Origin of the sequence: Kitasatospora humi, assembly GCF_020907985.1 — a bacterium.
Taxonomy (GTDB): domain Bacteria; phylum Actinomycetota; class Actinomycetes; order Streptomycetales; family Streptomycetaceae; genus Kitasatospora; species Kitasatospora humi.
In genome coordinates this window covers 170391-222385 of record NZ_JAJJPA010000008.1, presented here as the reverse complement: position 1 = coordinate 222385, position 51995 = coordinate 170391, and the positions used below count along the sequence as shown (strand labels likewise).

The window sequence follows — 51995 nt, the reverse complement described above, 5'->3', positions numbered from 1 at the left end:
GTCGCGGGCGAAGGCGACGACCGACCGGCCCTCGGGGGTCTCGTCGGCCTGACTGGAGAGCAGTGCGGCCTCCGCGAGCCGCCGCGCGGGGATCTGACCCACGGGCAGGAAGGCGGCGGCCTGGCGGTTGCCGAAGGTGATGGTGCCGGTCTTGTCGAGCAGCAGGGTGTTGACGTCGCCGGCGGCCTCGACCGCGCGCCCGGACATGGCGAGCACGTTGCGCTGCACCAGGCGGTCCATGCCGGCGATGCCGATCGCGGAGAGCAGCGCGCCGATGGTGGTGGGGATCAGGCAGACCAGCAGCGAGACCAGCACGATCCCGGTCACACCGTTGCCGTTCACTACCGCCGTGTTGTGGGCGGCGGCGTTGTAGTGCTTGGAGAAGACAGCCATCGGCTGGAGCGTGACGACGGCGGTCAGGAAGACGAAGGTGAGCATCGTCAAGAGCAGGTTGAGTGCCAGCTCGTTCGGCGTCTTCTGCCGATTGGCGCCCTCGACCAGGGCGATCATCCGGTCGAGGAAGCTGTCCCCGGGCTCCTGGGTGATCCGCACGACCACCTGGTCGGAGAGCACCCGGGTGCCGCCGGTGACCGCGCAGCGGTCGCCGCCCGACTCGCGGATGACGGGCGCGGACTCGCCGGTGATCGCCGACTCGTCCACCGAGGCGACGCCCTCGACCACGTCGCCGTCACCGGGGATCAGCTCGCCGGCCGCGACGACCACGAAGTCGCCGCGCCGCAGCTGACCCGCTGCCACCTGTTCCTCGCGGTAGGAGGCTTCGGCATGTTCGGCGGGCCAGTCGGTCAGTCGGCGGGCGGTGGTCTGCTGGCGGGTGCGGCGCAGCGAGTCGGCCTGAGCCTTGCCCCGGCTCTCTGCCACCGCCTCGGCGAGGTTGGCGAAGACCACGGTCAACCACAGCCATCCGGTGATCAGCACGGCGAACAGCGAGGGGTGGACCGCGGCGAGCGCGGTGGTCAGCACGGCACCGATCTCGGTGACGAACATGACCGGGTTGCGCACCAGGGTGACCGGGTTGAGCTTGCGCAGCGCCTCGGGCAGGGCGCGCCACAGCTGCTTGGGATCGAGCATCCCGGCGCCCACCTTGCGGGGGCCGGTGGTATCCGGCGGACGTACGCGGGTTTCGGAGGCGGGGTCGGGCCGGTCCGTGACCGGCATGGCGGCGGACATCAGAACTTCTCCGGGTAGATCAAGGCCAGGACCAGGTAGCCCACCAGGGCCACGGCGACCGCCAGGCCGACGACGTTATCGACGCTCAACTCGCAACTCTTTCCGACAGCGTGACAGCGCACGGGCGGACCGGCCGTGCGCGGATGAAGGGCGAAAAGGGGTGACTTCATCAGACCTCCGGGCAGGCGCACGGGGAGCACGCCTGCCCGGAGGCGTTTCGGAGTGCCCGCGTCTCAGCGGGAATGAGCCCGGTCCGGACGCGGAGCGGGCGCGGCCGCAGCAGGCTGGCGGCTCTCGGATGCCGACGTACGCCGCTCGCACGGCGAGGGCGAACGGAAGGCGTGGGCCCCGGCGAGGCGACGCGGAGCCGGGGCGACCAGCTGGGGATCGACGGTGAGCGTGGTGACGCCCAACGGCTCGGCGAGTGCGCGCAAGGCGGGCTCAGCGAGGGCGATCCAGGGCTGCGCGGGGCCGAGCACGGCCCTGAGCTGCAGCTCGGAGGTGAAGGCGACCGCGGTGCGGTCACCGAGGGGAAGGCGGAAGAAGCAGGGCACGTGGCCCAGGGGACCCGACCGGACGGGGACGAGCAGCTGTCCGGCCGGGACGCGTTCGGAGGGCTCCGGGTCTTCCGATGCGCGGTGCTGGTACATGGCTTTCCTCCGCGAGGTCGCAGCTTTCGGGTGCTCCGCCGCGATCGGGTCGGGACCCGACCGCGGCACGTAGTGACGCTATGCCCGTGGCAGGGGAGGTGCGGGCCGGCCCTGACATCATCTTGATCCCGACGGTCGGTCTCCTGACACGGTGTTGACATCCTTCGCCGGCGGCGACGAGCTGACCCGGTTCGAGTGGAGGCGACCAGTCGAACCGGCTGCCGAATCGGGCGGCGTCGCTTCGGCAGCCACCCGCCGTACGGGGGAAGACGTATCAGGGGCGCGTCAAAACCGTCCCCGATCGCGTAGCCCACGCGTCAAGGAGGGGTGTCATCCGCACGGATCGGGTCTCCACTGGGTGACGGAGCAGAACCCGTCCGGCAGCCTCCTCTGGAGCCCGGACCTGACAGACCTCCCGCAACGCTCGCATGCGGGACCGCGCTTGGAAGGAAGCAAACGGCTATGAACACCACCCTGCACGACGCTGTCGAGATCAACCGTTCCCGCGGCAACTTCCCGGAGGTCGCCTCCACGCGCCGCGCGACACGCCCGAGCGATCTCCTGCCGGTGCCCGCGCTCGACCTGCTTGATCCCGGCACCGACGAGCCGGCGGACCACGTCGAGGCCGGCCGCAGGGCCGCGGGGGCGCGCTGCCGGATCGCCACGGGCTACCTGGACTGACGTTCCGCATCGGTGTGACCCCTTTCTCCCCGGCCCAAGGAGCGCAACCCATGACCCTCAGCTTCGTCCGACCGCTCGCCGACCGTTCCCCTGCAGTCGGGGTCCCTTCGGTCGACGGCCGTGCAGTGGGCAGTCCGTGGCCCGCGTCGGCGCGCACGGCCCCTGGCGGGGAAGTGCTGGTCGGTGGCGTGCGGCTGACCGAGGCCGCCGAGCGGTTCGGCACCCCGCTGTACGTGCTGGACGAGGTCGAGGTCCGGTCTCGCTGCCGGGCCTACCGCGAAGCCTTGCCGCACGCCGAAGTGCTCTACGCCGCCAAGGCGTTCCTGTGCTCCGCGACGGCCGACTGGATCGCCGAGGAGGGTCTGGGCCTGGACGTCTGCTCGGTGGGCGAGCTGCGGCTAGCCGCTGCGGCCGGGTTCCCACCGCAGCGCATGCTGCTGCACGGCAACGCCAAGACCCCTGAGGAACTGCGCCTCGCGCTGCGGCTGCGGGTCGGCCGGATCGTGATCGACGGCCTGGCCGAGATCCCCCGGCTTGCCGCGCTGGCCATCGCGGACGAACCCCAGCGCGTTCTGGTCCGGGTCCTGCCCGGTGTGGCCGCCGGCCACCACGCGGCCGTGCGGACCGGAGTGGCCGGGCAGAAGTTCGGCTTCCCGATCGCCGGCGGCGATGCGGCCGAAGCCGTCAGCCGAATCCTCGCCCAGCCGAGCCTCAATCTCGCCGGCCTGCACTGCCACCTGGGATCGCAGATCACCGAGGTCGGGCCTTTCCTGACCGCGATCGACCGGATCGTGGCCCTGCTCGCCGAGATCCGCGAGCGGCACGGCGTGCAGCTTCCCGAAATCGACCTGGGCGGCGGCCACGGCGTGCCATACCTCGCCGGGGAGCCGGAACTCGACCTCGCCGACTTCGCCGCGCGGGTTCGCGAGCGCCTCGCCTCGGCCTGCGCCGAGCACGGGCTGACCGTGCCGCGCCTGCTCGTCGAGCCCGGCCGCGCGATCGTCGCGCCCGCGGCCGTGGCGCTCTACCGCGTGCTCGTGGTCAAGCACGGCACGGACGGGCAGGTCTTCGTTGCCGTGGACGGAGGGATGAGCGACAACCCGCGCCCCGCGCTCTACGGTGCGCGCTACCAGGTCCGCCTGATCGGCCGGGACTCGAACGCCGAACCCTGCGCGGTCGACGTGGTCGGCCGCCACTGCGAGGCCGGCGACGTCCTGGTACCGGGCGCACACCTGCCAGGCGACATCCGGGCAGGTGACCTGCTGGCCGTCCCCGTGGCCGGCGCCTACCAGCTGTCGATGGCCTCCAGCTACAACCTCGTCGGCCGCCCGGCCGTGGTCGCCGTCCGAGACAGCCGGGCCCGCCAGCTGATCCGCCGCGAGACAGTGGAGGACTTCCTCAGCCGCGAGGTAGGGCGCTGACCGCCAACGCAGGCGCCACGCCCTTACGGGCAGCACTCGTCCTGTCGTGCTCCCATGTTCCAGCGCGAGCCGGAGGCCCTGCACCGACCGCAACACCTCGCACCCGCTCTCCGGGCCGGTGTCGCGGGGGTGTCGGTAGGAGCATCCGGCAAGCAAGCTGGGCTGCTGGGGTACCACGGTCGTGGTGAATCGACTGGTGCACGCCCGGTCGCCGTATCTCCAGCAGCACGCCACCACTCCCGTGGACTGGTGGGAGTGAGGAGAGGAGGCGATGTCAGAAGCAGCAAGGCGGGACGTACCCATCCCCCTCTCGGCGGGGTACGCATCCTGCCATTGGTTACATTTCTGATGATTCGTCATATGGTGTCACGTCATGGCGCACAACTCCTTTGAGGACGAGGGCGGGGTGTGGCCAACCATCTGAACAAGCGCTTCATCTCGGCGAAGGCAGACCCGGAGGAGCGGCCGAACATGGACGCGGTGCATGTAGCCACCGAGTAGAGCAGGCGGCCGATGAAGATGCTCCCGAGCACCGACGAAGGAGGCCGTTCTGCTTCCGGGCGCTTCCCACCCGAGCCCAGCGCGGGATTCCGAGCCTCCGGCAGGTGGCGGCAAGCGCTGTTGCCGACACCGCCTGGCTCCCGTCTCCCATGTCGGTGATCTAATCCAGTGTGTACTGAATGTGTACTGCACCCCGAACCGCCGCGTGCCGATGGCGGCCGACCTGCAAAGACTCACTGACCCAAACGGGTGACCCGGCTTCGCATAAGCGGAGGTCGCGGATGGTTGATGCTGAGAGCACAGAAGGCCGCCGACCTGCACTTTCGCGCAGATTGACGGCCTCCGGAGGGCATGACCTCCGCTTTTCTGAGCACTGACTCATACCCAGATCAATGTCCGATATGCCCTGAAATTTTGTCCGTTTTGGAGCCCCCTGTCGGGTTCGAACCGACGACCCCCGCTTTACAAGAACAGGAAAGCGATTGGCCGAGGTCTGGAGAGAATGAGAGGGGGCCAGAGCGCCTGACCCGATGCGCTGACCCACTCTCAATTCTGTGGATGAGAGAGACTGAGAGAGGATCAGCGATCGGGGGTTGTGGAATCGTTGTGGACTCTCAGGACACGGCCCTGAGTGTGGGCTGACCAGCAGCAACCAGAGCAGCTCGGACGGACTCGACGACCTCCGGGCCGGCGTGCGTGTAGAGCCACGTCACCTTCGACCCGCGATCATGGCCCATGATCACCTGAACGTCCTTCTCCGGCACGCCGGCATCCTTCAGTCGCGACGCGAACCGGTGCCGGTAGTCGTGGATCCTGGGCCACCACTCCGTGCGCCCCGTCTCCGGGTTGACCACCTTCCGCGCGACCCCGGCGTCCTGGATCGCCTGCACCCAGACCCGCCGGAAGTTGTGCCGGCTGAGCACGCCGCGGCGCGGGCCGACGAACAGCAGCTCTTCCGGATGCAGCTCGCCATCCTCGATGTCGGACTGCGTCGCCTTGGGCTTCCACCGCTCGATCATCACCTGGGCCGCCGCCACAGCCACCGGCGTGAGCGGCACCGTACGGAACCCCGCATTGGTCTTCGGAGCCGGCTGACGGAACAGTTGGCTGTCATCCTCGGAGAGGATCTCCTTGACGCTCGCGGTTGCCCCCTTCAGATCGACGTTGCACAGCCGCAGCCCGGTGTACTCGCCCCACCTCATGCCGGTCTCGTCAGCGAAGTCGAGCAGCGGCCGGTAGTACTCCGGCAGGTGAGCCCGGATCAGCGCGCACTGCTCGTCGCTCGGGGGTGCCAGCTCATCAGCATGCTTCGCCGCAGGCGCCTCCAGCTCGATACCGAAGGTCGGATTCGTTGTGATCCGCTTATCGAGGATCGCGGCCTGGAACATCTTCCGCATCAGCTCCAGCACCTTCTTGCGGGTGTGGTAGCCCTTCACCTCGTTCTGCAGCCAGCCGTCCAGGTCAATGAACCCGACGGCGGCCAGCGGCCACTCAGCCCACTTCGGCTTCACGTGGACCGACCAGAGGGACTCCTTGCGTCCCCGGGTGGTAGGCCGGCCCTTCTTCGTCTGGGTCGGCCACCACTTCGCGTACCAGTCTCCGATCTTCATCTGGCCGCGCTTCGGGTCCAGGTAGGTGCCCTGACGGACCGTTGTGCGGACCTGGTCGAGGAAGGCGTCCGCGTCGCCCTTCTTGGTGAAGTTCTTCGCCTTCTGCTTGCCGTCCGGCCCGCGGTATCGGGCTTGCCAGGATCCGATGCAGTCTCGACGCTTCTTCCGCTCGCCGGGGTACTCCTCCAGGCAGGCGGCACATCCGCAGCTCTTGCTTCTGAGCTGGCGGGGGTTGTTCAGTGCCCTACGAGGCAACGCAGGCCCCTTCGCTCGTGTGTCTCTGGGCAGGCACCCGGTAGGCCTCCACGGGTGCCCCGCACCAACACACTGCCTCATCGTCGGGCTGCGGGATGCCGAGTTCGGCCAACACGGCCCGAACGGCGATAAGTTCGCTGGCGCAGGAGAGGCCGGCGGGGATGGTGATGACGCGGAGTTGGGCGTTCCAGGGGTGGGCAGGAGTAGGGCTGCGGTGGACCAGGATGCACATGCGTCCCCCTCGGGGCATGGGTGGCCATCAGTGCCCGCTGGGGGAGGACGGTGCAGCGGAGTCTGGGCACACGAACATACCGCCGCCTCGCCGGTTGCGCGAGCGCCTAAGCTGATCTACGCGCGAGGCGCCACGAAATCGTGGCATATGCCAGTTACATCTGATGGTCGTCGGCGGCGAGAGCCGCGAGCTGCCGTTCCACGATGCGCTGCTCGTCGGCGGTCAGGCGACGATACAGCGCCAGGATCCGTTCCTCGGCGTCGGGGGCGAGCGGGCCGGGCACGCGGCGATTCGCGGCGGCGAACACGCGCTCGCGGGGCTCGCTGAGGGCGTCGGCGAGCTTGTCGCAAGACTTGCGGGAGGGCATGCGGGCACCGTTCACCCAGGTGTTGACGGCGGCAACGGACACGCCGGCCCGGCGCGCGATCTCGGTCTGGGTGAGTTCGGGACGTGCGTCCTGGACCCGCCGGATCAGCTGCGGGAGCGTTTCGGTGCCCTCGTGGAGCTCGTCCATAGCGCAAGCATGCCAAACGGTCTTCTACGTTTACAAGCAGACTGTAGAAGGGTGGCGCAAACTCGCCCACACTAGGACGCTTGTTCGATTAACCGCAAGCCTCGAACAGCACTCGGGAATCCTCTCCACTACTCCCTTGACCATGCTTCTACATCTACTGTAGAAATGTGGATGTCAGCGGCAAGCAGCGCAGCTGACGCCCCTATCCACGAGGTCCTGCATGTCCCGCCTGCACCGCAAGAGGAACGGCCAGCCCCTCCGTGACGCCATGAAGGCCGGCGGATGGTCGATACCCAAGCTCGCCGAGGCCACCAAGACGATGGATCCCCTCGGGCGCGGTGTGAGTCGGTCGGCTGTCGGAGTACTCGTCGCCCAGGGGTCGTCAGCGCGGAAGCGATGCCGCATCCGTACCGCATGGCTGATTGCCGACGCACTCGGCCAGCCGCTCCAGGACCTGTTCGACATGCCTGGAGCTTCTACTTCTACAGAAGAAAGGTCAATAGCCGATGACCGTCAGCACGCTGCCGGCCCCGCTGCTTAAGCAGGCCGAGCTGGAGACCTACTACGGCGTCTCCGATTGGACCGTCAACAAGTGGGTCCGCGACGGGTGCCCCGTCACGCGACTCCGCGGCGGTGGCCGCCGGTTCGACCTCGACGAGGTCAAGGCGTGGCACGCCGAAGAGGCGCCCGCCGACCAGAAGGCGAGGGCCGCGCGGGCCCGGGACGCGCTGGCCCGCCGCACCGCCTGATCCACCCCAGACCTGTGGGTGGGCCGCCCCGGAATTCCAGCCCAGGGGCGACCCGAGCCCACCTCACCCAGACAGAACAACGAAGGAGGCAGGCCCTCATGGAGCCTACCGAGATCATCATCCCTCCGGCACCGCACCCCCTGCGTGCCGCCGCCGGGTTGCTCACCGCGGCGCTCAACCTGGCGCGTCTGTACCCGCAGCTGCCGGCCACGGTCGTGGAGGCGCGGAACGGTGTGCTGGCGGTGTTCCTCCACGAGGCGGACGCGGACACGTTCGACGCGTGGGTGCGGGAGCTGGGCCTGGAGGAGTGGCCCCCGAGCGAGTACGAGTACCGCGGCGAGACGCACTGGAAGCTGAAGGCGGTCGGGCGGTACGCCGAGGTTCAGGTCGAGGTGTCGGCGTACCCCGCCCCGCAGCGTGGGTCGGCGGTGGCGGCGTGAGCCGGGAGCCGATCAGCGAGGAGCGGCTGGCCGCGCTCCGGGAGATGCAGCTCGACACGATCGTGCCGCAGGCCGCGCGCTGGAACCCGACGACCCGCCGCCAGGCCGAGCACTGGCTGAACCTGATGGCGCCGGTGATCCGTGAGCTGCTGGACGAGATCGACGAGCTCGATGCGGACCTGGACGACGCGGAGGGCGAGCTGGATGCGGCGCTCACCGAGCTGAAGCGGCTGGCTCCGGAGCAGGCTGAGTCGAAGCACGAGCCCGTGATCAGCGCGGTGTGGCTTGAACGCGTGGACGGCCGCCAGCGGCGGGTGCGGTGGCGCGAGGACGGGAAGCAGCGGTCGCAGACCTTCAAGAGGCTGGCCGACGCGCGCTGCGCCTACGAGGACCTGCGGCGCCGGCAGTACCGCGGCGGTGCTCGATGAGCGCCCGGGAGCCGCTGAGCGCGGCGCAGTTGGAGAGCATCGAGCGCCTGCTGTCGCGGGTGACGCCGGGCCAGTGGGTGGTGCGGCCGCAGTCGGCCGGCGACTCGCAGGTGGCTGCTGCGGATGGTGGCGTGGTCGCGTTCGGTGTGCGGGCTGCGGGCGATGCCACGTTCGTGGCGGGGGCGCCGGAGATCGTGCGGCTGTTGGTCGCCGAGCTGGGCTGGCTGGCCGCTGAACTGGCGGACGCCCGGGGCCTGATGGCGAAGACGGCGGACAACCTGGACGTGCTGGCCGGTGGTGACGGCGAGCTGACGGTGTGGCATGCCCGCAACGGTGACATCCCGCTGGGCACCTACACGCACCGCGAGGACGCGCAGGCGCACTGCGCGGACTGGTATGCCGCCACCTTCCCGGACCCCGTCACCTGGTACGAGGACGCGGAGAGCGACGGCGGCCTGCGGATGCACGTGGGGCACCCGGACGGCGAGGAGCTGGAGTCCGACTACGTCGTGCTCCCGGGCGCCGTGCGGACCTCCTACGACCCGGACGAGGAGGCGTGATGGACCACACCACCCTGCTGGTCACGCTGATCAGCCTGACCGTCTGGGCGCTGCTGTTCCTGGCGATGGCCAGTGACCTCCCCGCCCGGGTGCGCCGCCGCCGGGCCCGTGCCGCCCGCCGCCGTGTCCGTCCCCTCCGGTACGTCCCTACTCAGAGGAGCGCCCGATGAAGCTGCTGCCCCTGCTCCGTTTGCTCCGCCGTCCCACCGTCGAGCCGTGGCCGGGCAACCCGCGCACCGTCGCGGACGACCTGCGCGTGGCCCAGGAGCACGAGGCCGAGCTGGCCGCTGAGTTGACGGCCGCCCGGCAGCGGGCCGACGTCGCCGACGCCCGGACTGCGGCCGCCGGCCTGCGCGCCGACGACGTCGAGCGGCAGTTGGCCCAGGTTCGCCGCGAGCTGCGCGCCGTCCGCGAGCAGCTGCACAACGCCATGGGCTACGACGACGCCGAGTTGGCCGCGATCGACGCTGGCACCGGCCAGCCCCGCAAGGCCTGACACCCACGAGTTCGGCCGGGCGCCCACCGAGCCCGGCCAAACAGGAGACACCTGATGACCATCACCTCGCTGCCGGGGTCGACTGCCCCGGCCGCCGGGCCCATCATCACGGAGCCCGGCGTCTACGAGATGACGAATGAGCAGTACCACGTCGACCCGGTCCCGGGCGGCTCCCTCTCTTCCTCTGGCGCCCGTCGGCTGCTGGCCCCCGGGTGCCCCGCCCTCTTCGATTACGAGCGACGCCACCAGCGCACGCCGCGGCCGCAGTTCGACATCGGCCAGGCCGCGCACCTGCTGGTGCTCGGCTCGGGCCCGGAACTGGTCATTGTCGACGCGGCGGACTGGCGGACGAAGGCTGCGCAGACCGAACGGGCGGCGGCCCGGGAAGCTGGCGCGGTACCAGTTCTGCGGCACGAGTTCGAGCAGCTACAGGCGATGGCGGAGGCGATCCGCCGTCACCCGGTGGCCGGGGCACTGTTCAACCCGGCGTACGGGCGCCCAGAGCAGTCGCTGTTCTGGCAGGACACGGCGGCCCGAGTGTGGCGGCGAGCCCGGCTGGACTGGCTGCCGAACCCGGGCGGGGGCCGGCTGATCGTGCCCGACTACAAGACCACCGTCAGCGCCGCGACCGACGCGATCGAGCGCTCGGTCCACTCCTACGGCTACCACCAGCAGGCCGCTTGGTACCTGGACGCGGTACGCGCGCTCGGCCTGGCCGACGACAGTGCGGTGTTCGTGTTCGTCTTCCAGGAGAAGACGGCGCCCTACCTGGTGCGGGTGGTGCAGCTGTCCGCGTCGGCGATGCGGATCGGTCGGCACCTCAACCGCAAGGCCATCTCGACCTACGCAGAGTGCACGGCCGCCGACCGCTGGCCGGGCTACTCCGACGACATCGACGTCATCTCGCTGCCCGCGTGGGCAGAGAACAAGCACCTCCAGGAGATGCAGTGAATTACCCCGCCGAGCAGTACATGCAGGCAGCTGCTGCCCCGGGCCGTGTCGGCCAGGGCACCGCGGTGGAGCAGTCCCGGGCGGTGGCGGAGGTCCAGGCTGCCGTCATGGTGGCCCGCCAGTTCCCCCGGGTTGAGGCCTACTCCATCTCCCGCATGACGGAGGCGTGCAAGCAGCCGGCCCTCGCGAAGCGCGCGTTCTACAGCTTCCCCAAGGGCGGCTCTACGGTGGCCGGTGAGACGATTCACCTGGCCAAAGAGCTGGCGCGTTGCTGGGGCAACATCCAGTACGGCCTCGTGGAACTGCGGCGTGACGACGAGTTCGCCCAGTCCGAGATGCAGGCCTGGGCGTGGGACATGGAGTCCAACGAGCGCGTCTCCACGACGTTCATCGTGCCGCACGCCCGGTGGGCGCAGAACAAGGCGCAGAGGCTGTCGGACTTCCGCGACATCTATGAGAACAACAGCAACAACGGGTCGCGTCGCCTCCGCGAGATGATCTTCTCGGTGCTGCCGGTCTGGTACATCGAGCAGGCCAAGGATCTGTGCACCGCAACCCTCAAGCACGGGGGCGGCGTCCCGCTCCCGCAGCGCATCGCGCAGGCCACCAGCGCCTACCAGGCTCGCGGCATCACCACCGAGCAGCTGGAGGATAACCGGGGCCGGAAGGTTACCAACTGGACCGACATGGACCTTGCGCAGCTGGAGATCCTCTACCAGTCGCTACAGCGAGGCGAGGTCACCCGGGACGAGGCGTTCCCCGAGCAGCGGGTGACCGTTGCTGAGGTCGCTCGCGCCGCCGCCCCTCAGGCCGCCGTCAGCGGCGACGAGGTGTCCTCGGGCCCGCTGTCGCACGAGTGGACCGACGAGCATGGTGGTGCCGAGTGAACTGGCACACCAGCCGCCTGGCCGCGTTCGACACGGAGACCACCGGACTCGACGTCGAGTCCGACCGGATCATCACGGCCGCCCTGGTTGAGGTCGGCGGCGGCCAGCGGGCTGTCACCCGGGCGTGGATGGCCAACCCGGGCGTACCAATCCCGCGCGCCGCGACGCGAGTGCACGGCATCACTAACACGCAGGCCCGTGGTGCCCGCCCGGCCGCTGAGGTGGTCTCCGAGATCGCAGCCGCGATCGTCACCCAGGCCCGGGCCGGCGTGCCGCTGGTGGTGATGAACGCGCCGTACGATCTTACGCTCCTGGACCGCGAGTTGGCCCGGCACGGGCTGCCATCGCTCGCTGAGCAGCTCGGCGACACCGATCTGCACGTCATCGATCCGCTGGTAATCGACCGCCAGGCCGACCGCTGGCGCAAGGGCTCCCGCAACCTGGAGTCCCTCGCCAAGCATTACGGGGTGGAGGTCGGCCGGGCGCACACCGCCAACGCGGACGCCCTCGCCGCGGCCCGCATTGTCGGTGAGATCGCCCAGCGCTACCCGAACATCCAGGGCTGGACACTGGAGCACCTGCACTGGATGCAGGTGGAGTGGGCGGCCGGGCAGGCCTTCGACCGGCAACAGTACCGGCGCAAGACCGACCCGTCCGCCGTGGTGAACGGCGAGTGGCCGATGATCCCCCGACCGCGCACTGGCGGTGCCCGGTGAGTGCCCGCATGGAGGAGTTCGACCATGGCGACGCCCGCCGCTACCGGCGCGGCTGCCAGTGCCGGCAGTGCGTCAGCGCGGTGACTGCCGAGGTGAAGTACCACAAGTACCTGCGTGACACCGGGCGCGGATTGCTCCGCAGCCCAGACCGGGCGGCCGCCAGGGTGCATGCGCTTCGCGCGGCCGGCTGGACGGACCTCCAGATCCGCGAGGTCTCGGGTGTGGGAAACGAAGTGCTCTACCGGTTGCTGCGCGGGGGGCGGATCCATGTGCGCACCGAGCAGCGGATCTTGGCCATCCACGTGGCCACGGTCGGTCCGGTCAGCGGCGCCGCACACATCAGCGTGGTCGGCACGCAGCGACGCCTGCGCGCCCTGCTCGTTGCTGGCTGGCCCGGTGCGGAACTCGCCCGCAGGCTCGGCGTCGACAAGCAGCAGATCCACCACCATCTGAAAGCGCCCGACACCAGCGGGGTTGAGATCGCAACAGCCGCCCGAGTCCGTGCCCTGTTCGAGGAGCTGTGGCCCCTCCAACCGGAACGGAACGGGGTGGCTGCCCATCTCGCTCTGCGGGCCCGGCGCCTTGCTCAACGGCACGGTTGGCACCCGGCCGCCGTGTGGGACGACATGGACAACCCTGACGAGCAGCCCAACTACGGCCCCGACACGCCCCGGGTGACGGCGCTGGTCGAGGACACGTCCGAGCTGGCTCGGCAGGGCCTGTCTCGGGACGTGATCGCTGACCGGCTGGGCGTCACCTGGAGCGCAATCCAGAAGGCCCACGAGCGCGCCGGAGCGCAGCTACCGGAGCTGGCCGCATGACCGCCACCCTCCGCGCCAACACCGCGCTGCCCTGCCAGGCCGATCCGGACCTGTTCTTCGCGCCCGACGGCGTGCGAGACACACGGCAGCGTGTCGACAACGCCAAGGCGCTGTGCCAGCTCTGTCCGATCCGGGTCGCCTGCCGCGAGGAGGGGCGACGCCTGCGCGCAGCCGGCATCTGGGGTGGCGAGGACGACACCGAGCGCGGCTCTGTGCTGGCTGCGCTCGGCCCGGCACCGGCTGTGGAGGCATCCGCGACGGCCGCACCCGCTCGCCGACAGCCGCCCGAGCACGGTACGCGGCCCGGCTACCAGCGGCGCCGCCGCCGCGGTGAGACCGCGTGCGAGCCCTGCCGCATCGCCAACACCCAGGCTGACCGGCGCCTCCGCACCACCGGCAGCACGAAGGCCCCCGCATAGAAACCCCCGCCGCCCGGGCCGTCCCCGGGCGGCTCCGCCCCTGGAGCACACCATGCGCAGCACCACCACCGCCGGGCTCCTCGCCCAGGCGATCGCCCGCACCGAACCGCACGTCCGGCACGCCGACGACCGGCCCGAACTCGGCGCCATCCGGCTCGACGCCACCGCCACCCACCTCTACGCCATCGCAACCGACCGCTACACCCTCGCCATCGACCAGATCGCCGCCACTACCCCCACGCCGTGGCACGCCCACCTCCACCGCGTGGATATCCCGCAGGTCCAGCTCTGGCTCGACGGCATCAACCCCGACGAGGAGATCCGCATCGGAGTCGCACCCAGCGGCGAGGGGACCGCGATAACCCTGCGGTGCGGTCACGACATGCTCCGCATCGTCAACCGCCGCCCGGAGCAGCACCAGTTCCCGAACTGGCGGCAGATAGTCACCGAGAAGCTCGGCGCCCCGACCGACCCCGTCAACCTGACCGCCTACAACCCCAACTACCTGGCCAGGTTCGCCGCGGTCGACCAACTCGGCTTGCACGCCTGGCAGGCGGGTCCGCGACGGCCTCTGTTCCTGGCCAGTGACGACGGATTCCTCGGAATGGTGATGCCCGCCAACAACGAGACCGCGAACCGGGCCGCGCTGGTCGCCGAGTGGTCGAGCGCCCTCATGCCGGTCGGTGCCCGATGACCATCGCAGCGCTCCAGGCCCTCATCGACGCCGAAACCTCCGGCATCCGGCGACCGCCCACGCCCCACCCCACCCGCACACCCACCACCGATCGAGGAGGATCGACCGTGGACGCTGAAACCGCCGTCGCCGTCTCCATGTACAAGGACGGCGCGACCATCGCCGCCATCACCGAGGCCACCGGCCTGACGCAGGACCAGCTCGCGGCGGCCGTGACCGCGACCGGCATTCCCTTCGCTGCCCGAACTGCCGCCGCCGACCCGGCTGGTGCCCTGATCGCGTGGGGCATGCAGCACCAGAGCAGCCGCATGCAGCGCCTCGCCGAGCAGGCCCGTGCCGCGCTCGCCGACCTCCAGCAAGCCCAGCGCCGCGAGGCCGTCGTCTCGGCCGCCGAGAACCGGGTCCAGCAGGCCAAGGAGCAGCTGCTGGCCGCCGAGCAGGCCCTGCGTGCCGCCAAGGGCAGCAGCGCCACGAGCGCACCTTCCAGGTCGCGGCCCGACCGGGTCGAGGGCGCCCGGATCCGCGCCTGGGCCCGAGAGCACGGCCACCAGGTCGGCACCGCCGGGATCATCCCGCGCCACGTGGTCGACGCCTACTACGTCGCCCACCCCCGCGCCGACGCCGCCTAACGGCCGCCCCCAGTACGGCCCGTGGCGGGGCCGGCCGCAGCCCCCCGCCACGGGCACCCAACCACCCGCACTGCCGAGAGAAGCCGCACATGCCCTGGGTCCGTCTCGATGACCGGTTCCCGTCGCACCGGAAGGTGCGCCTGCTGTCCGACGCCGCCTTCCGCCTCTACGTCTCCGCGATCTGCTGGAGCGCCGAGAACCTCACCGACGGCGTCATCAAGACGGCAGAACTGCGACTCGTTGGCGACGTTCGCGCGGCACGAAAGCGCGCTGAAGAGCTCGTGAACTGCGGGCTTTGGGAGGAACTTTCGGGAGTCGGTTGGCGTATCCACGACTATCACGAGTACAACCCCACCGCCGAGCAGGTTCGGGCCGACCGCAAGGCCAAAACTGCACGTCAGCAGCGGTGGCGCGAGAAGAAGAACGGGCAGCGCCCGTCAAGCAACGGCGACGATGTAGACGCGTCTACAGACGCGTCTCACGACGCGTCTCACGACGGTGCTGGAGACGCTGCCCCACGCGCGCGCATCCCCGACCCGACCCGACCCAGTAGTGGTACAGAGAGAGAAGAAGGTGACCGTCCCCGCGCGCAGGCGCCCGACGAGCTCTCTCTGATCCCCGAGACCTGGCAGCCGAACAGCGAGACCATCGCAGCCGCCCAGTCAGCCCGAACCGCCGCCGGCCGCCCGGTCCTCACCGGCGCCCAGCTCCAGGAGCTGACACGCAAGTTCGTCCGCCGGATGCGGTCCACCGGCTGGCTCACCACCCCCGAGGCCGCCGCGATCCGCTGGATCGAGTGGGCCGAGCGCGAGCGGCCGACCGACACCCAGCAGCCCCCGCTGTTGCTCGGCCTGCCCGGCGGCCAGACCGGGCCGGCATGGCCCCACGAGCAGCCCCAGCAGCGCACCGAACCTCGCGACGAGACCTGGACACCGCCGTCGCTCGCCGACCGCATGGCGCAACTCGACGCCCAGATCGCTGCAGACCACACCCGAGACACCGGCTGACGGGCCACCAACGCCCGCGCAACCGGCCCCCCGCCCCCACGGGACGCACGACCCACCACAGACCACCACACACCCCCTGGAGCCCCCCCATGCACGTCGTCCGCTTCCGCTGCCCCGAACCGCGCCGCTTCTGCCGCCGCGGCGTGCCCGTGGCCGTCCACACCACCGGGCCCGAGCAGGCCGCCGCCTCGATCGACCACGCCGCCTGCCGCCACATCACCCCGGCCGAGCGCGTCGAACTCGCCACCGGCACCGTCCCGAACCGACTCGCCGTCCGAGGTGACCGATGACCACCCAGCACGAGGCTCGTACCGCCCTCCACGCCGAACTCATGGCCGGCGAGGACCCCACCAGCCCCGAGTACACCGACGCCGAAGCCCGCATCCAGCGGCTGATCGACGACCACCGCGACCAGGTACTCGCCGAAGCCGCCGAGCTTGTCCTGGCCGACGCCGAGGCGCAATACCAGCGCTCGTTCAGCGACAACCGGATTTTCGAGTTCAACGGCGGCAAGCGGGCCCGGGGCGTGCTGCTCGCCGCCCGCACCACCAGCCCGACCGCCCAGGAGGCCTGACCATGCCCGAGCTGCCCCGCACCACCGCCACCGGCCGCGACTACCTGCAGTACTTCGCCCAAGCCCAGGACGCCGGCAAGCCGGTGCACGTCTACCGCGACCCCGCCAAGCCGGGCTCGGGCGTCAGCCGCCCGGCGCTCTACCGGCTCCGCCGCGACGGCCTGGTCGAGCTCGGCGACTACCGCCCGCTCCAGGGGCGCCCGGTCCACGTCACCGACCTCGGCCGCGCCGTCCTCGCTGCCCACACCACGGAGAACTGACCGATGAGCACCCAGCCGCACACCGAAGCGCAGCCCTGGCGCTGCACCAGCACCCACAACGGTCAGCGCTGCCACTACCCCACCGGGCACCACGGCCGCGACGCCGCCAACAACTGGGACCGCCACCAGGACACCGACGGAAACGAGTGGAGCGACCCCCGATGACCGCCCAGCCACTCACCGGCGAGCAGCTTGCCGCCATCCGCCAGCGCGTCAACTACGCCACCGACGGGCCGTGGTGGAACGACGAGCACGAGATCTACGCCGGCACCATCGACTCGTACGACCAGTGGGTTGGCGAGACCTGCGACCCCGGCGCGGGCGGCAGTGGCAGCAACAACGCCGAGTTCATCGCCCATGCCCGCCAGGACGTGCCCGCGCTGCTCGCCGAGGTCGAGCAACTCCGCGCCGAACACGCCCGCTACCGCGCCGCCTGGCACTCCGCCCGACACCGCGCCATCGACCTCGCCGCCGAACTCGGTGACCGCGACAAAGCCGCCCGCGAGCGATGGATCCAGCAGCAGGAGCAGCAGCTCGGCATCCACTACGCCGACTTCCGCGCCGGCCGCTGGGAAATGGACCTCGCCATGGCCCGCGAGATGGCCGCCGCCTACGTCGCCATGGCCAAGACCCTCCTGGGTGACGCCCCGAACTACAGCGAGACACGGCTGGAGTTCGACGTCAAGATCGCCGAACAGCCCGAGACCTACACCCTGGTCGTCCAACGGCACGCGTCCGACGCGCTCACCCCACACGAAGCCCGCCAGCGTGCCGAGGCCGAACGGGACCAGGCGCTCGAGCAGGTCGCCGCCGCCCGCGCCGTCCACGATCAGTGGGCCGAGCACTGCCTGGGCCCGCAGGCCCGGGCCATGCTCGCCGACCTCCAGGTGGCCCTCGGCGGCCCCGAGTGAACGCCACCACCTGGCAGACCATCGGCATCCTGGCCGCCTGCTGGACCTGCGTGGCGCTGATCATCCCCGCCGACCGCTACCTCGACCGCCGCGCCGAAAGCCGCGCCGTCATCCGCGAAGCCACACGCATCTGCCGCGAAGCCGCTGCTGACGCCCCGTCGAGCAGCAACTGACGCCCGTCACCGGCCGCACACATGGCCAGGGGCGCCCGGCCGCAAAGCCAGGCGCCCCTACGGACCCACCCGTTTGGTCACCACCGTACGCCCCAACAGCCAGCAGGAGAAGCAGGATGCACGCCCTGATCACGGCCGCTCAGGCTGGCGACCGCACCGCCATCGCCGAGCTTTACCGACAGCACCAGCCCGCCGTGCACCGATACCTCGCACGCCGGTGTCCGGCCGACCTCGCCGACGACCTGGCCCAGGACGTGTGGGTCCGGGCGCTCCAGGCGCTGCCGCGGTACCAGTCCATCGGCGCGCCGTTCGGCGCCTGGCTCGTGGCCATCGCCCACAACCTGCTCGCCGACCACCATAAGCGCTCGGCGACCCACCGCGAGGTGCTCGCCGACGACCCCGGCCGGCACCAGCACACTGCGGCCCCCGGGCCCGAAGACGAAGTGCTCGCCGAGCTGGACGCCGCCCCGGTGCGCACCGCGGTCGCCACCCTCCCGGCCGCACACCGGCAGACCCTCGCACTCACCTACTGGGCCGGGCTGACCACCGCTCAGGTCGCCGCCCGGACCGGCCGCACACCCGGCGCCGTGCGCACCATCCGCTGCCGCGCCAGCAGCACGCTCCGACGCCAACTGACGGCAGCCTGACGGGCGTCACGACGGCCGCTGACCTGCCAACGAACGCCCACACAACTGGAGGACTGGTGAGGCAAACCGTGAACTGGACCCCGAGTGTCGACCAGCTACTCGCGCTCGCGGGCCGGGCCGGCGGCAAGCCCCTGCGGTACGTGGAGGTAGCAACGCTGAAGGCAGGCATCGAGCGACTGGCCTCGGCGGCAAGCGCCGACCTTCCGCCGGCACCTGTGGCGGCTCCGGATCAGACCGCGCGTCTGCTGGAGGCCGCGCTACGCCTGTACGCGGACGTGTACGGGCTGACGCGGGAGCAGGCAGCGGCTGAGGTTCGTGCGGAGGCGGGGCTGTGAACGGGCAGCGCGAAGGGCCGCACGGCGGCGCCGGCGGCTGCGGGGCGGGGCGGCTACTCGGGCTTGCGGCCGGCGGTGCGCTTCTGCGGCTTGATGGACTTGACGGTCGGCTGTCGCTTGCGGGGGATGTCGTACTCGCGGGCGATGCCTCGTACGGTCTCGCCGGACCAGGGCAGGTGTGCGGCTACGGCGTCGTTGGTGACGTCGCGGGTTTTGAGTTCTTCGGCGACGGAGGCGCGCAGGGCGAGGCGTGCTTCTTCGGCGGCCTTCTGGGCGGCGTCGAAGGCTTCGAGGGCGGCTTTGAGCTGGTCGCTGGGCTCGTAGGTGGTTGTCTCGGTCATGCGGCCATGGTTGCACAAGTGGCTTGGCCATGACTATGGGATAGCTTCCGACAGCTAATCCAAAGATCTTGGACAAGCTTGCTTGCCCATATTGCTTGTCCAAGCCGCTTGGCCTACATTGGTTGTTGTAAGGCAAGCTACTTGGACAAGCCGCAGGAGCCACCGATGCGCCGCACGGTCACCGCGATCCGCCGCCTCACCACCATCGCCCGCCAGATCCACACCGACCTGCGCCACGCGGTCTTCGGCCTCGGCAACCTGATCCGCACCGGCGACATGCTCGACCGCCTCGGCATCGCCCTCCCCGACGGCCAGCAGTCCTGGTACGGCCGACACGTCGCCAACGCCTACCGGGCGCAGCACGAAGGCCAGGACGCCCCCAAGGCGTGGACCCGGCACCGCACTTCGGGCCGCTGGATCCGAGTCTTCGTCTACTCCCCGACCGACCCCGCGCTGCTCGCCGGCCTCCGCTCGTACAAGGCCACCGCCGGCCTCATCTCGCAGGCCTCGTTCGCGGAGGCCGCGTAGACCAACTTCGCCGCCACCCAGTCCACCCGCCCGCGCACCACCCACGCGAAAGGCAAGCCCGTGACCAACCAAACCTCCCGCTTCGTACGCGGCGATCTCGTCAGCTACATCGGCAGCAACTGGCGTGCCGGTCACGGCATCAAGCGGGTCACCGGCGTCGAGTTCATCCACGGCGTGCCCCTCTACACGCTTCACGACGAGGTGTGGGGCGGCACCCTGCGCCTGGTCCGCGAGTCGTCGCTGATCGGCCCCGAGGACGTCTGATGGCCGCCCGGGTGCCCGTCTCGTACGGGCGCCCTGCGAGGCACTCAGCCAGCCAACCCGCACCCCAGGAGCGCCCATTGGACGACGACACCTGCCACGGCTGCGGCCAGCCGGCCGACGGCCACACCGACCACAACGGCGACGCGGCCTGCACCGACTGCCTCAACACCTGGGCCGGCCAGGACGACAACGCCGAATGGCGCCACTACGCCTACCACTGAGGAGAACCGCCATGACCGACACCCGCGCCCAGTTCACCACCGCCCTGCGGCAGTTCGCCGACTGGCTCGACGCCAACCCCCAGTACGACGTGCCCACCGGCCAGAAGTTCCTCCTCTGCCTGCTCACCAACGCGCCTGTACGCGAGTTCGCCGAGCGGCACGGCCTGGACGTGTCCGCAGACGCCGAGGGCAACCTGTCCACCCGGCTCAACTTCGGCCCGCTGGTCTACGAGGTGTACGGCTACGTCGACTTCACCGCCCACTTGGCCGCCGCCCACGAGCGCAACGCCCGCCGCTGGGCGGACGAGAACGGCCTGGACATTGTCGCCAAGGCGAGCGAGTGACCAACCCCCGCGCCGTCGCCGAGCCGTCCGCCTGCCGCCACTGCGGCATCCCCCACCGCGAGCACTACCAGCAGTGGACGCAGGCGGCCGGCTGGCACCAGTGGCAGCCGCCGACCGACGCCCAGATCCTCGCCCGCATGCAGGCCCGCCGCGCCGGCCGCCGCGCACCCGAACAGCAGCCGAACCCTGCGCACCTGCTCGTGGAACTGCATCTCACGGACACGCCGTTCCGGGCAGCGCTGGAACGCGCCGCCCACACCATCACCGAGGAGAGCTGACGTGCCGCCCAGCCGCGCCGAACTCGCCGCCAAGCACCAGCGGGTCCGAGAACTCGCCGCCGCTGGCCGGTCCACCGCCGCCATCGCCCGTGAGCTCGGCATGGACCGGCGCAGCGTCCGCGAGGTCCGAGCTACTGCCGGCATCCCGGCCCTGCCCGGCGGCACCGTGCAGCACCTGACCGTCGAGGAGAAATGGGCCGAGCGCACCCGCCCGGTCGACGGCGGACACCTGGAATGGACCGGCGAGCACTCCACCGGCCCCAGCCGCACCCCCGTCATGCGGCACTCCGGCCAGACTTACACCGCCGGCCGCATCGCCTACCGCATCCAGCACGGCACCGACCCGACCGGCCACGCCAAGCCCGACTGCGGCCACCACCGATGCGTCGCACCCGCCCACCAGTACGACACCGCGACCCGCCAACCCGTCTACGAGCCGCGCGTCCACTACGACAGCATCGAGGCGAAGCTGGCCGCGCTCACCGAGACGACTGACGACGGCCACGTCCGGTGGACCGGACCAACGACGGCCAGCGGACAGCGAGTCCTCAGCTTCGGCGGGACCAACCACCCGGCCGCCCGGGTCGCATTCCGCGCCCACTGGGGCCGCGAACCCATCGGTCCTGTCCTGTCGGCCTGCGACTACCCGCACTGCCTGCTCGGCGCCCACCTCGACGACAAGCAGGCCCGCGACGCGTTCCGGGCGATGTTCACCGGCCTCTTCGGTCGGGCCGTCTAACAGCCCGCTGACACCCGTCACCACCAGCCGCCCGGCAACCACCGGGCGGCTCTTCGCATGCCCCCAGCGGCCCTCGTGTAACAGATTTGCGGCTCATCAGTTCATAGTGCGGGTGTGCGACGGGCGCACGCCCGTGCTCGCCGGAGGCCGCCCCTTGCACACCGCGCACGCCCGCCATCACCTCGCCGTCGTCCGGCAGCACCTCGGCGACCTCCGGGCCGCCGTGCACTGCCCGCCCGCGCCCGTCTGGCCCCCGCGCCAACTCGCCGCCCACCTGCGGGCGATCGCGGACGAACAGGCCGCCCTCGAACGGCTGGAGCGCGGCGGCATCGCCCTCGTGGACAAGCGGGCTCCCCTCAACCTCGACGCCCACGACGCGCTGACCACCATCACCGACCAGCTGCTCGACCTCGCCGACCAGGTCGCTGGCGAGGTCCAGTGCGGCGCCGACGACGACCCGCGGTTCTGGCAGTTCAAGCACTCCTACCGGCAGGGCCCGCACTGGGCCGCGGTCTACGTCGACGGCCGGCTCGCTGGCGACGACCTCCACGACGGGTTCACCGCCTGCCCGGACTGGCTGATCGCCACCTGCGCGACGGTCGCCGAGGACTGCGCGCGCCGCACCCTCACCGTCCTAGGCCTCGACCGCCGGCATACCGTCATCCCTGGCCGCGGCTGCCCCTCCTGCGGCCAGGAGTTGACGCTCCACACCGACCCGGATGGGCCGCCGTCGGTTACTTGCCCCGGCGGCCCCCACTGCCGCGCCGCGGTGCCCGTCGACCCGCGCACCGGCCGCCGGGTCTGGGACTGGCAGCACCTCCCCGCACTCCTCACCGCCCTCAACAGCCAGGAGCAGGATGCCGCATGACACCCGTCAACCGAGCCTTCTGCCCACTCAACTGTGGCTGGCACAACGACTGGCCCACCGACGAAGAGCCCACCCACCTGGGGCCCGCACTTCTGCCCGGACTGACTACCGAAGAGCGTGCCCTCATCCACCTCAAGGACAGTCTGGCCCGCGCCGAGGCCATCATTCGCGAGCACCTGGAGACGCACACGCTTCTGGAGTGGGTCCAGGCCGTCACCAGCCTGTCCGCCGCCGTCCAGCGCGGCCTGCACCTCGCCGACTTGCTCGAAGACGAGGCGTACCGCGGCTACTACCTCGCGACCGGCGACGCCGCCCAACGGATCCGCGAAGCCCTCAACCAACAGCCCACCACCTGAACCCCCTGGAGCCCTCACATGCATCACCTCGCCCTCTGGATCACCGCCGTACTCCTGCTGCTCGGTGCCGTATCCACCGTCTGCTCGGTTGGCAAGCCCCGTCAACCGGTCAGCCCTGGTAGCGCGGCTGTCACCGTGCTCATCGACTTCGGTCTCGTCGTGTGGCTCATCGCCACCGCCACCGGCCGGTGATGGCCGTGATCGAGCAGCAGCCGCAGCCCGGCGACATCGGCCTCGTCCGCATCCGTGGCACCGTCGGCCGGCTGATCCGCCTCGGCCAGTGGCTCAACGGCGACGGATACGCCGACTACGAGCACGCATTCATCGTCGTCGGGCCCGACGCTGACGGCCGTCAGCAGCTGGTCGAAGCCCAGCCCGGCGGCGCCCGCCTGGGCCTGCTGACGGAGTACGACGACCGTCACGTGCTGTACGTCACCCCGACCAGCCTCGCCCAGGAGCAGCGCGCCCGGATCGCCCAGGCAGCGCTGGAACGGCTCGGCACCCCGTACAGCTTCCTCGACTACCTGGCGCTGGCCGCGCACCGCTTCCGGCTGCCCGTGCCCGGCCTACGCCAGTACATCAAGGCGCGCCGCAGTCTCATCTGCTCCCAGCTGGTCGATCAGTGCTACCAGAACGCTGGCGTGCAGCTCTTCACCGATGGCCGGTGGCCCGGGTACGTGACGCCAGGAGCGTTGTACGACCTGCTCGGTTCCGCCAGCAGTCGACAGAACGGGCGGGACTGAATGCCCCGGGGGAGACGCTGCCCAGAGCACAATGACTGGGCTCCCAACGGCTCATGCCGCCCGTGCAGGCGCGAAGCGGGCCGTAGGTATATAGGGCCAAGCGGGACGCCCGAAAGCCAGCATCGCGACCCTGTACTCAGTGCGGAGGCCCGATCGCCCGTGCTTCCGGGAGGCGCATGGGTACGGCGACAGCAATCTGCTCAACTTGCGCCCCAAACGAGCGCTTTAGGGCTCTTGTGCGGCGGTACGGCGTCGACCAGCAGATGTTCGATGCCATGTACTTCGAGCAGGACGGGCAATGCGCGGTAGCAAGCTGCGTTCGTGAGGCAAAGTGCGTGGACCACGACCATGTCACTGGTAAGGTGCGCGGGCTGCTCTGCCAGGGCTGCAACGTGGCCATCGGCTTCCTGGAGTCGCCGGAGTGGATGGAAGGCGCACACGGCTACCTCGTGGAGCACGGCGGCGAGCGACGGTGAGCGACTCCACTCAGCGCACCTCACTGGCTCAACAGTTGGAGCGCGCCACGACTGCCTGGCAGAGCTTCGGCGACACCATGCACCGGCTGATGACCTCGGTAGGCGCCACACGCCCGCAGCTGGAGGCGATCCGCGCCCAGCTGGAGGCCCTCGCGCAGGCGAGCCCGTCAGCCCTGAACGCCGAGTACCGGCGTCGGCAGCGGGCCCGGGTGAAGAGGAGGCGACGGTGATGGCCTGGGTATGGTTCGCCTCCGGGGCCTACCTCGGATTCGGTGCGGCCGGCCTGGTGGTGGTTGCCGCGCATGTGAGCCGCGCCCCGCACTGGCAAGAGTGGCGCCAGCGCCGCCGACGTTGGCGAGCGCTGTCACGGGAGGATCGGATCCTGGCCAGACGGATGGCCATGGCCGTGCGGGCAGCAAGGAGGCGGCGGTGAGCGGGCACCCGGCGCTGGCCTTCCTCCGGCAGGCCCACGAGCAGGCCGAGGAGTTGGCGCGGGCTGCCGGGGGCGACCGGTGGCGGCCATCCGAGTACCCGGCGCATGACAGCGTGGCCGTGTATGACAGCAGCGACGAGGCTGTCGTGTACGCCGAGGGCGCTCCGACCGACGAGGAGGCCCAGCACATCGCCCTGCACGACCCGGCGGCGGTGCTGCGCCGGGTCGCGTCCGAGCGGGAGTTGCTCGCCGATCTGCTGGCCGAGCGGCACCTGGTGGTCGAGGACCCCTGGTACAGCTGCTCGGTGGCGACGGAGGAGCGGGACGGCGGCGAGTGCCGCGATGGCGGCCGTCTCGGCGGCCCATGTGACTGCGGTCGGGATGAGCGGGTGGAGCGGCGGGTGCTGCTGCTCGCCGAGGCCTGGGACTGGACGGCCTGACACCCGTCAACGCCCGCTGACCAGCGGCGATTTGGCATGCCGTCATACCGGTGACGGACTACCGCAAACCCTGCTAAAGTGCCCCGTACTACAACAAAAAAGCGGCCCCACCGGGAGACTGGAACTCTCCTGGCAGGGCCTGACCACAGGAGATCAGACCTCCCATGGCTGTCGCACACACTACTGCGACCAGCGGCCCGACGGTGCCCCGCCCCGTCATGACGCCCTGGTACGCCCGCACCGCCACCACCGCCGGACGCCCTGTCGTCCTCTCGATCGCCCTCGCGATGTGCGCCCCCGGCGAATACCACCTCGCCCGCCTTGCCGACTGGGCCGACCCCTGGGCCTACGGCATGCCGGCCGCCATGTCCGCCTACGCCGGGATCGCCGCCGTCGTCGCCGCCAACCGCCCCAAAGGCAGCCGGGCCCGCTTCAGCGCGATCGCCGGCGCGGTGATCGCCATCATGCTCGCCCTCGCCGCGCAGGTCGTCGCCCACGAAATCGACCGCGGCCACATGGCCGGCAACCAGGCTTGGCTGATCGGCATCATCAGCGCGGTACCGCCGGCCGTGGTCGGGCACCTGCTTCACCTCGCCGCCACCCCGGCCGCCGCCGTGACGCCCGTCAACGGGCCGTCCGACCAGGCGATTCCACCGCGCGCCGAGGAGCAGCCGATGCCCCTCATCGCGCCGCCGCTGCCCCCGATGCCGCCCGCGCCGCCAGTACTGCCGCCCGCCCCGGCTGTCCAGCAGACTCCCGCACCGCAGCAGGCCGCCCCCGCGCCGCAGCCCACACCGATCGAGTACAGCGACCCGCGGTGCGCCGCCATCCGGCCGCTGTACAACGCCGGCACCCGACCCGGCACCGCCGCCATGCGCCAGGCCCTCATCGACGCCGGCCACGGCCCCGTCTCCGACGGCATGATCCGCGGCACCCTGCGCGCCGAGATCGAGCGCCGCGAGCCGCACCTGGGCGCCCTGCCCTCCGCCGTCCCGGCCCGCACCGCGTAACCCCGGGCCGCCACCGTGTACGCCCTCCTGTGGGCGATCCCCGCCGTGCTCGCGCTCGCCCTGGTCCTCCGGCTGCTGCCCCCGCAGCACGCCCAGACCGCGCTGCGCAGCGCCCTCGCCGTGTGGATCGCCGCCATCCTCGTCGCCCTCCCGCTGCTGCTCTCCAGGAGCTGACCATGCCCCTCGACCTCGCCCGGATGCGGCCCGCCTACAACGGCACCGCCCTCGCCACCGCCTGCCTCGTCACCGGCCCCTACTGGGCCCACGCCCTCACCTCGTCCACCAGCGGCGGACCGCTCGCCCCGCTCGGTCTCACCATCGCCGGCCTCATTCCCACCGCCCTGCTCGACCGGACCCGCTACGCCGACCGCGACGGCAACCGCCACGACTGGTGGGTGCCGCGAGTCCTCGTCTGGACCGTCGCAGTCGCCGGGCCCGGTCTGTGCGCTGCTGCCCATGCCCCGGTCCTCCAGTTCCTGATCGGTGGCCAGTCGTGAACGTCACCATCACCCTCGGCGGGTTGCTCGTCGGCCTGGTCCTGATCCTGCGCCAGTTCCTGCCCGCCACCTGGGGCCTCCTTAAGTTGAAGGCCGGTGGCAAGGGCAAGAGCCCCGACCCGGATGCCGCTCCGGCCCGGTTCAACCTGCGCGAGCACATCCCGTTCCTGCTCGGAGCTACGGTCGGCATGCTCGCCATCTCCTGCCCCGGCGGCATCATCTGCACCCTCGCCGCCAAGATCGTGGGCTTCAGCAACACCGCCGGCGACAAAGTGCTTGCCGCCGGGGCTGGCGGCACGACCACCTCGGTCACCCGGCACGCCGCGGCCAGCATGACCCAGTACGGCGCCCTCGTCACCGTGCTGCTGGTCGCCGCCGTGATCATCCTGCGCAAGCTCCTCGACAAGAAGGCGCGCGGCCAACTCGGAGCCGGTGTCTGGTGCGGCTCCACGCTCGGACTGTCCGCCGGGGCCGCCGGCCTGCTCGGCTCCGTCCTCATCCCCGCGGTCAACCAGCTCGGGCACATGATCGGCGGCCAGGCGTGAAGGCCGGGTGGCGGGTGCGGCGCCTGGTCGACGGGTCCGTGATCGTCGGTGGCCGTGTCCGGCGCGCGCTCCTCCCGACCGACGACGACGGCGAGCCCCGGATCCTGGCCGCCGCGGCCCGCTGCGGTGCGGCCGGCTGGGCCGCCTACGCGGTACTCGACTCCCCGCACCCGTCCCCGGTGTGGCTGCTCGGCGGCACCTGCGTCTGGTGCGTCGCCGCCTGGCGCGCCCAGCCCGGGCCCGCCCAAGAGGAGCAGCCCGTCGACGCGCCGCCCGCAACAGCCGAGCCTGTGCACACCGACGCCGAAATCTACGAGGGCCTGGTCGACTACCTGCGCCGGCTCATCAACGGCCGCAACGGCGTCCACCTCAACGAGGCGCTCAACGGCCTCCAGGCGCAGGGGCACGTTGGCATCGTCGTCTCGGTTGCCGAGTTCGGACGGCAGTTGCAGCGCCGCGGTATCCCCGTGCGGGCCTCCCTGAAGGTCGCCGGATCGGTCGGCCCGGGCGTCCACCGCGACGACCTTCCGGCCACCGCCGAGCCCCTCCCCGAGGCCACTTCCCGACCGCCGGGTAGATGGTAGACCCGCAGGTCACAGCGGCTCTACCTACCGCCACTACCTACCTCACTACCCGCCCCGGCACCGCCGCCGTGGCCCCTCTGATCCCAGAACGGAGACCCGTGCCCATGTCCGAGACCGCCCGAGTCAAGGTGCTGCTCTTGGTCGGCGACCAGGCCGAGATCGTCGCCGACGCCCCCGACCCGGCGCAGCCGATCCGCTACCCGGCCGCCGAGATTGCCGCCGCGGCCGGCATTCCGGTCGAGCAGCTGCCCGGCGCGCGGCTGCTGGCCGACGTCGCGGATGACGACACGCTGTCCGGTTGGCGGCCGGCCAGCTGACCGCACGCCACGCCCGTGGAGGGGTCTGAGCCGTGGAGGCCTGGGCCCCTTCGGCGTGTCAGGCCTCGGTCTTGCGGGGCCGGCCGGTGCGGGCTCGGACCCATCCGGCGTCGAACTGGCGGATCGACTCGGCGGTGAACACTGGGCCGGCCGCCGTGCGGGCGATCGGCTGCGGAAAGTCGGGGCGGGTCTTCTCCAGCTCGGCGACGCGCTGTCGGGACACTTTGAGCGCTTCGGCGGTCTCCTTGTAACCCCACAGTTCCATCGGGGCGGGCTGGCGGGCCTCCCGCTCGTGGTCGTCAGCGGTCCGGACGCGGATGTCCACCAGGTCGGCGGTGGCGCCGAGGACGTCGCGTAGGGCGGTACGGGCGGTCTTCAGAGCGTTGTCGGTGGCCTGGGTGAGGGTTGCGGCGTCCAGGCGCCACGAGATGGTGAGGCGGCCGGTGTCGGCGTCGTGGCGGGTGGCCGCGCCGGGGATGGCAGCGTGGAGTCGCTCGTAGTCGTCGGTGGTGATGAGCTGGATGTCGGCGGCTGTGATGGCGGCGTGCCAGGTGGCGTGTGCCATGGTGGTGGTCTCCGGTCTGTGTTGCTGGTGTGGTGTGGGCCGGATGGGCGGGCTGGCCGCGATTGGAGCGCGGCCAGCCCGCTGGTTACTCCTCGGGGAAGACGAGGCCTGCCCCTCGGAGCACGTTGACGAGGTCGAGCCACTCGCCTGCCGTGATCGGCGTGCGGTGGAACGTGATCGTCACCATGCCACGGGAGAAGACCCACATCCCGCTGTCGGCCTGCCAGGACTTGAAGCCCTGGTGGTCGAGTGCGATGAGGAGCTGGTCCATCCGGTCTGCCATTTCAGTTTCCCTCCTTCCCTTGCGGTTGGCAAGGACTATCTTGCCCGTTTGCCTGAATGAAAGCAAGGACTTTCGTTCCCAATGTCCTTGCAACCATTCAGGACTTAGGCGTAGAGTAGAGCTCAGAGGGACGGGGCCGCGAACCCCAACCCTCACCCAACAACCCACACCAGAAAGGAAGCCCAAGTGGCCGACGAAGAAGACTTCGAGACCGAGGCCCTGGCCATGGTGATCCGCGAGAGCTACGACATGCTCGCGGCCGCCTGCCTGCGCCTCCCGATCCCGGTGCAGCTGCCCGACACTGAGCAGCGCATCGCCGACAAGATGGCGGCCGTCGTTCGGCTCGTGGACCTCACCGAGGACCAGCCGATGCCGGACATGCAGCGGGCCGCCCTCGGAGTCGCCGCACTCTCCTGGATCACCGTGGTCGACATGATCGCCATGGGGATCACCCGCCACAGCGACGCCCGATGCCTCGCCGGGCTCCTCGCCTTCCACCACCTGGAGGACGCCATCGAGCAGCTCCAGGAGTGGCTGGACGACAACTCCTAAGGAAACAGGTGGCCCCGGCAGCCAGCCGGGGCCACCCGCCCGGGACAGCAAGAGACCGGCGGGGCCGAGCCGAAGCTCTCGGCCATACGGCCGTCGCGAAACCCCGCCGGTCAACCCAACCAGAAGGGCCGGCACCACCATCGTACGGCGCGGCGCCCAGACTTCGGCCGACCGGGCGCGACAGGATGCCCGGCATGACCGACTGCCCGGCCACGGCCACCATCCTGCTCGATGGCGACCTCTGCCTCGCGATCTGCAACCTGCCCGCTGAGCACGACGGCCAGCACGAGGACATCGTCCTCGGCGAATGGGGCGACGGCGGTTCAGTCGGCTCCGAGGGGTGACAGCAGGCCCTCAGCGTGCAGGATGGAACTGGGGGTCGGACGGGTCAGTTGCCGTGTCCGCGTCCCAGCCCCGTGGCAGGAGCATCGGCGTCCACATCTCATCCCCTTGCCTGCCGAGTACGGGAACATCCTTGTGCACGTTGCCTGGGGTGCCGGGCGTGCCGCTGACAGCACCGTCCACCAGGAAGCCTGTCTCAATCAGCTCACTCAGCCGCAGGCGCACATATCGCGCGTAGCGGCTCAGGTCCCCGGTGGTCCGTGTGAGCCAGGCCGCGTTTGAACTCACCGGCCTTACCGAGCCAGGCCCCGGCCCCGCGCTCAACACCAAGTTCGTCAGCGTCTGGTACAGGTCGGTGGCGTCACGGTTCTCCAAGGCGAGAGCCTCCGTCTGCGCGCCGCGCTGCAGGGAGCGGACCGCTACCTTCATCTCTTCATCCCCGTTGACGAATCGTTGCGGTATCAGGTCGAAGTGCGGCTGCAGGTCCGAGATTCGCTGTAGGAGCAACCCGGCGTTGACCATCTGCCGCTCGCGCCGGCTCCTCAGCTCCGCATCCGCGCGCTCCTCCCTGAGCCGCTGATCAGCGGCTTCCCGCTCTTCCCTGAGCCGCTGGTCCGCTGCTTCCCGGTCACGGTTGGCCTGCACCTGGTCCTCGGCACGCAGCCGTTCGGCAGCGCTTCGATCTCGGTGCGCGAGCCACATCGTGGCGCCGATGGCCAGCAAGGCGAAGACGGCAGCGGCAAGCGTCCCGATCGCTGAGACGACGTCAGTCCACTTGGGGTCGTCAGCGAGAGGTATGGGGGTGGGTGACATGCCGGAAGCCTAGGGCCGGGCGGGCGCCAGACCAGGGCTTGACCAAATCGTGATCTGACCCGCATACTCGTCGCGGGTGTTCAGCGTGCCCGAAAACCCGCTGACAGCCCGACGACTTCGGCCCCGCCACCAACCAACAGTGCGCGGGGCCGCCCCACATCCAGCCGCCGCGATATTCGGTCGCCCACTCCCACCCAGCTGCCTACTCTCGTACTACAAGCACGCGTTGAGCGCTGGGACGCAAGCGGGGCTGTAACCCCTGCTCCTACGGGATAGCGAGGTTCGATTCCTCGGCAACGCACTGCTGTTCATGGCGTCGTACCCCAACGGTAGAGGGACTCGGTTCAGGACCGAGACAGTGTGCGTTCGAATCGCACCGACGCTACGCACGATGGCGCTGTGGCCCAACTGGGAGAGGCGGCGGTCTGAGGGGCCGCAGGTTGCAGGTTCGACTCCTGTCAGCGCCACGGAGGATTGGCCGAGCGGTAAGGCAGCGGCTTGCTAAGCCGTCGTCGGGGTCACCCGCGCAGGTTCGATCCCTGCATCCTCCGCGTGGAAGGTCCGGCATGTGGCGTGCCGAGCGCTCTCGAAAAGCGTGACGGGTAACTCCGTGGTGGGTTCGACTCCCGCACCTTCCGCCAAGCGGTCGTAGCTCAGAGGCCAGAGCAGCCGGCTCCAACCCGGCGCGCCGCAGGTTCGACTCCTGCCGACCGTGCTCGATCCCCGTTGGTGCAACTGGCAGCACGCCGGGCTCTGGACCCGGAAATCGAGGTTCGAATCCTCGGCGGGGAGCGGTCTCGTCAGCCACCCGGAAACGGACTGGTCCGAGATGCGGTGTCCGCGAGGACCGTGACGGCCTGGTCGGCGCGCGCAACGCCAGGCCGCCAGTGGCTCGTAGCTCAGCTGGTAGAGCAGCGCCCTGATAAGGCGTGAGTCGCAGGTTCGAATCCTGCCGAGCCAACCAAACCACCAACCACGGCCCCGCCACCCCTGGTGTGCGGGGCCGACTCATGCCCGGGCGCGGCCCGCCGGCAGGACTCCCCACCTACACCCCTGGAGCACCCTCATGCCCAGCACCCGCGCCCGCACCACCTGATCCCGGAGCGCCCTCATGCCCCGCTTCATCGCCCACGTCCGCACCGGCACCGACATCGAAACGGTGGACTGCGACGTCGCCATGGTCGATCCCAGCGGCTACCTGCTGCTGGCGAACGAGCAGCCGAAGGGCCAGCAGCCGCACGCCTGCTACGCCCCCTGCGCGTGGCTCAGCTACACCCTTCAGGCCCCGCCCGAGGACGAGCCCACGACGGACAGCGCCACCCAGACGCCCGGGCGCGGAACCGACGCGATCGACCTCGCGCTGATGGGCGCGATCGGCTGCACGGCCGAAGAGCTGAGCACGACCCCGATCTACCTCCGACTCACCGCCCTCGATTTCACCCGCCCCACCCGCTGACCCTGGGAGCCCTCATGTCGAAGATCATCGAGAAGCTGCACGACCTCCTGCACGACGTCGCCGCCAAGTTCGAGGCTGCCGCCCACCCGGCCGCCGCCGAGCTGCGCGCCCTCCACGCCCGGCTCCACACCGACGCGTCCACCATCACCGGTGACGCCGTCGCTGACGCCCGTCACGTCGCGGCCGACGCCGAGCATGCGGTCGCCCCCGTCGTCACTGAGGCGACCCAGGACGCCGAGCACCTGGCCGCCGAGGTCGCGGCTGACGCCACCACCGCTGCCGAGCAGGCCGCACAGCCCCCGGCGGCCACCGCGTGAACACCACCGACCGCCACCCCAGCACCCAGGCCATCGCCAAGCACTTCGCGCACGCCCACCTGCCCGAGCACCTCCAGGCCGTCAGCAAGCCCTGCCACGACCTGGCCGAGGAGCTGATCCACCGGCTTCCGGACGGGCCTGAGCTGACCGCCGGCCTCCGGAAGCTCCTGGAGGCCAAGGACTGCTTCGTCCGGGCCGCACTCGACTGACCGATCGGAGGGCGCGATGGGCCGTCGACCCGCCAACCGCGACGTCGCCCACCAGACCCCGATCGTCGAACGGCGCCGCACCGCTGTCGAGATGCGGATCGCCGGCCACACCTGGCAGCAGATCGCCGACGCGTTGGGCTTCGACTCCCGGGCCTCGGCCTACCACGACGTCCGCCGCGGACTTCAGCAGGCGGTCGCCGAGTTGGCCATCCCGCTGGAGGAGTACCGCCAGCTCACCCTGGACCGCCTGGAGGCGATGATCGCCGCCCTGTGGCCGAAGGTCGAGGACGGCGACACCAGGGCAGTCGACAGCACCCTCCGCATCCTCAACCAGCAGGCCGACCTCCTCGGCCTGAAGGCACCGCAGCGGGTGGAGGTGCTGACAATCGATGCCATCGACGCAGCCATCGCCGACCTCACCACTCAGCTTGCTGGACGTCGCGAAGCTGGCCCGGCTGAAGCAGCTCCGTGAGCTACTGGCCGAACGCGACCGGATCGAAGCCGAACGGCTCCGCGGCGTGGACGTGTTCGGACTGCTCGGCTACCAGCCGACCGAGAGGCAGCGCGAGTTCCACGCCGCCACCGAGTTCGACGTCCTCTACGGTGGCGCGGCCGGCGGAGGCAAGACCCGCGCGCTCCTCATGGAGGGCATCCGGGCCTGCGTCCGTCACCCCGGGCTACGGGTCGGTGCGTTCCGGCGCACCTACCCGGAGTTGAAGGAAAGCCTGCTCGCCGAGCTGGCGCAGGCCGGCTACGCGCAGGCACTTGGCGCGGTGTGGAACGCCAGCGAGTACGAGCTGCGGTTCCCGAACGGCAGCCTGCTGATGTTCCGGTACGCCGAGTCCCTCAAGGATGCAACGCGGCGGCAGGGCGGCCAGTACCAGCTGATCCTGTTCGACGAGCGGACCCTGACCGCGCCCGAGGTGTGCGCGTTCCTGGAGAGCCGTCTCCGTTCTGGTCGTTCGGACCTGCCCGTTCTCGGGATCCGGTCCGGCACCAACCCGGGTGGGCCCGGGCATGGAACGGTCAAGGCCCGGTACATCGACTCCACGGCCTACGGCACAAAGGTGATCACTGACCGCCGCGGCCGCGAGGTGCGGTTCATCCCGTCGAAGCTCGCGGACAACCCGCACGTCAACGCCGAGTACGCCGACGATCTGCGCAACTTGCCCGAGCAGCTGCGCAAGGCCTTCCTGGACGGCGACTGGGACAGCTTCATGGGCCAAGCCTTCGGCGAGTGGAACCACGACCGGCACACCCTCGATCCGATCACCCTGCCTGCCGAGTGGCGCCGGGTGATGGGCCTGGACTGGGGCTTCGCCGCCCCGTGGTGCGCGCTGTGGCTCGCCGAGGACGAGGACGGCCGGGTCTGGGTCTACCGGGAGCTGTACAAGACCCGGGTAGGCGAGGCCGACCAGGCGCGCCAGATCCTGGCGGCCGAGGCCGGCGAGACCGTCGGCCCCCGCTGGGCCGACGACGCCATGTGGGCGACCCGCGGGGATGCGCAGCCGATCGCTGCGGTCTACGCCCGCAACGGAGTGCACCTCACCGAGGCCGGCAAGGGCGGCCGGGTCGCGGGCTGGCAGCGCCTGCGCTCCTACCTCGCCGACGGCCCGGCCTGCCCGCACCACCGAGCACAGGGCCTCGAGGTCTGCCCGCGCCTGCACGTCTTCCGGACCTGCGAGAACCTGATCCGCGAGATTCCCGCGCTCCCGTTCGCCACCTCCGGCGACCCGGAGGACGTCGACTCGACTGCGAGCGACCACGCCGCGGACGCTCTGCGCTACGCCCTGATCAACCTCGGCAGCGGCGCGCGGTTCCACTTTGGTGAGCCCCCGGCGCCCACACCGGCTCTCGACCCGACAGCCACCGGCCGTCACGACAACCTGCGGCCGACCGTGCCGAACGTCGGCGGGTTCCCGATCCTCCAGGGAGGTGACCCGTGGGCGCTGTGAGCTGGCTCCGCGAGGCCTTCCGCCGCGCCCCGGCCGTCCCGGATCCCGCAGTGGTCGAGGCTGCCTCGCCGGACGCTCCGACGGCGGCTCAGGTGCGCCGCGTCGGATACGAGTACGGAATCCCGCTCAACGCGGTCACCAGCTCGGCGCAGGTCGCGGCCACCTCTGAGCGGCAGCAAGTGCTCAGCCAACTGCACCAGGCCTACATGTCCTGCATCTGGGTCAGCAGCCCGATCGATCTGATCGCCCGCACGGTCACGGCCGGCGGGATCCAGCTCGTGCCCGACGCTGGACCCGACGGTCAGGCGCCGGAGGATCCGCCGCCGGTCGCCCGCCTGCGTCGGCTGCTGCGGTTCGTGAACCCGCACGAGGACATGGTGCAGTTGCTCCGGAACGTAGCAACGGACTTGCTGCTGTTCGGGGATGCGTACTTGGAGATCGTCTGGCTGCTGGGTGAGCCGGTCGCTCTCTACACGCTGGACGCGACCACGATGACCGTGTTGTCCGACCAGCACGGTGAGGTGACTGGGTACCGGCAGGACGTGGACGGCGTGCGCACTGCGACGTTCAAGCCGCGCGACGTCATCCACATCAGTCTGGACGCGCCCCGGGGCGGCCTGTACGGCGTCAGCCCTGCCCAGAAGGCGTTGTTGCCCGTCGTCGCCTGGCTGTTCTGGGAGGCGACGCTCAAGGAGTGCGGGCGCCGTGGCGACCCGCCGCGCCTGCACGTGGACCTGGCCCACTTCCAGGACACGGACGTGCAGCGGTGGCGCGAGCAGTACCGCGTCTACAACCTGGGGCCGAAGGCGGTCGGTGAGCCGGTCGTCACCACCGGCGGCGGCGCTGTCGGTGTGCTGGACGGCCGCAAGGTCACGGACTACCTGGACGCCACACGCCAGTTGCGCGATGAGATCATCTCCTGCTTCGGGACGCCGCCGGCGAAGCTCGGGATCATCGAGTCAGGCAACCTCGGTGGCGGCACTGGCGAGCAGCAGGACAAGACGTTCCGCGTCAACACGGTGATCCCGATTGCGAACCTGCTGCTGGAGAAGTTGAACTACCACCTGCTGCAGGTCGGGTTCGGAATCACCGACTGGCACCTGGAGTTCGGGGAGATCGACTACCGCGACAGCAAGGTGGTCGAGGAGATCCGCGAGACCCGGCTGCGGAACGGCGCCTACACGCTGAACCGTTGGCGGGCGGAGATCGGCGAGCCGCCCGTTGAGGGTGGCGACGACGCGATCTTCATGGAGCGCACGTTCATCGCGGACTGGGCGAACATGGGCGACCTCGCGAAGTCGTTCATCATCAAGAACCTCGGCGGCAACTCGGTGCCGGCGCCGAGCGATCCGACCGACCTGGCGCCGCCGGCCTCCGGCGACGGCCCGTCCGATCCTGAGGACGGCCCTGGCCTGGCAAACGACGCCAAGCAGGGCACGGGGCCCCGCGAGAGCGCCAGCGAGACAGCTGGCCCGACGGCGGCCGAGCGGGTCTACGACCAGCTGCTGGCCAACTACCCGGCGAGCACCCTCGGCTGGGTGCTCGGCGCATCCTGGTCCGGGCCGACCGACGTCCCGTTGGACCAGGTGTCGTTCGACCATGAGGAGCAGTGGGCGGCCAGCCACGAGCCCAAGCGCGTCAAGCACTTCCTTAAGCAGATCCGGCGGAAGGGCCGCACCAAGCCGGTCGTGCTGCTCCGGACCCCCAGCAGCCAGAAGCTGATCATCGTGGACGGTCACCACCGGTCCCTCGCCTACCGGCAGGCTGGCAAGCCGATCCGTGCCTGGATCGGCACCGTCGCGCAGAACCACGGCCCGTGGGACGAGCTGCACTCCTCTCAGCACCACGGCACCAGCAACGACCAGCAGGAGGCGTGGGATGCGCTCTACCAGCAGTGCCTCGATGAGGCGCTCGCCCGGATCGGCTGACGCCGATCGGTTCCGGTGCGCGGTGTGCGGCCGGCCTCGGCCTGTGCCATCCCTGGCCCGGGACTGCGAGCGCCGCCACCAGCCGCCCCCGCCGGCGGGCCGCGGCACCACCGAGGTCGCCGATCCGGACGGGCTCGGTGGGTTCGAGTGCCGCTGGTACTCGCACCGCGGCGGCCGGCCGGTCCACTTCGCGTGCTCGGCCGAGGTCGAGCTGTACATGGCCCGCATGGGCCTGCCTCGTCCGGACGAGTTCCTCGCCCCGGTCGATGTTTGACGACCGGGGGTGATGGTCGTGGATTCCGGACACCCGACGCGCGCGGACGACGTCAAGCCGCTGGTGCCCAAGGAGATCGGCTGAGTGGGGGTGGGGAAATGGCCAGCCCGGACTACAGCGACGGCTGCATGATCGCCCTCTACCCGCCTCGGCCGCTCGCCGACCGGCTCACCGTTCCTGACGGCCTGCCAGCCGAGGAGATGCACGTCACCGTCGCCTACCTCGGCACCACCGCCGAAGTCGAGCGGGACACCGTCCTCGCGGTGGCGCAGGCGCTCGCCGCCCGGCCGCCGATCAGCGCCACCCTGTCCGGCCACGCCCGGTTCACCGGCGGCGCCCAGGACGTGATCGTCGCCCTGGTCGATTCGGCTGACCTGGAAGACCTGCGCCGCGACTGCCTCACCCAACTCGCCGATCGCGAGGTCACCGTGTCCCGCGAGCACGGCTTCACCCCGCACCTCACCCTGACCTACATCGACCCGGAGGCGGACTCGCCGGTCGAGCGGCTTGCGGCCGAGCCGGTGGTGTTCGGCGCGGGCGTCGCGGTGTACGGCACCGACCGGGTCACGTTCCCGTTTCTGCCAGCCGAGACCGCCACGCGCATGTCTTCGGCGGAGAGCGCCACCGTGCAGCTTGATGCGCCGCGCGGGATCTGGCGGCCCGTCTACGCCCGCCGGCAGGCCCTCCACGCCGCGGCTGACGCCACGGTGCTGGCCGCCTGGCGCAAGGACGTCACCACCGTGGAGTTGGGCCCGGCGATCGCCGCGTGGCGCCGGCAGCTCGGCGAGGCGGCGGACCCCGCCGGCCGGCACCGGCGCGACGCGGCGGCCTCCGCCGTCCTGGCCGCCCTGACGGCCGCCGACTGGCCGGCCGTGCGGGCCGCGCTCACCCTGGCTGCCCAGCAGGCCTACCGCGCCGGATGGGCCGCCGGCCACGCGGTCGCAAGCCGCGATGAAGACGACGAGGGCGACTACGACGACCAGCCAGCAACCGGACTGACCGTCGGCACGCCGATGATGCCGGATCAAGTCGCCGCAGCGACCGCCGCTTCGGTGCTGGCAGCCGCACTCCGGGCAGCCGCGCAGCGTGCCGGCCGCGCCATCACCACCGCCCCGGACGGTCCGGCGCGAGCCGCTGCCGCCGCCATCGCCGGTGGCGACGACCTCCTCCTGGCCGCCGACACCGCAGTGTCTGCCGCCTACGGGGCCGGTATGCGCGCGGCCTACCTCAACGCCGTTGCGCAGGCGCTCGCATGGGTCACCGCAGGCGACGGCCGCGTGTGCGCCCAGTGCATCGCCAACGAGGACGGCAGCCCGTACAGCCCTCTCGCCGCGCCGTCTCTGCCGGCCCATCCCCGGTGCCGCTGCTGCCTGGCACCCGCCACCTGACCGGAGGTTCCCCATGTCCGCGTACGCGCAGGTCACGCCGGTCGATGCGAACGGCAACATCCTCGGCGGCCCGGGCGGCCGCTTGTTCCGTGACAGCGCGGCCACCGTGCAGGCCTCGGGCACACCGACCGCGCCGGGCGCCGGCGCGGCTGTCGCCTCGGTGACGGTCCCGGCGGCCGGCCTGTGGGAGGTCGTCTGCTCCTACTGGCTGTCGGGCACCGTCGCAGCCGGGGACGCCAACAACCTGCAGCTGAAGCAGGGCGCCACAGTGCGGCTGACACCGCTTCCGGTGCCTGCCGTGGTGAACACTCTGCCGCCGCGGCTGACCGTGGTCCTGAACTGCGCCGCTGGCGACACCGTGTCGCTGAACGCGATCGCGGGCGGCAGCGCCTCCGCCGTCTACAACGCGGTCCTCGTCGCCCGGCAGGTGGGCTGATATGTACGAGCGCCCCCAGCGTCGCGCCGCAGTCACGCGCCAGGACGTCGAACGGGCCGAGTTCCGCGCGGACCTGGTCGAGATGATCGACAGCGACTCCGAGGTGCGTGCCGCGATCCTGCGGCTGCTGACCACCGCCCGCGCCGCACGCAAGCCCAGACCCGCCGTCATTCCGCCCGTTCGGCAGACCAGAGGAGGTGGGCGGTGATGGCCGGCGCGATCGCCACGATCACCGGAACGATGCTCACCCCCGGCGTGAGCCGCAACGGCCGCCTGTACACCGCGGAGCTGATCGCCGCTGCCGCCAAGGGCATGCAGCAGCGCATCGCCGACCCTGATGGGCTGCCGATCGTCATGCGCACCCACCACGACGCGGGAGACGACTCCGCCCGCATCGTCGGGCGCCTCACCGGCGTGACGGTGGAAGAGGACGGCTCGGCCACCTACAAGGCCCAGTTGTACGACACCAGCCACGGCCGGGACATCGCTGCCTTGGTCGTCCCGAGCAAGGGCCAGCCCCCGGCGCTCAAGTCTGTGTCGATCCACGGCTACTGGACCGGTCCTGTCCGGCGGGTGGAGTACGAGGGGCAGCAGGTCACCACCGCTGACGGGCTGGAGATCGACGCCGTCGACTTCACCGGCACCCCGGGCGTGCTCGGCGCGACGATCAGCAACGCGGCCTGGAGCCGCCCGGCGGGCACGGCGGAGAGCATGGCCAGCCGCACGCCGATCAGCGAGTCCGCTGAGGTCCTGGTCGAAGCCGTCGCTGAGACCGCGGTCACGGAAGCCGGCCTGTCGGCGAAGCAGCGCCGCCAGCTGGCCGCCCAGGGCGTCGCGATGCCGGACGGCAGCTACCCGATCCGCAAGAAGTCCGAGCTGCGGAGGGCGATCCGCGCTGTCGGCCGGGGCAGCGGCGGCCACGACGCGATCCGCCGACACATCATCAAACGGGCCAAGGCGCTCGGCCTGGCCGCCCTCATCCCCGCAACCTGGAAGGACGACGGCTCCATGGCCGAGACCACCACCCGCTACAGCGACGTCCGCGAGTACTACCCCGACGGGCCCGGCGGCGCGGCCGGCTTCTGCATCGACGCCTACAACGGCCCGACGTCGCTGACCCTGCGGTCGTGCGGCCTGGACCCTGCCGAGCTGCGCGTCATCGCCGCGGCCGCGATGCAGGCCGCCGTGGACGCCCTCCAGGCGATCGACCCGGACATGGACGGCGACATCGACGTGGCCGGTGCGCCGAACGCGGACACCGACGGCGACCAGGCCGCCGCCGTGCCGGGCGAGAGCGCCCCGGTCGCCGAGCCGGTTGCCGAGGGGACGGGCGGTCTGGCGCCGGTCGCCGAGGCCCGTTCCCATCAGACCACCCCGCCCGCCCGGGCAGGGGCCGCACCCACCATCAAGGAGAAGCCCGCGATGAGCGAGCCCACCCAGGAGACCGCGGCCCCGGCCCGGTCCCTCACCGACGCTGACCTGGCCGCGCTCGGCACCGTGTTCGCCAGCGCGCTGAAGGAGGCCCTCGCGCCGACCGCCCCGGCGGCCACGGAGAGTGCCCCGAAGCCGGCCAAGGCCGTCGTGACCACCGAGAGCGTCACCACGGCGAAGGCCGAGCGGAAGGCCGCCAAGGCCGGGCTCAGGGAGTCCCTGCGCGCCGACCTGGCCAAGACGCTCGCCGAGGAGCGCACCAAGCTGCGCGACGAGCTGCGCGCCGAGCTGCTGCGCGAGCACGGCCTGCCGCCCCGCCAGGGCTTCCGCGTCGGCGAGAACGACCAGACCGGCGAGCAGCCCAGCCCGGACGACCTGTACGCCAACCGCGCGGAGCTCCTCCTCGGCGCCTTCGGCCGCACCCCGCAGCCCGCCCAGTAGGCAGGCATCCCTCCACCGCCCCGCCAGCCCCCTGCTGAGCGGGGCTTTCGAATCCCCCACCAGCCCCGTCGGCCCACGCCGGCGGGGCTTTCGCATGACAGGAGGAGCCTCCGTGCCCACTGAGCTCGAAGAGGCCATCACGACGGCAGGTGCCGTCAGTCCCCTTATCCCCAAGGCAATCTCGCCGCTGCTGCTGGAGTACCAGCGCCGGTACGCGCCGCTGCTCGCTGCGATCCCGTCGCGGCAGTGGAACAGCACCCAGTACTTCTTCAACCGCCGCACCGCCCGGCCGGACTCCGGCGGCGTGGTCGATGGCGGCGCCCGCCCGATCGGCAACTCCACCTACGAGCAGGCGGTCTTCAACATCCGTCTGTTCCAAGCTGTTGGCAGCGTCACCGGGTGGGCGCAGACCGTCACCCGCGACATCGTCGGTGACCTGCGCCAGCTCGAACTTGACGGCACCGTCACCTCGATGCTGTGGACCCTGGAGAACGCGTTCGTCTGGGGCAACGACGGCGCGACCGCCAACGGCCAGTACCCCATCTGCTCCGGCCTGGACTACCTGGTGTCCAACTGGGCGGCCGGCTCCGGGCCCAACAACTACGTCAACGCGCTCGACAATGCCGGCGGCAACTTCGCGCTGCACTACCTCGACCAGCTGATCGACCTGGTCGAGACCAACGCTGCGATGCCGGTCGGCTCGCAGTTCATGTTCGTCATGAGCCCGCGCATGGCGTCCGCCGTCAGCCAGGCGTTCATCGCGCAGCAGCGGTTCGCCGCGCCGACCACCGCGCTCGGCGCTGGCCTCAACGTGCCGACCTACCGCGACGTGCCGATCCTCAAGTCCAGCTTCCTGTCGCCGCGGTCGAACCAGATGGGCACCGTCGCCACCGCGACCGCCACCACCGGCGGGTCCCTCGCGGTTGGCACCTACTACTACCAGGTGTCCGCCGTCGCGGCCCGGTTCGGCGAGATCCAGGCGTCCACCGAGGTCTCCCAGACCACCACCGGCTCGACCTCCACCGTCACCCTGTCGTTCAGCACCCCGACCAACCTGCCGGACGGCGTCAGCCCGATCCTCTACAAGGTCTACCGCGGCACCGCGACCGGCCAGGAGACCCTGATCGGCACCGTCGACGCCTTCGACACCACCGGCGCCCCGGTCACCTCGATCATCGACACCGGCGCCAACCTGCTCACCAACTCCTCCGGGAACACCGGCCCGGCCGCCTACCAGGGCACCAACACGGGCGCGAAGCCTCGCAACGGCGTCGCCGAGGACATCTACCTCGTCCCGCGCGACGAAAATTTCATGGTCCGTCCGTACACCCGCGACATGCAGATCCTGCCGCTCGCGCCGACCGTCACCGCGCCGGACACTCTGCCGTTCGCGGTGCTGACGGACACCACGCTGGCCCTGCGCGGCCCGAAGTACGTCGGACGGCTGAGCCGGCTGGTCGCGTCGCTGTAGCAGTTCGAGCAGTGCGGGGCCTGGCCGGTTCAACGGCCGGGCCCGCACTGCTGGTAGGCATCCGAGAAGATCACGAGAGGGACGCCCATGTGGATCCGTAAGACCAGCGGCGTGCCTGGCGCCGCGCCCGGCGGCCTGGAGTGGCGGACGTTGGACGACGTCATCGAGGTCGATGACGACCTGGGCGCCGAGCTGCTCGACATCCCGGGCGCCGGATTCGTCGAAGTCGCGGCCCCGGCCGAGATCGGCGAGACGCCCAGCCAGGCCGGTCCGGCCGGCTCGGAGGACAGCGATCCCACCGAGATCACCGAAGCCCCGGGCTCTGCCGAGAGCACCGACCAGACCGAGGTCAGCGACACGCCGTCCCGCCGCCGCACCCGCAAGGACAGCACCGCCACCGAGTAACTCCGCGCCGCAGCCAACCCCTGACCAAGCACCAGCGAAAGGGGGGACGCTGCGGTGACCCTCGACACCCCCGTACCGCTCGCGACCGTCGCCCAGTTCACCGAAGGCCCGTTCGCCAACCTGGTCTCCGGCTACTCTGCGCAGGCCCAGTCCGACCTGATGCTGCAGGCCACCCGCGCGTGCGAGTCTGCCTGCGACCGGCGGCTGGTCCCGTTCGCCGCGCTGGTCGAGACGCAGCGCGCGGACGCCATGGACATCGAGGACGCGCTCGACTCCTACGTCCCGCTCGACCCCACCAGCCAGCTCGGCTTCAGCCGGGCACAGTCCCTCGGCTCGACTCTGCTCGTCAGGCATTTCTGGGTGCGGGAGTTCCCGGCTCGGTACCCGGAGCTGTGGACGGGCAGCATCTCCAACATCGCGCTGCTGCGGTCCTACTCGGGCACGCAGTCCGTCAACGTCTCCACGGTCCAGTACGAGACCGACACCGGCCATGTCCGGTTCCAGCTGGGCACGTTCGTCCCGCCGGGCACCACGATCGTGGTAACCTACTCCGGCGGGTACGCGACCGTTCCAGCGGATCTGGTGCAGGCCTGCCAGTTCATGGCCGCCAGCATGGCGGTCAAGCAGTTGGACCCGGTGGACGGGCGCAGCGGGCACGATCCGGACGCGTTGCGGGCGGACGCGTTGGAGATGCTCGCCCCGTACAGCAGGCGCTGACCGGTGGCGTGGGCGCATCACGGGGTTCGCCGGAAGATGTCGGCGGCGACCAAGGCGAAGATCTCCGCTCGGCTCCGGGGCCGTCCTCATCCGCACCGCGGGCACCCGATGTCGGCCGCCGCCCGGGCCAAGATCTCGGCGAAGCTGCGCGGCAGGCATCATCCCGGGCACCGGATGTCTGCGGCGGCCCGCGCCAAGTTGTCGGCCCGCATGAAGGGGCGGCACCACGCGGGCCACAAGCTCAGCGCGGCCGCGCGGGCGAAGTTGTCCGCCCGCATGAAGGGCCGCCATCACAAGATGTCGGCCGCTGCGAGGGCAAAGCTCGCCGCGCGGATGAAGGGCCGTCACCCCAAGCACCATCCGATGTCTGCTGCGGCCAGGGCGAAGTTGTCGGCGCGGATGAAGGGCAAGCACCACCGGCGCAAGCCCGGCGCGAAGCGGCACATGTCGGCTGCGGCGCGCGCCAAGCTCGCGGCCCGCATGCGGGGCAAGCACCGGCACCACCACGGCGGCCACCGCCACGCCTCGCACCGTGCCCATCGCCGTACCGCCAGGCGGCACGCCCGCCGGCACGTGACCCGCCGCCACACCAGCCATCGCAGGAGGCCCCGCCGATGAGCACTGCCGACGCCGTGGACCGCGAGGTCGCATGGCTGAACACCTCGGTGAACGACGGCCTGCCGCTCCTGCCGGCCAGCGCGGGCGGCCCGTGGCAGAACATCCAGGCGTACCGAGCCCGCACGCCCGGCAGGAAGAGCACGAACATCTTCGTCCTGCGCTCGCACACCCACCTGCGGCGAACAGCCAACGCCCGGCGAATGCCGACCTACGAGTTCCACCTGAAGGTCGTCTGGCCGCTCACGTCCGGCGCCGGCAGCGCCGAGACCGACCAGCGGGCCCTGGACGCCGCGATCGACAAGCTACTCCAGCGCATCGACGGGCAGCTGGGCGACAAGTCGCACGGCGGCCGGTTTCTCAGCGTTGCCGAGAACCCCGACAACGTCACCGTTACCTACGAAGACCCCGAACAGACCCTTCCGATGGGCGAGTTCCACGCCGAGGTCGTCTACTACGCCGACGATACCGAGATCACCAACTAGCCCCTAACTTCCTGGCCCCCGACGCCTCGGGGGCCTTCGTGCTTTCCGGAGGCCCCCGTGTCCGACACGGCCCCATACCCGCAGCGCAACCCCGGGGACAGCCCGGTCGACGTCCCGGCCATCCCGGCGACTGTGCTGCCCGGCGAAACCGTGCTCTGGCCGGTGCCGATCGCCGGGTTCGAGCCCGTCCCAGACGCCCCGTCACCCGCTCCGGCCGCCGCCGACACCACGCCGACCGCCCCAGCCAAGACCACCGCCCGGGCCCGCACGGCCAGCGAGGAGTAGACGATGACACAGCTCGCCCGCCTCGGCACGCTCGGCCTGGCCAAAGAGACCACGCCGGGCACGTACGTCGCCCCGACAGTCGGCATCCCGTACACCGGGTCCTCCGGCTTCGAGGACATGATCGAGCAGATCAAGGACGAGTCGATCCGGGGGGACGACACGGTCCTCCACGGTTCGTACGGCGGCCCGTCGCACGCGGAGTGGACGATCGACTGCCCCGCCTACCCGGACCTGACCGGGCACTTCCTGTGCGGCACGATCGGCCCGGACACCGTCACGGCCGGGGTCTCAACCACCCTGAGCGCCGCAACCACGGTCGGGGCCACCGCGATCCAGACCCCTGTGTCGCTCGCGGCCGGCACGGTCGTCAAGGTCGGAACGGGTGCTGCGATCGAGTACGCGTGGACGGACGGCGCGGCGACCGGCGCAGGCCCGTACACCTCCAACGTGACTACGGTGCTGGGCAAGATCGGCGCGAACCGCGTGGGCCTGACCAACGCGCACTCCTCTTCGGATCCGGTGCTCACTCCGACCACCCACACGTTCAAGCAGTCGCCGAGCACTCCTCTGCCTACCTACTCGCTCACGTACTACGACACCATCCAGTACCTGAGCTGCAGTTACGCCCGATTCTCCGAGCTGCAGATGAAGATCGACCCGAAGGGCGCGGTCTCCCTGTCCAGCAAGCTGACCAGCTTCCCGTCCGTCTCCGCTTCCAGCGTCAGCGAGACGTACAGCTCGTACGATCCGCTGCTCGGCTGGTCCTGGACCCTCACCAACGCGGGCGCCAGCTCGACCCGCGGCAAGTCCCTGGACGCGACGATTAAGCGCGCCGTCGAGGCCATCGCTTCGTCGGACGGAACGCAGGGCCCGCGCGAAGTGTTCGCCGGGGCCCTGGAGTTCGACGCCACGCTGAAGGCCATCTTCGAGAACAACACCGACCTGGGCCTGTTCCTGGCGAACTCGCAGCTGCCGCTCACCGCGAGCCTCCAGCAGCCGCTCAGCCGCGGCGGCCAGCTCCTGTCCCTGACCAGCTCCAAGTCCGCCTGGTACAAGGGCAAGCGCGACATGTCGCAGGCCTACGCGCAGGCGGACTTCAGCATCGCCGGCATCTGGAACAGCACCGACGGCGGAGCCGTCCAGGCCACGCTGCAGAACTGGCAGACCACCGCCTACTGAGGCGGCCCACCATCTCCCGGCGCGGCAGTGCTGCGCGCGAGCGTGAGGGCGCGGGGACGCGCCACCGCCGCGCCGGGCCCCTCTCAACTCCCCAACCCCTCACGAGGAGCACCACCATGGCCGGATACGGCAACCGCAAGATCATGCTCGCCTTCCCCGACCTGTCGGAGGAAGGCGACAACGTGCACGTCATCATCCGCAACCCCCGCACCGTCCCGCTCCAGGACCTGATCCCGGACGAGGTGCCGGGCGACGCCGCGGGCACGGACGCGAACCTGCGGGCGGGCATGGCGGTCATCGCCCGCCTGGTGATCGCCTGGAACGTCTACGACGCCACCTCGATGGACGACGACCAGCCCCCGCTGCCGCTTCCGGCGACGCCGGAACTGGTCGCGAAGCTGCCGATGGAGATCCAGAACCGCATCTCCGAGGAGATCGCGAAGGTCCGCAGCGCGGGAGCCTAGGGCCGGATGACCCGTACCTCGTGGATGTGATCTGGGCTGCAGAGAGCATCTACGAGGGCACGTGGGCTTCCGGCCCGCCCCCGGAGGAGCTTGTCGACTTCGAGGTGATGCGCGAGATGGGCTGGTCCTGGCAGGAGTTGCAGGACACGCCGTTCTACGTGCGCCGCTTCACCTGGGATCTGATCTGCGCTCGCCGTGAGGCGGAGCGGGCGGCGAACGAGCGCGCGGCGAGGGGGTGATGCCCAGTGCCGGAGTTCAGCGCCGCAGCGCTACGTGAGGCGCTCCTTCGTGTGCAGCGCCAGGGCGTGACGGCCGCCCGAGCCGGACTGATCGGCGCTGCCGACGCGATGGTCAAACAGGCCAAGACCAACGCCAGCAACGGCCGACACCCGCGGGGGACGCCGACGCCAGCCTCGCCGGGGATGGGTCCGGCGGTCATCTCGGGCACGCTACGGCGCTCGATCATCCGCGAGGCCGTGAAGCGCAACCCGACCGGCTGGGAGACCAAGGTCGGACTCAAGCCCGACCAGCTCCCGCCATACAACTCCCGCACTCCATCTTCCCGGTACGGCCTCTACCTGGAGACCGGGCTGAAGAACGGCGCGAAGTACCCGTTCCTGGAACCCGCCAGCCGCCTGCTGCGGGTCCAGGCCGAGGTCAACTTCGTCAAGGCGTTCGCCGCGATCGATTGGACCGCCTCAACCGCCGCTGACTGACCGACCGATGGGGGGTGGCCAGTGGCTGAGGTTGCCGACCTGTGGGTCACGCTCCGGGCGATCACCGCCCCCTTCACCGAAAGCCTGGCGATGTCTGCGGCGGGGGCCGACGAGTTCATCGCCCAGCTGGAGGCGTTGAACGTCGCGGCGGATGAGGCCGCGGCGAGCCTCGGCCGGATCGGTGCCGGCGGGGCGCTCGGGGACACCGAGGCCGCTGCGAGTCTGGAGCGGCTGACGGTCGCTGCCGACGAGGCGGCGGCCGCGATCGACCGGCTGGCCGTCGCTCAGGCGCGCTCGACCACCTCCTCGCGGGAAGCGGCAGCCGCCTCGGATGAGCTGGGTGGCAAGTGGCTCGGCATGTCCGGCGTGGTCAAGGGTGCCAGCGACTTCGCGGCGCTGGGTGTGGCCGGGATCGGCTACGAGGCCGTCAAGATGGCCACAGACTTCCAGTCCAGCACCACCCGCCTGGTCACTTCCGCTGGCGAGCAGCAATCCGCGCTCGCCCAGGTGCGTCAGGGCATGCTCGACATGGCTGGCCAAGTCGGCGTCAAGGCCGACGACCTGAGCAAGGCCATGTACTACGTGGAAGCCGCGGGGTACCACGCTGCCGATGGCCTGACCGTGCTGAAGGCCGCCGCGCAAGGTGCCGCAGCCGAGGGCGCGGACACCACCACGGTGGCCCAGGCGCTTACGGATGTCTTGACGGACTACCACCTGAAGGCGTCCGACGCAGCCGACATCACCAGCAAGATGATCGCCGCGGTCAGCCGGGGCAAGACCAACTTGCAGGACTTCTCCGCGTCGTTCGCGTCCATCGTGCCGGCCGCCTCGGCGGCGGGGATCAGCTTCCAGGACGTCATGGCGGCGCTGGCCAACATGACGAACCACGGGTTCACCGCCCAGCGCGCCTCGCAGAACCTGGCCCAGGCGCTGCGGTCGCTGCTGAACCCGACGAACAAGATGTACGACGCCTTCCAGCAGTACGGCGTCTCCAGCGACGTCCTGAAGGCCAAGTTGGCCGGGCCGAACGGTCTGACGGACGCGATGGAGTACATCGCGCAGGCGGCGACGAAGGCCGGACCGGAGGGCACGTCCGGGTTTGCTGCCGCGCTGAAAGACATGATGGGCACCGCCCCGGGTGCGAACGCGGCGCTGTCCACGGTGGGCAACAACTTCCAGGCCACCGCGGACACGATCAAGGCCGTCGGATCCGCGACGGCGGACTCGTCCGGCAAGGTGCAGGGCTTCGCCGAGGTGCAGCAAACGCTGGGCCAACAGCTGAAGCAGCTGCGCGCCGGCTTCGACTCGGTGATGATCCGGCTCGGCGACTTCATGATCCCGAAGCTGTCCGAGTTCATCACGCTGATCGAGTCCAAGGGCTCGCCGGTCGTACACGACTTCGCGTCAGCGATCAGCGGGATCGCGGCCGGCTTCGACGGCCAGGCGCAGAAGCGGACGCCCGGCAGGGTAGCGACCACGGCCGGCGGCGCACAGCACGGCGGGGCAACCACGGGCGCGCAGCCGCTGACCGGCTGGCAGGAGGTCGGTGCCGAGCTCAAGACGGTGGCTGACGACCTGTCGACATTCGGCCGCGAGGCGGCCAAGGCGTTCCGCGACCTGGCGCAGGCCGCAGGGCCGACGCTCCAACTCCTGGGCGGTGCTGGCCTGACGGCACTCCGCACCATCGCGAGCATCCTGTCCGGTGTGGTGGGTCCGGCCGTGGTGGCGGTCTCGAAGTTCATGGACCAGCACAAGACCATCGTGCGTGACCTGATCACAGTCGCGCTGGTACCACTTGCGATCCGCCTCGCAGCACTGTCCGTGCTCAAGCCGGTTGGCGTGATCGCCAGCTTGGCCAAGGACATCGTGACGTTTCCATTCAGCCAGGCGAAGCAGATCTGGACCGGAATCCAGAGCGGCTACCAGACTGTCTCCACGGCGGCCGGGACCGTCAAGGACGGACTGACAACGGCAGCCTCGAAAGGCATGTCGGCTTGGCAGACGGTATCTTCCGGAGCGTCGTCAACCTGGGATTTCGTGACCTCAAAGGCGTCGGCCGGAAAGGATAGTTTGATCTCGTCGTTCAATTCAGCGAGATTCCGGGCCGCGTATATGTGGCAAGGACTGAAGGACGGCGGCAGCAATGCACTGACGACGCTGAAGTCGGTTGGGTCGTCGGCCCTGACTATGGGCTCGAATCTGGCCCAGGCGGCCCGTGCTGGTGCGGCGTCGGCCTGGTCGGGCATGGTGTCTGGCCTGCAGTCTGTGGCGACGGTGGGCAAGGCAGCTGCGGCGTCCCTGCTGGAGACTGCCGTGGCAGCCGGCCAGAGCGCGCTCGCTGCGACTCGCGCTGCAATTGCGTGGATTGCGGAAAAGGCAGCCACGTTGGCAAGTGCTGTGGCGGAAGGCGTTCTGACGGCGGCCGAATGGCTGCTGAATGTCGCGCTCGATGCTAATCCGATCGGCCTTGTGATTATCGCGATCATGGCTTTGGTGGCGATCGTTATCTACGCCTGGAATCACGTCACCTGGTTCCGCGTCGGAGTAGAGGTTGCATTCAAGGCTATCGAGACGGCCGCGCTGTGGCTCTGGCATAACGTGTTCGAGCCGGCGGGTCGCGGAATTGTTGCGGCTTTGTCGGTAGTGGGCTCGTTCTTCTCGAATCTGCCAGGCGAGATCACCTCTGTGTTCAACGGCGCCGAGCGCTGGCTGGTGGACGCTGGATCCAAGATCATCCACGGTTTGGTGCACGGTATCGAGTCGTCGATCAGCAGCGTCAAGAACAGCTTGACCAACTTGACCAGTGAGCTGACCAGTTGGAAGGGCCCGCCAGAGAAGGACGCGGTGCTCCTCCAGCCCGCCGGTCAGCTGCTGATCGGCGGCCTGATCAACGGCATCGAGAACAAGATCCCAACGCTGCGGTCTCAACTGACCGGCTTGACCACGGAGATCGGCTCAATGCAGCCCGCGTTCGGCCCAGCGGTGGCGAACGCCGGTGCACTCGCGGTCGCGGGTAGCGCCGGCCTCGGCGCCCTGGCAGTCGGCCAATCCCCTGCGGCTGCGACCGCTGCCGGCGAGCTGCCGCCGATCATCGTCCAGGTCGACGGCCGACAGCTGTTCAAGATCCTTCAGACGCAGGCGCTCCAGAACGGCAAACGCAACCAGACCACGGGCCTCGTGCTCGCTTAGGAGGTGGCCGTGCCGAACCCCCTGCTCGGCTCGCTGGTGGACCCGCTCACCGCGGCGGCACTCAACACGGCCGTGTGGAACGGCAACACGGGCACGGTCGCTCTGGCGGCGCCGGGACGGGTGTCCGTCGCCGCCGCCTCGGCGGGCTCGGCGCTGGCCGCGTCGGGCCCGTACGAGGCGACCGGTCAGACCCTGTACGCCCGGGTCACCCCGGCGCTGGCCGGCACCGGTGGCCAGTCGGTGCAAACGAGCATGACCGTGCAGGCTAGCACCGGGAACAGCGCGGCGCTGGTCTGCGTGCCGGGCACGTCGTGGCAGGCCGTGGTGCTCAACGGCGGCGTGGCCACCACGGTCACCCTGCCGGCGTTCGACCCGACCGCGCACGCCTGGTGGCAGCTCGCCGAGTCGTCCGGCCAGTGGCTGTTCAGCACGTCGCCGGACGGCTTCGCGTGGACCCAGCTCGCAGCGATCGCCTACACCTGGTCGCCGCACGCCGTCAGCGCTTCGTTCAGCGCGCAGGCCTCGGCGATCACCGGGCAGGTCGCGTACGTCGAGCACGTCAACACCCCAGCCGGCGCCAGCTCGCTGATGCCGTCCTGGCCACAGATCCGATTCCAGGTCGCGTTCAACCTCGGCGGCAGCCAGAACGGCCAGCCCGCCTACGTGGACCTGTCGTCGCGCCTCCGAGGCTCCTGGAGCGCGGAGCAATCGGGTCGGCAGTACGAGCTCGACCAGATCCAGAGCGGCCAGCTGACGCTCTCGCTCCAGAACCTCGACGGAGCGCTCGACCCCACCAACACGGCCAGCCCGTACTACCCGAACGTCGTGCCGATGCGGTCGTGCCGGCTCCAGGCGGTGTGGCCGCCGACCCGAAATTTGATGCCACAGAACGTCAGCTCCGGCACCAGCACCTCAAGTCTGGGCTCCACGGTTGGCAGCCTCATACCAGCGACAGGTCTACCGCCAGCACCCACCGGACACACCACGGCCCACGCATGGTCGATCCCCGCAAGCGCGGCCACCGGCAGCGTTATGGGTCTGAATGTTGCCGGGAATTTGACCGGGTGGACCATCAGCGATCCGACCGCGTTCCCGGTGACGGCGGGCCAACCCTACACGTTCACCTGCTGGGTAGCTCAGGGCTCGGGCGGCGATGCAACGCTGCAGGTCGCGCCTCGCATTAGCTGGTATCCGGTCTCCGGGGCTCGCATCACTGCCAGTGTCGGAAGCGCCGTTACGGTGCCCATCCTCGGGACGGCTTGGGCGTTCTTGTCGTACACGGTGACTGCGCCAGCAGGGGCGGTCAACTGCCGGGCGGCGGTACAGATCAGCAGCGTCCCGTCCGTGGCGTCCATGGTGTACGTGACCGCGTGGCAAGCGGAGCAGGCTGCCGCTCCTACCCCGTGGACGGCTGGCGGCGCGATCAGTTCGATCTGGACCGGCTATGTCGAGCGCTGGCCGCAGAGTTGGCAGCAGCAGGGCACCTACGGGCTCGCCAATCTTACCTGCGTGGATCTCCTCGCCGGACTCGCCGACTTCACGCTTCAGCCGTCGTTTCAGCAGCAGTTGGTCGCGTTGGGTCCGAGCATGCTCTACCCATTCGACGAGCCCACTGGCGCCACCCAGTTCGGTGACGTGACCGGCCAGAGAAGCGCCCGCTTCCCATGGGCCGCGCCGAACGGCGGCGCTGGCGCCTCGATCACCTCCGGCACGTCGGTAACCGGGTCCGGCTTCGTGGGTGCTGCAGGTCCTGTGACGACGATCAGCAACCCGTCGCCTGGCAGCAACTCGCCATCGCAGGCCATGTACATCAGCGCACCGTGGGCCGGCCCGTTCGGGCCGCCGTCGACCGGCGGCTGGACGCGGGTGATTAGCTTCCGGACGCCCGTCACATCGCTGAGTGCGCCAATGGCGGTGTGGAGCGCCTACGGACCGGGCGCGCTCGGGAGTGGAGGTTCAGGAAGCAGGGGCCTCGCCGAACTGTACATCGACACATCCGGGCACTTCACCGGCTGGATCAGCAACGCAGCGGGAACGGCGACCGCAGCAGTTTCAGTGCCGGATTTCAGTTGCCTGGACGGGAATTGGCACACGGCTGTCGTGCAGCTCTCGGCCGATGGCACCACCTGGACCGTGGCGTGCGACAACCACGGCTATCAGAGCACCACCAGTGGCGACTACCACCCGTCGGGCTGCACCTCCGACACCATCGGCGCGGTCATCTACAACGGCTCCGGCTACAACTGCTTCAGTGGTGACGTAGCCAACGTCGCGGAAATTCCCTACGCCATCGGCAACTCGGCCGCCTTTGACCTCGGCAACGGCATCTCGACTGGCTGGGCTGGG

The 51995-nt window shown here is 70.4% G+C and carries 78 protein-coding genes and 8 tRNA genes (2 of these 86 cut by a window edge); 76 read left to right on the top strand and 10 right to left on the bottom strand.

Annotated elements, in window-relative coordinates; all coding sequences use genetic code 11:
- The 3 genes from kdpB to LN042_RS11695 form a co-directional block, all read right to left on the bottom strand.
- Positions 1-1188, bottom strand: the 5' portion of a protein-coding gene (gene kdpB, locus LN042_RS11705; protein ID WP_372495712.1) for a potassium-transporting ATPase subunit KdpB. Its footprint begins 993 nt before the window's first position; 1188 of the gene's 2181 nt are visible here — the first part of the coding sequence; it begins with the start codon at positions 1186-1188; the stop codon falls past the left edge of the window.
- Entirely contained in the window at positions 1188-1277 is a 90-nt protein-coding gene (gene kdpF, locus LN042_RS11700) for a K(+)-transporting ATPase subunit F (RefSeq protein WP_230051073.1), read from the bottom strand. The genes kdpB and kdpF overlap by 1 nt, the downstream gene beginning before the upstream one ends.
- A 144-nt stretch (positions 1278-1421) precedes the next feature.
- The gene (locus LN042_RS11695; RefSeq protein WP_230051072.1) at positions 1422-1838 is read right to left on the bottom strand and encodes an SAV_915 family protein; all 417 of its coding nucleotides are present in this window, start codon (positions 1836-1838) and stop codon (positions 1422-1424) included.
- A 462-nt stretch (positions 1839-2300) separates the two neighbouring features.
- Here LN042_RS11695 and LN042_RS11690 point away from each other — a divergent pair, with 462 nt between their 5' ends.
- The 3 genes from LN042_RS11690 (at position 2301) to LN042_RS37985 (ending at position 4289) form a co-directional block, all read left to right on the top strand.
- Complete coding sequence (locus LN042_RS11690) at positions 2301-2519, top strand: hypothetical protein (protein WP_230051071.1); 219 nt, start codon at positions 2301-2303, stop codon at positions 2517-2519.
- 188 nt (positions 2520-2707) lie between these two features.
- Positions 2708-3940, top strand: coding sequence for a diaminopimelate decarboxylase (gene lysA, locus LN042_RS11685; RefSeq protein ID WP_443667701.1), 1233 nt, complete (start codon positions 2708-2710; stop codon positions 3938-3940).
- Positions 3941-4211: 271 nt separating this feature from the next.
- A complete protein-coding gene (locus LN042_RS37985) occupies positions 4212-4289 on the top strand; it encodes a hypothetical protein (protein WP_372495717.1) in 78 nt (25 codons plus the stop codon).
- A gap of 576 nt (positions 4290-4865) precedes the next feature.
- Here LN042_RS37985 and LN042_RS11675 read toward each other — a convergent pair.
- The 3 genes from LN042_RS11675 to LN042_RS11665 form a co-directional block, all read right to left on the bottom strand.
- A tRNA-OTHER gene (locus tag LN042_RS11675) sits at positions 4866-4955 on the bottom strand.
- A 100-nt stretch (positions 4956-5055) separates the two neighbouring features.
- Positions 5056-6198 (bottom strand): tyrosine-type recombinase/integrase, encoded by a 1143-nt coding sequence (locus LN042_RS11670; RefSeq protein WP_504871024.1) that lies wholly within the window; start codon positions 6196-6198, stop codon positions 5056-5058.
- Between the two features lie 494 nt (positions 6199-6692).
- Entirely contained in the window at positions 6693-7052 is a 360-nt protein-coding gene (locus LN042_RS11665; RefSeq protein ID WP_220140258.1) for a helix-turn-helix transcriptional regulator, read from the bottom strand.
- Between the two features lie 506 nt (positions 7053-7558).
- Between LN042_RS11665 and LN042_RS11660 the strand changes: the two genes are divergently transcribed.
- The 22 genes from LN042_RS11660 to LN042_RS11555 all read left to right on the top strand — a co-directional run bounded on the left by LN042_RS11660 (position 7559) and on the right by LN042_RS11555 (position 18749).
- Complete coding sequence (locus LN042_RS11660; RefSeq protein ID WP_141635357.1) at positions 7559-7801, top strand: terminase small subunit; 243 nt, start codon at positions 7559-7561, stop codon at positions 7799-7801.
- A 98-nt stretch (positions 7802-7899) separates the two neighbouring features.
- Entirely contained in the window at positions 7900-8241 is a 342-nt protein-coding gene (locus LN042_RS11655) for a hypothetical protein (RefSeq protein ID WP_230051069.1), read from the top strand.
- Complete coding sequence (locus LN042_RS11650; RefSeq protein WP_230051068.1) at positions 8238-8669, top strand: hypothetical protein; 432 nt, start codon at positions 8238-8240, stop codon at positions 8667-8669. The genes LN042_RS11655 and LN042_RS11650 overlap by 4 nt, the downstream gene beginning before the upstream one ends.
- Positions 8666-9229: a hypothetical protein gene (locus LN042_RS11645; protein ID WP_230051067.1), complete on the top strand. Its 564-nt coding sequence runs from the start codon at positions 8666-8668 to the stop codon at positions 9227-9229. The genes LN042_RS11650 and LN042_RS11645 overlap by 4 nt, the downstream gene beginning before the upstream one ends.
- The gene (locus tag LN042_RS11640; RefSeq protein ID WP_230051066.1) at positions 9229-9399 is read left to right on the top strand and encodes a hypothetical protein; all 171 of its coding nucleotides are present in this window, start codon (positions 9229-9231) and stop codon (positions 9397-9399) included. Before LN042_RS11645 ends, LN042_RS11640 begins: the two co-directional genes overlap by 1 nt.
- Positions 9396-9725, top strand: coding sequence for a hypothetical protein (locus LN042_RS11635; protein ID WP_230051065.1), 330 nt, complete (start codon positions 9396-9398; stop codon positions 9723-9725). Before LN042_RS11640 ends, LN042_RS11635 begins: the two co-directional genes overlap by 4 nt.
- Before the next feature lie 54 nt (positions 9726-9779).
- Positions 9780-10676 carry a PD-(D/E)XK nuclease-like domain-containing protein gene (locus tag LN042_RS11630; protein ID WP_230051064.1) on the top strand — a complete coding sequence of 299 codons (897 nt, stop codon included), beginning with the start codon at positions 9780-9782 and terminating at the stop codon, positions 10674-10676.
- Complete coding sequence (locus LN042_RS11625) at positions 10673-11563, top strand: hypothetical protein (protein WP_230051063.1); 891 nt, start codon at positions 10673-10675, stop codon at positions 11561-11563. The genes LN042_RS11630 and LN042_RS11625 overlap by 4 nt, the downstream gene beginning before the upstream one ends.
- Positions 11560-12279: an exonuclease domain-containing protein gene (locus LN042_RS11620; RefSeq protein ID WP_230051062.1), complete on the top strand. Its 720-nt coding sequence runs from the start codon at positions 11560-11562 to the stop codon at positions 12277-12279. The genes LN042_RS11625 and LN042_RS11620 overlap by 4 nt, the downstream gene beginning before the upstream one ends.
- Before the next feature lie 8 nt (positions 12280-12287).
- Entirely contained in the window at positions 12288-13100 is an 813-nt protein-coding gene (locus tag LN042_RS11615) for a hypothetical protein (RefSeq protein ID WP_230051061.1), read from the top strand.
- Positions 13097-13519, top strand: coding sequence for a WhiB family transcriptional regulator (locus LN042_RS11610; protein ID WP_230051060.1), 423 nt, complete (start codon positions 13097-13099; stop codon positions 13517-13519). The genes LN042_RS11615 and LN042_RS11610 overlap by 4 nt, the downstream gene beginning before the upstream one ends.
- A gap of 52 nt (positions 13520-13571) precedes the next feature.
- Positions 13572-14213 carry a hypothetical protein gene (locus LN042_RS11605; RefSeq protein ID WP_230051059.1) on the top strand — a complete coding sequence of 214 codons (642 nt, stop codon included), beginning with the start codon at positions 13572-13574 and terminating at the stop codon, positions 14211-14213.
- A 107-nt stretch (positions 14214-14320) separates the two neighbouring features.
- Positions 14321-14842 (top strand): Lsr2 family DNA-binding protein, encoded by a 522-nt coding sequence (locus LN042_RS37680; protein WP_230051058.1) that lies wholly within the window; start codon positions 14321-14323, stop codon positions 14840-14842.
- 89 nt (positions 14843-14931) lie between these two features.
- On the top strand, positions 14932-15849 hold the full coding sequence (locus LN042_RS11595) for a hypothetical protein (protein ID WP_230051057.1): 918 nt from the start codon (positions 14932-14934) through the stop codon (positions 15847-15849).
- Positions 15850-15938: 89 nt separating this feature from the next.
- Complete coding sequence (locus LN042_RS11590; RefSeq protein ID WP_230051056.1) at positions 15939-16139, top strand: hypothetical protein; 201 nt, start codon at positions 15939-15941, stop codon at positions 16137-16139.
- Positions 16136-16423: a hypothetical protein gene (locus LN042_RS11585; protein ID WP_230051055.1), complete on the top strand. Its 288-nt coding sequence runs from the start codon at positions 16136-16138 to the stop codon at positions 16421-16423. Before LN042_RS11590 ends, LN042_RS11585 begins: the two co-directional genes overlap by 4 nt.
- 2 nt (positions 16424-16425) lie before the next feature.
- Positions 16426-16683: a helix-turn-helix domain-containing protein gene (locus tag LN042_RS11580; RefSeq protein ID WP_230051054.1), complete on the top strand. Its 258-nt coding sequence runs from the start codon at positions 16426-16428 to the stop codon at positions 16681-16683.
- A gap of 3 nt (positions 16684-16686) precedes the next feature.
- Entirely contained in the window at positions 16687-16848 is a 162-nt protein-coding gene (locus LN042_RS11575; RefSeq protein WP_230051053.1) for a hypothetical protein, read from the top strand.
- On the top strand, positions 16845-17594 hold the full coding sequence (locus tag LN042_RS11570) for a hypothetical protein (protein ID WP_230051052.1): 750 nt from the start codon (positions 16845-16847) through the stop codon (positions 17592-17594). Before LN042_RS11575 ends, LN042_RS11570 begins: the two co-directional genes overlap by 4 nt.
- Positions 17591-17767, top strand: a complete 177-nt coding sequence (locus LN042_RS11565) for a hypothetical protein (protein ID WP_230051051.1) — start codon at positions 17591-17593, stop codon at positions 17765-17767. Before LN042_RS11570 ends, LN042_RS11565 begins: the two co-directional genes overlap by 4 nt.
- 116 nt (positions 17768-17883) lie before the next feature.
- Complete coding sequence (locus LN042_RS11560) at positions 17884-18414, top strand: RNA polymerase sigma factor (RefSeq protein WP_230051050.1); 531 nt, start codon at positions 17884-17886, stop codon at positions 18412-18414.
- Between the two features lie 56 nt (positions 18415-18470).
- A complete protein-coding gene (locus tag LN042_RS11555; protein WP_230051049.1) occupies positions 18471-18749 on the top strand; it encodes a hypothetical protein in 279 nt (92 codons plus the stop codon).
- Between the two features lie 53 nt (positions 18750-18802).
- On the opposite strand, the gene LN042_RS11550 is transcribed toward LN042_RS11555, so the two are convergent.
- The gene (locus LN042_RS11550) at positions 18803-19090 is read right to left on the bottom strand and encodes a hypothetical protein (RefSeq protein ID WP_230051048.1); all 288 of its coding nucleotides are present in this window, start codon (positions 19088-19090) and stop codon (positions 18803-18805) included.
- A 165-nt stretch (positions 19091-19255) separates the two neighbouring features.
- Between LN042_RS11550 and LN042_RS11545 the strand changes: the two genes are divergently transcribed.
- From LN042_RS11545 to LN042_RS11455, 19 genes are all read left to right on the top strand, one after another.
- Positions 19256-19618, top strand: a complete 363-nt coding sequence (locus tag LN042_RS11545; protein WP_230051047.1) for a hypothetical protein — start codon at positions 19256-19258, stop codon at positions 19616-19618.
- A 60-nt stretch (positions 19619-19678) separates the two neighbouring features.
- A complete protein-coding gene (locus LN042_RS11540) occupies positions 19679-19882 on the top strand; it encodes a hypothetical protein (RefSeq protein WP_230051046.1) in 204 nt (67 codons plus the stop codon).
- A 77-nt stretch (positions 19883-19959) separates the two neighbouring features.
- Positions 19960-20103: a hypothetical protein gene (locus LN042_RS11535; RefSeq protein ID WP_230051045.1), complete on the top strand. Its 144-nt coding sequence runs from the start codon at positions 19960-19962 to the stop codon at positions 20101-20103.
- Positions 20104-20114: 11 nt separating this feature from the next.
- Positions 20115-20447: a hypothetical protein gene (locus LN042_RS11530; protein WP_230051044.1), complete on the top strand. Its 333-nt coding sequence runs from the start codon at positions 20115-20117 to the stop codon at positions 20445-20447.
- A complete protein-coding gene (locus LN042_RS11525; RefSeq protein WP_230051043.1) occupies positions 20444-20725 on the top strand; it encodes a hypothetical protein in 282 nt (93 codons plus the stop codon). Before LN042_RS11530 ends, LN042_RS11525 begins: the two co-directional genes overlap by 4 nt.
- A gap of 1 nt (position 20726) precedes the next feature.
- Complete coding sequence (locus LN042_RS11520) at positions 20727-21464, top strand: hypothetical protein (RefSeq protein ID WP_230051042.1); 738 nt, start codon at positions 20727-20729, stop codon at positions 21462-21464.
- Between the two features lie 154 nt (positions 21465-21618).
- Positions 21619-22332: a hypothetical protein gene (locus LN042_RS11515; RefSeq protein WP_230051041.1), complete on the top strand. Its 714-nt coding sequence runs from the start codon at positions 21619-21621 to the stop codon at positions 22330-22332.
- On the top strand, positions 22329-22688 hold the full coding sequence (locus LN042_RS11510; RefSeq protein WP_230051040.1) for a hypothetical protein: 360 nt from the start codon (positions 22329-22331) through the stop codon (positions 22686-22688). Before LN042_RS11515 ends, LN042_RS11510 begins: the two co-directional genes overlap by 4 nt.
- Positions 22689-22706: 18 nt before the next feature.
- Positions 22707-22880: a hypothetical protein gene (locus LN042_RS11505; protein ID WP_230051039.1), complete on the top strand. Its 174-nt coding sequence runs from the start codon at positions 22707-22709 to the stop codon at positions 22878-22880.
- Positions 22880-23431 (top strand): C40 family peptidase, encoded by a 552-nt coding sequence (locus LN042_RS11500; protein WP_230051038.1) that lies wholly within the window; start codon positions 22880-22882, stop codon positions 23429-23431. The genes LN042_RS11505 and LN042_RS11500 overlap by 1 nt, the downstream gene beginning before the upstream one ends.
- A gap of 176 nt (positions 23432-23607) precedes the next feature.
- A complete protein-coding gene (locus LN042_RS11495; protein ID WP_283843674.1) occupies positions 23608-23907 on the top strand; it encodes an endonuclease domain-containing protein in 300 nt (99 codons plus the stop codon).
- Positions 23904-24137 (top strand): hypothetical protein, encoded by a 234-nt coding sequence (locus LN042_RS11490; protein WP_230051036.1) that lies wholly within the window; start codon positions 23904-23906, stop codon positions 24135-24137. Before LN042_RS11495 ends, LN042_RS11490 begins: the two co-directional genes overlap by 4 nt.
- Positions 24138-24336: 199 nt before the next feature.
- Entirely contained in the window at positions 24337-24780 is a 444-nt protein-coding gene (locus LN042_RS11485; RefSeq protein ID WP_230051035.1) for a DUF6221 family protein, read from the top strand.
- Positions 24781-24944: 164 nt separating this feature from the next.
- A complete protein-coding gene (locus tag LN042_RS11480) occupies positions 24945-25790 on the top strand; it encodes a hypothetical protein (RefSeq protein WP_230051034.1) in 846 nt (281 codons plus the stop codon).
- Between the two features lie 15 nt (positions 25791-25805).
- Positions 25806-25964 carry a hypothetical protein gene (locus LN042_RS11475; RefSeq protein WP_230051033.1) on the top strand — a complete coding sequence of 53 codons (159 nt, stop codon included), beginning with the start codon at positions 25806-25808 and terminating at the stop codon, positions 25962-25964.
- 2 nt (positions 25965-25966) lie between these two features.
- Positions 25967-26287, top strand: coding sequence for a hypothetical protein (locus LN042_RS11470; RefSeq protein WP_230051032.1), 321 nt, complete (start codon positions 25967-25969; stop codon positions 26285-26287).
- Positions 26284-26832, top strand: coding sequence for a hypothetical protein (locus tag LN042_RS11465; RefSeq protein ID WP_230051031.1), 549 nt, complete (start codon positions 26284-26286; stop codon positions 26830-26832). Before LN042_RS11470 ends, LN042_RS11465 begins: the two co-directional genes overlap by 4 nt.
- Positions 26829-27416 carry a hypothetical protein gene (locus LN042_RS11460; protein ID WP_230051030.1) on the top strand — a complete coding sequence of 196 codons (588 nt, stop codon included), beginning with the start codon at positions 26829-26831 and terminating at the stop codon, positions 27414-27416. The genes LN042_RS11465 and LN042_RS11460 overlap by 4 nt, the downstream gene beginning before the upstream one ends.
- 104 nt (positions 27417-27520) lie before the next feature.
- Positions 27521-27733, top strand: coding sequence for a hypothetical protein (locus tag LN042_RS11455; RefSeq protein ID WP_230051029.1), 213 nt, complete (start codon positions 27521-27523; stop codon positions 27731-27733).
- A gap of 58 nt (positions 27734-27791) precedes the next feature.
- Here the strand turns inward: LN042_RS11455 and LN042_RS11450 are convergent, their stop codons facing one another.
- Positions 27792-28298 carry a hypothetical protein gene (locus LN042_RS11450; protein WP_230051028.1) on the bottom strand — a complete coding sequence of 169 codons (507 nt, stop codon included), beginning with the start codon at positions 28296-28298 and terminating at the stop codon, positions 27792-27794.
- A gap of 85 nt (positions 28299-28383) precedes the next feature.
- Positions 28384-28581 (bottom strand): hypothetical protein, encoded by a 198-nt coding sequence (locus LN042_RS11445; protein ID WP_230051027.1) that lies wholly within the window; start codon positions 28579-28581, stop codon positions 28384-28386.
- A 186-nt stretch (positions 28582-28767) separates the two neighbouring features.
- On the opposite strand from LN042_RS11445, the gene LN042_RS11440 reads away from it, so the two are divergent.
- Positions 28768-29133, top strand: a complete 366-nt coding sequence (locus LN042_RS11440; RefSeq protein WP_230051026.1) for a hypothetical protein — start codon at positions 28768-28770, stop codon at positions 29131-29133.
- A gap of 194 nt (positions 29134-29327) precedes the next feature.
- Positions 29328-29477: a hypothetical protein gene (locus LN042_RS11435; RefSeq protein WP_230051025.1), complete on the top strand. Its 150-nt coding sequence runs from the start codon at positions 29328-29330 to the stop codon at positions 29475-29477.
- Positions 29478-29487: 10 nt separating this feature from the next.
- Here LN042_RS11435 and LN042_RS11430 read toward each other — a convergent pair whose 3' ends face one another.
- Positions 29488-30288, bottom strand: a complete 801-nt coding sequence (locus tag LN042_RS11430) for a hypothetical protein (protein ID WP_230051024.1) — start codon at positions 30286-30288, stop codon at positions 29488-29490.
- Between the two features lie 312 nt (positions 30289-30600).
- Between LN042_RS11430 and LN042_RS11425 the strand changes: the two genes are divergently transcribed.
- The 30 genes from LN042_RS11425 to LN042_RS11280 all read left to right on the top strand — a co-directional run.
- Positions 30601-30673, top strand: a tRNA-Leu gene (locus LN042_RS11425).
- An 8-nt stretch (positions 30674-30681) separates the two neighbouring features.
- Positions 30682-30755, top strand: a tRNA-Leu gene (locus LN042_RS11420).
- 1 nt (position 30756) lies between these two features.
- A tRNA-Ser gene (locus LN042_RS11415) sits at positions 30757-30839 on the top strand.
- Between the two features lie 3 nt (positions 30840-30842).
- Positions 30843-30929: transfer RNA gene (locus tag LN042_RS11410), tRNA-Ser, on the top strand.
- Position 30930: 1 nt separating this feature from the next.
- Positions 30931-31003 (top strand) — tRNA-Trp (locus tag LN042_RS11405).
- A gap of 5 nt (positions 31004-31008) precedes the next feature.
- A tRNA-Gln gene (locus tag LN042_RS11400) sits at positions 31009-31080 on the top strand.
- Positions 31081-31176: 96 nt separating this feature from the next.
- Positions 31177-31252, top strand: a tRNA-Ile gene (locus LN042_RS11395).
- A 147-nt stretch (positions 31253-31399) separates the two neighbouring features.
- Positions 31400-31744: a hypothetical protein gene (locus tag LN042_RS11390; protein WP_230051023.1), complete on the top strand. Its 345-nt coding sequence runs from the start codon at positions 31400-31402 to the stop codon at positions 31742-31744.
- Positions 31745-31758: 14 nt separating this feature from the next.
- Positions 31759-32061 carry a hypothetical protein gene (locus LN042_RS11385; protein ID WP_230051022.1) on the top strand — a complete coding sequence of 101 codons (303 nt, stop codon included), beginning with the start codon at positions 31759-31761 and terminating at the stop codon, positions 32059-32061.
- The gene (locus tag LN042_RS11380; protein ID WP_230051021.1) at positions 32058-32270 is read left to right on the top strand and encodes a hypothetical protein; all 213 of its coding nucleotides are present in this window, start codon (positions 32058-32060) and stop codon (positions 32268-32270) included. Before LN042_RS11385 ends, LN042_RS11380 begins: the two co-directional genes overlap by 4 nt.
- A gap of 16 nt (positions 32271-32286) precedes the next feature.
- Positions 32287-32742 (top strand): hypothetical protein, encoded by a 456-nt coding sequence (locus tag LN042_RS11375; protein ID WP_230051020.1) that lies wholly within the window; start codon positions 32287-32289, stop codon positions 32740-32742.
- On the top strand, positions 32699-34225 hold the full coding sequence (locus LN042_RS11370; protein ID WP_230051019.1) for a phage terminase large subunit family protein: 1527 nt from the start codon (positions 32699-32701) through the stop codon (positions 34223-34225). The genes LN042_RS11375 and LN042_RS11370 overlap by 44 nt, the downstream gene beginning before the upstream one ends.
- Positions 34213-36153 (top strand): phage portal protein, encoded by a 1941-nt coding sequence (locus LN042_RS11365; protein ID WP_230051018.1) that lies wholly within the window; start codon positions 34213-34215, stop codon positions 36151-36153. The genes LN042_RS11370 and LN042_RS11365 overlap by 13 nt, the downstream gene beginning before the upstream one ends.
- 43 nt (positions 36154-36196) lie before the next feature.
- Entirely contained in the window at positions 36197-36427 is a 231-nt protein-coding gene (locus tag LN042_RS11360; RefSeq protein ID WP_230051017.1) for a hypothetical protein, read from the top strand.
- 98 nt (positions 36428-36525) lie between these two features.
- Complete coding sequence (locus tag LN042_RS11355; RefSeq protein ID WP_230051016.1) at positions 36526-37815, top strand: 2'-5' RNA ligase family protein; 1290 nt, start codon at positions 36526-36528, stop codon at positions 37813-37815.
- A 13-nt stretch (positions 37816-37828) separates the two neighbouring features.
- Positions 37829-38251 carry a hypothetical protein gene (locus tag LN042_RS11350; RefSeq protein WP_230051015.1) on the top strand — a complete coding sequence of 141 codons (423 nt, stop codon included), beginning with the start codon at positions 37829-37831 and terminating at the stop codon, positions 38249-38251.
- Between the two features lies 1 nt (position 38252).
- On the top strand, positions 38253-38459 hold the full coding sequence (locus LN042_RS11345) for a hypothetical protein (RefSeq protein WP_230051014.1): 207 nt from the start codon (positions 38253-38255) through the stop codon (positions 38457-38459).
- Positions 38459-40123, top strand: coding sequence for a hypothetical protein (locus LN042_RS11340; RefSeq protein WP_230051013.1), 1665 nt, complete (start codon positions 38459-38461; stop codon positions 40121-40123). Before LN042_RS11345 ends, LN042_RS11340 begins: the two co-directional genes overlap by 1 nt.
- Before the next feature lie 112 nt (positions 40124-40235).
- Positions 40236-41594, top strand: coding sequence for an SU10 major capsid protein (locus LN042_RS11335; RefSeq protein WP_230051012.1), 1359 nt, complete (start codon positions 40236-40238; stop codon positions 41592-41594).
- An 87-nt stretch (positions 41595-41681) separates the two neighbouring features.
- On the top strand, positions 41682-41999 hold the full coding sequence (locus tag LN042_RS11330) for a hypothetical protein (protein ID WP_230051011.1): 318 nt from the start codon (positions 41682-41684) through the stop codon (positions 41997-41999).
- A 54-nt stretch (positions 42000-42053) separates the two neighbouring features.
- A complete protein-coding gene (locus LN042_RS11325) occupies positions 42054-42716 on the top strand; it encodes a hypothetical protein (protein WP_230051010.1) in 663 nt (220 codons plus the stop codon).
- A gap of 108 nt (positions 42717-42824) precedes the next feature.
- Positions 42825-43334 carry an NUMOD3 domain-containing DNA-binding protein gene (locus LN042_RS11320; RefSeq protein WP_230051009.1) on the top strand — a complete coding sequence of 170 codons (510 nt, stop codon included), beginning with the start codon at positions 42825-42827 and terminating at the stop codon, positions 43332-43334.
- Positions 43331-43816, top strand: a complete 486-nt coding sequence (locus tag LN042_RS11315; RefSeq protein WP_230051008.1) for a hypothetical protein — start codon at positions 43331-43333, stop codon at positions 43814-43816. The genes LN042_RS11320 and LN042_RS11315 overlap by 4 nt, the downstream gene beginning before the upstream one ends.
- A gap of 57 nt (positions 43817-43873) precedes the next feature.
- Positions 43874-44101 carry a hypothetical protein gene (locus LN042_RS11310; protein ID WP_230051007.1) on the top strand — a complete coding sequence of 76 codons (228 nt, stop codon included), beginning with the start codon at positions 43874-43876 and terminating at the stop codon, positions 44099-44101.
- A 3-nt stretch (positions 44102-44104) separates the two neighbouring features.
- Entirely contained in the window at positions 44105-45280 is a 1176-nt protein-coding gene (locus LN042_RS11305) for a phage tail tube protein (protein ID WP_230051006.1), read from the top strand.
- Positions 45281-45396: 116 nt separating this feature from the next.
- The gene (locus LN042_RS11300; RefSeq protein ID WP_230051005.1) at positions 45397-45744 is read left to right on the top strand and encodes a hypothetical protein; all 348 of its coding nucleotides are present in this window, start codon (positions 45397-45399) and stop codon (positions 45742-45744) included.
- Positions 45745-45764: 20 nt separating this feature from the next.
- Complete coding sequence (locus LN042_RS11295; RefSeq protein WP_230051004.1) at positions 45765-45983, top strand: hypothetical protein; 219 nt, start codon at positions 45765-45767, stop codon at positions 45981-45983.
- Positions 45984-45989: 6 nt separating this feature from the next.
- On the top strand, positions 45990-46460 hold the full coding sequence (locus tag LN042_RS11290) for a hypothetical protein (protein WP_230051003.1): 471 nt from the start codon (positions 45990-45992) through the stop codon (positions 46458-46460).
- Positions 46461-46481: 21 nt separating this feature from the next.
- On the top strand, positions 46482-49649 hold the full coding sequence (locus LN042_RS11285; RefSeq protein WP_230051002.1) for a phage tail tape measure protein: 3168 nt from the start codon (positions 46482-46484) through the stop codon (positions 49647-49649).
- 9 nt (positions 49650-49658) lie between these two features.
- Positions 49659-51995 carry the 5' portion of a hypothetical protein gene (locus LN042_RS11280; protein ID WP_230051001.1) on the top strand. The gene runs 1119 nt beyond the window's last position, so 2337 of the gene's 3456 nt are visible here — the first part of the coding sequence; the start codon lies at positions 49659-49661; the stop codon falls past the right edge of the window.

Coding starts and splice junctions, on each gene's coding strand:
- LN042_RS11695 (WP_230051072.1), bottom strand. CDS start 1,838: ATGTACCAGCACCGCGCATCGGAAGACCCGGAGCCCTCCGAACGCGTC.
- LN042_RS11690 (WP_230051071.1), top strand. CDS start 2,301: ATGAACACCACCCTGCACGACGCTGTCGAGATCAACCGTTCCCGCGGC.
- LN042_RS37985 (WP_372495717.1), top strand. CDS start 4,212: ATGTCAGAAGCAGCAAGGCGGGACGTACCCATCCCCCTCTCGGCGGGG.
- LN042_RS11665 (WP_220140258.1), bottom strand. CDS start 7,052: ATGGACGAGCTCCACGAGGGCACCGAAACGCTCCCGCAGCTGATCCGG.
- LN042_RS11660 (WP_141635357.1), top strand. CDS start 7,559: ATGACCGTCAGCACGCTGCCGGCCCCGCTGCTTAAGCAGGCCGAGCTG.
- LN042_RS11655 (WP_230051069.1), top strand. CDS start 7,900: ATGGAGCCTACCGAGATCATCATCCCTCCGGCACCGCACCCCCTGCGT.
- LN042_RS11645 (WP_230051067.1), top strand. CDS start 8,666: ATGAGCGCCCGGGAGCCGCTGAGCGCGGCGCAGTTGGAGAGCATCGAG.
- LN042_RS11640 (WP_230051066.1), top strand. CDS start 9,229: ATGGACCACACCACCCTGCTGGTCACGCTGATCAGCCTGACCGTCTGG.
- LN042_RS11635 (WP_230051065.1), top strand. CDS start 9,396: ATGAAGCTGCTGCCCCTGCTCCGTTTGCTCCGCCGTCCCACCGTCGAG.
- LN042_RS11630 (WP_230051064.1), top strand. CDS start 9,780: ATGACCATCACCTCGCTGCCGGGGTCGACTGCCCCGGCCGCCGGGCCC.
- LN042_RS11615 (WP_230051061.1), top strand. CDS start 12,288: ATGGAGGAGTTCGACCATGGCGACGCCCGCCGCTACCGGCGCGGCTGC.
- LN042_RS11610 (WP_230051060.1), top strand. CDS start 13,097: ATGACCGCCACCCTCCGCGCCAACACCGCGCTGCCCTGCCAGGCCGAT.
- LN042_RS11605 (WP_230051059.1), top strand. CDS start 13,572: ATGCGCAGCACCACCACCGCCGGGCTCCTCGCCCAGGCGATCGCCCGC.
- LN042_RS11595 (WP_230051057.1), top strand. CDS start 14,932: ATGCCCTGGGTCCGTCTCGATGACCGGTTCCCGTCGCACCGGAAGGTG.
- LN042_RS11590 (WP_230051056.1), top strand. CDS start 15,939: ATGCACGTCGTCCGCTTCCGCTGCCCCGAACCGCGCCGCTTCTGCCGC.
- LN042_RS11585 (WP_230051055.1), top strand. CDS start 16,136: ATGACCACCCAGCACGAGGCTCGTACCGCCCTCCACGCCGAACTCATG.
- LN042_RS11580 (WP_230051054.1), top strand. CDS start 16,426: ATGCCCGAGCTGCCCCGCACCACCGCCACCGGCCGCGACTACCTGCAG.
- LN042_RS11575 (WP_230051053.1), top strand. CDS start 16,687: ATGAGCACCCAGCCGCACACCGAAGCGCAGCCCTGGCGCTGCACCAGC.
- LN042_RS11570 (WP_230051052.1), top strand. CDS start 16,845: ATGACCGCCCAGCCACTCACCGGCGAGCAGCTTGCCGCCATCCGCCAG.
- LN042_RS11560 (WP_230051050.1), top strand. CDS start 17,884: ATGCACGCCCTGATCACGGCCGCTCAGGCTGGCGACCGCACCGCCATC.
- LN042_RS11550 (WP_230051048.1), bottom strand. CDS start 19,090: ATGACCGAGACAACCACCTACGAGCCCAGCGACCAGCTCAAAGCCGCC.
- LN042_RS11545 (WP_230051047.1), top strand. CDS start 19,256: ATGCGCCGCACGGTCACCGCGATCCGCCGCCTCACCACCATCGCCCGC.
- LN042_RS11530 (WP_230051044.1), top strand. CDS start 20,115: ATGACCGACACCCGCGCCCAGTTCACCACCGCCCTGCGGCAGTTCGCC.
- LN042_RS11510 (WP_230051040.1), top strand. CDS start 22,329: ATGACACCCGTCAACCGAGCCTTCTGCCCACTCAACTGTGGCTGGCAC.
- LN042_RS11505 (WP_230051039.1), top strand. CDS start 22,707: ATGCATCACCTCGCCCTCTGGATCACCGCCGTACTCCTGCTGCTCGGT.
- LN042_RS11500 (WP_230051038.1), top strand. CDS start 22,880: ATGGCCGTGATCGAGCAGCAGCCGCAGCCCGGCGACATCGGCCTCGTC.
- LN042_RS11495 (WP_283843674.1), top strand. CDS start 23,608: ATGGGTACGGCGACAGCAATCTGCTCAACTTGCGCCCCAAACGAGCGC.
- LN042_RS11480 (WP_230051034.1), top strand. CDS start 24,945: ATGGCTGTCGCACACACTACTGCGACCAGCGGCCCGACGGTGCCCCGC.
- LN042_RS11470 (WP_230051032.1), top strand. CDS start 25,967: ATGCCCCTCGACCTCGCCCGGATGCGGCCCGCCTACAACGGCACCGCC.
- LN042_RS11455 (WP_230051029.1), top strand. CDS start 27,521: ATGTCCGAGACCGCCCGAGTCAAGGTGCTGCTCTTGGTCGGCGACCAG.
- LN042_RS11450 (WP_230051028.1), bottom strand. CDS start 28,298: ATGGCACACGCCACCTGGCACGCCGCCATCACAGCCGCCGACATCCAG.
- LN042_RS11445 (WP_230051027.1), bottom strand. CDS start 28,581: ATGGCAGACCGGATGGACCAGCTCCTCATCGCACTCGACCACCAGGGC.
- LN042_RS11435 (WP_230051025.1), top strand. CDS start 29,328: ATGACCGACTGCCCGGCCACGGCCACCATCCTGCTCGATGGCGACCTC.
- LN042_RS11430 (WP_230051024.1), bottom strand. CDS start 30,288: ATGTCACCCACCCCCATACCTCTCGCTGACGACCCCAAGTGGACTGAC.
- LN042_RS11390 (WP_230051023.1), top strand. CDS start 31,400: ATGCCCCGCTTCATCGCCCACGTCCGCACCGGCACCGACATCGAAACG.
- LN042_RS11385 (WP_230051022.1), top strand. CDS start 31,759: ATGTCGAAGATCATCGAGAAGCTGCACGACCTCCTGCACGACGTCGCC.
- LN042_RS11375 (WP_230051020.1), top strand. CDS start 32,287: ATGGGCCGTCGACCCGCCAACCGCGACGTCGCCCACCAGACCCCGATC.
- LN042_RS11355 (WP_230051016.1), top strand. CDS start 36,526: ATGGCCAGCCCGGACTACAGCGACGGCTGCATGATCGCCCTCTACCCG.
- LN042_RS11350 (WP_230051015.1), top strand. CDS start 37,829: ATGTCCGCGTACGCGCAGGTCACGCCGGTCGATGCGAACGGCAACATC.
- LN042_RS11345 (WP_230051014.1), top strand. CDS start 38,253: ATGTACGAGCGCCCCCAGCGTCGCGCCGCAGTCACGCGCCAGGACGTC.
- LN042_RS11340 (WP_230051013.1), top strand. CDS start 38,459: ATGGCCGGCGCGATCGCCACGATCACCGGAACGATGCTCACCCCCGGC.
- LN042_RS11330 (WP_230051011.1), top strand. CDS start 41,682: ATGTGGATCCGTAAGACCAGCGGCGTGCCTGGCGCCGCGCCCGGCGGC.
- LN042_RS11320 (WP_230051009.1), top strand. CDS start 42,825: ATGTCGGCCGCCGCCCGGGCCAAGATCTCGGCGAAGCTGCGCGGCAGG.
- LN042_RS11315 (WP_230051008.1), top strand. CDS start 43,331: ATGAGCACTGCCGACGCCGTGGACCGCGAGGTCGCATGGCTGAACACC.
- LN042_RS11305 (WP_230051006.1), top strand. CDS start 44,105: ATGACACAGCTCGCCCGCCTCGGCACGCTCGGCCTGGCCAAAGAGACC.
- LN042_RS11300 (WP_230051005.1), top strand. CDS start 45,397: ATGGCCGGATACGGCAACCGCAAGATCATGCTCGCCTTCCCCGACCTG.